Origin of the sequence: Streptomyces sp. NPDC051364 (assembly GCF_040682115.1) — a bacterium.
Lineage (GTDB): Bacteria > Actinomycetota > Actinomycetes > Streptomycetales > Streptomycetaceae > Streptomyces.
Map to the genome: position 1 here is coordinate 1 of NZ_JBFBAH010000031.1, position 56,198 is coordinate 56,198.

Consider the following 56,198-nt stretch of genomic DNA (forward strand, 5'->3'; position numbering starts at 1 on the left):
CCCACACGCCTCTGGCGCCCCCGTGACATCGCTTCTCACTTCGGCGACATCACCATGGAGACCATGTACCGGCAGCTCTCCAGATGGGCCGAGACCGGCCTCATCCACAAACTCGGCCCCGGCCTCTACGCCGCCACGGCATGGACCCCAACACCCCTTGCGTGACCTGCGAAAACGTTAACTACCCGGCCTTGGGTCAAGGCCCGATACGGAGATGGGTGACGTGCCGACCAGGTGCGGGTCGGCTGACGGTCGAGGAGCGGTAAGAACAGCTCGATGGTGCGGGTGGCTCTCGCCATGTCCCAAAGGACGGACATAGGCACGACTGGGTGGAAGAGCAGGGCAAGGCGGGCACCCCGGAGCGTGGACGGCAGCTGCGGCGTGCACGTCTCTATCGTGAACGGAGGATGGGGTGTTGCTGCCTCCCCAGGGACACGGTGACGGGCGTGAGGTGCTTGGTGCCAGCAGCTTGCCGCGTACACAATGTCACCGTGCGGGCCGGTGTTGTGTGGTGCGGCGTCGTTCCGTCGATCGTGGTCCCGAGTGCGTCCAGGAGGAGGGCGCCCCGTGCGGCCGCTCCGGCGGAACGGGAGCGTGAGCGGCCGCTGTTGATCCGCCGTGGATCAGGAACCCGGAACGTCGAACAAGGGCGGCTGTGAGGCAGGCGGGACGTAGGAGTTCACCTTAGGTCTCTTCTTCGTGCTGCGGTTGCGGGCGCGTGTCGCCCGTGCACGGGGCGTCTCCTCGCTGGTTTCGAACCCCAGCACGACGCTGTACCCCTCCCGGGCACGCTGCAGCCCGAAGTCCCGCAACTGCTCGATGCTGGTTCCCACAGTTCCGACCAAGCCGTGCTTCACCAAATCCGCGAACTCCGAGCCGACGAGGTAGCGGCCCACCCTCTCGTAGCTGAAGATGCGCCCACCCCTACTTCCGAGCGTGCAGTCGTCGTTGAGGAGAACGCGGGCGTACGAGACGGGAATGTACATGCCGTGGGCCAGCTCGGAGGTAGGAGCTGTTGACTCCCGCCAGTGTGCGAACTTCAGGAAGCACGAGTCCTGCGAGAGGCGCCACTCGTGGGAGCGTGCAGGCTTCGAGCTGAGCTTTGCAACCTGGTCCAAGCGGTCCATCTGGTCCAGGAGTTGCTTGTTCACCCGGTATTCCTTGTTCCGGGAGCCCAGTCGTTTGTACTGGACGAGGACGAAGCTGTGGCTGGGGTGGTGGTAGTAGATCATGTCCGTGCCCAGTCGGCTCTCGACCGGAGTGGCATTGACGTTGACGACCTCGAGGCGGCGTCCGCTGGAGTCTTCCAGCACGTGAATGTCACATCGCACGTCACTGAGGCGTCGCCAGTCGTCGAAAAGCGGAGCCTCGCTGCCTAGGCCGGCCCGTACGTCGTGGTCGATGAGGCTGTTCTCCACAGCTCTGGGATGAGCCCCGCGAGGTACGGCGCATCCCGTGAGGCGGGGCGTCCCCAGGCCGACAGCGCGGAGTGAGGGAAATCGGTAACCCGAGTGAGGGACTGAGCCGCGTCTCTCTGTTCCTGCCACGCACGGTCCGCCGCGTCCTCGACATCGAAGCGGACCGGGTTGAGATTGGCGAGCAGCCACTCGATGTACGGGGCCAACTCGGGGCGACTCCTCAGGATCGCTTCCTGGAGAGCCTGCCAGGTTGTCATGCCGCAGTGTCCCGCGCTTCCGGAGAGGGCCTGCTCCACGTGGGATCGATGCGTGGAGGAAAGGGAGGCCAAGATCCCGTCGGGACCATCCAGAGGCACGGGCCGCGGACATCTGCGCATGGGCTCAATGGTGATGCTGCTGTCGACCGGTCCCACGGTGTTGAAGCGCTGAACCGATCCGACCCAGGTGATGAAGCGGCCGTGTTCGGAGAACTCCCTGCGGCTGTTGCTCGTGGGATAAGTCCGGTTGTCGCACACCAGAATCGCTAACCGGGTACCGGTGTCTGACGTGTCGAGCCCTGTGGGCAGCCCTTTCGTAAAGCGTTCCGTGATGAGCCAGTCGGATTCGTTCTCGGCCATCTGGGCCGAGGTGAGGGTCACTATGTACGTCACGAGCGGACTCTATCGACGCCGCCTTGACAGCAAGCGCCCGCCCGGCCCGGCAGGCGCTGCGCGGGCGCGCGGGGCTGAGCCGGGTCCAGTTCGGGGCCGGGACGATTGAGCCAGTACCGTCTGCGGCGAGCGAAGGACTGGTGGAAGTGCGTCATCGCAGTACCGCAACTGGCCCGGATGCAGAGGGTGCGACCTGCCTTGCGATGACCGGTTGCTTGATCAGAGGTGCCCCCGGGGGGAAGCGAGTCGGCCTGAGCCCTCCCAATCTGCGTGACGTGCCGTCAGGAAAGTCAGCATCTGGTCAGCATCGGTCCCCCCACGTTCCGAAGTGGCTGTCCGATGCGACGCCTGGTCGGCGGCGTCACAACAGCCGTGGTGCCCACGGAAGTGCAGGCCAGGAGCCGTCTCGTCAGAGGCAGTCGATTTTCTTTATGATCTCCGATCTGACGCCTGCCGGTGTAGAGTGCAGGACGCCCTTGACCTGCAGAAAGCTGGCAGGGAGCCGTCTTCTAGGAGTTCAAAATGCTGCGCACCATGATCAAGTCCAAGATTCACCGGGCCACCGTCACCCAGGCCGACCTGCACTACGTCGGGTCCGTGACCGTCGACGCCGATCTGCTCGACGCGGCGGATCTGCTGCCCGGGGAGCTCGTCCACATCGTGGACATCACCAACGGGGCGCGGCTGGAGACGTACGTCATCGAGGGCGAGCGCGGTTCCGGGGTCATCGGGATCAACGGCGCCGCCGCACACCTCGTACACCCCGGGGACCTCGTCATCCTGATCAGCTACGCACAGGTCGAGGACGCCGAGGCGCGGGTGTTGAAGCCCCGCGTCGTGCACGTCGACGCGGACAATCGCATCATCGAGCTGGGCGCGGACCCGTCCGCCCCGGTGCCGGGAACGGACCAGGAGCGCAGCCCCCACGCGGTGGCTGTCTGAGGGGAGTCGGGGACCATGTCGCAGACCGGGGCCATCGAGTTCAAGGACGATCGCAAGGCCGGACGGCTGCTCGCCGTCGAGGACGGTGAGGTGGTCGGCCTCATCGCGTACTTCGTGCTCGACGCGGCGCCCCACGCCCTGGTGGCGGTGCACACCATCGTCGAGCCGGGGCACGAGGGGCGGGGCATCGCAGGGGACCTGGTGAAGGCCTTCTACGGGATCGCCGCCGCCGAGGGGGTGCCCGTGGTCCCGCTGTGCCCGTACGCGGCCAGCTGGGCCGGCCGCCACCCCGACCAGGCGCCCGAGGCGCCGGCCGGGGTCGTGGCGGCGGCGAAGGCGCAGCTCGACGGGAGCCCCGACCTGTGGTGACCGAACCGGCGAACGCGACGCACCCGACGCACCCGCCGAGCCTGACGCTGCTGCACACGTCGCCGGTCCACGTGCCGGTCTTCGAAGCCCTGCGGGACCGGGACCACCCCGGCGCGGTGCTGCGCCACCTCGTGGTGCCGGAGCTGCTGGACCGGGCCCGTACGGAGGGCCTGGACTCGGTGGTTCCGGACCTGCGGGAGCTGCTGGCCGGCTCCGGCGGCCCGGTCCTCGTCACCTGCTCGAGCATCGGCGGCGTCGCGGAGTCCCTGGCCCCCGAGCTGGGCGTGCCGGTCCTCCGTGTCGACCGTCCGATGGCGGCCGAGGCGGTCCGCACCGGCCCGCGCATCGTGGTCCTGGCCACCGTGGAGTCGACACTGGCCCCGACGGTCGCCCTGGTGGCGGAGGAGGCTGAGCGGGCCGGCCGCCCGGTGTCGGTCCGTACGCACCTGGTCGCCGGGGCCTGGGACCGCTTCGCGGCCGGGGACACCGCAGGCTCGCTCGGCCTCGTGGCCGAGGCGGCCGACGCCGTCACCGACGCGGACGTCATCGTCCTGGCCCAGGCCTCGATGGCCGACGCGGCGCCCCTGACGGCGACTCCCACGCCGACCCTCTCGAGCCCGGCCGCGGGTCTCGCGGCGGCGCTCCTCGCGCAGCCCGTGTGACCTGACGGCGGGGGTCGCCGCCCGGTGGCCCCGTACGCCCGGTGAACGAGGTCGCCGGGCGTGCGGGGCCGGATCAGGGGAAGGTAGGGCATATGGTGCGAAACGAAGAACAGACGCAGCCGCCCGTCCCCGGGCCGGATCCTGTGCCGCCCACGCCCGGGCCGCACCCCTTCCCGGACCCCGAGCCCATTCCGCGGCCGGTGCCGCCCGTACCTGCGCCGGTGCCCGAGCCCGACCCGGTACCGGCGCCGCCCGGGCCCGCGCCGATCCCGCAGCCCGGGCCGCTGAGCAGGGGCCGCTGAGCAGGGACCGGGCGCGGAGCCGGGCCGCACGGAACCAGGGAACCAGGCCGTACGGAACCAGGCCGTACGGAGCCAGGCCGTACGGAGCCAGGCCGTACGGAGCCAGGCCGTACGGAACTAGGCCGTACGGACCTCGGAGCGGTCGCCGCTCCAGAGGGTGTGGAACGAGCCCTCGCGATCGGTGCGCCGGTAGGTGTGCGCCCCGAAGAAGTCCCGCTGCCCCTGGGTGAGGGCCGCCGGGAGCCGCTCCGCGCGCAGCGCGTCGTAGTACGCCAGTGAGGCCGCGAACGCCGGGGCCGGGATGCCGTGGCGCACCGCCGCCACCAGGACCTCCCGCCAGTCGTCCTGCGCCGCGCCGATCTCCTGCGCGAAGCCCGCGTCCGCCAGCAGGCTCGGCAGGTCCGGCTGTGCGTCGTACGCCGTGCGGATCCGGTCCAGGAACGCCGCCCGGATGATGCAGCCGCCCCGCCACAGCGAGGCCACCGCGCCCGGGTCCACGCCCCAGCCGTACTCCTCGCTGCCCGCCAGGATCTGGTGGAAGCCCTGGGTGTACGAGACGATCTTCGAGGCGTACAGGGCCTGCTCCACCTTGGCGGCGAAGGCATCCGCCGCCTCCGCCGAGAGCGGCGCGGCCGCCGGGCCCGCGAGCCCCCGGGATGCCGTACGCAGCTCCGCGTGGCCCGAAACCGAACGGGCGAAGACCGCCTCCGCGATCCCCGACACCGGCACGCCCAGGTCCAGCGCGATCTGCACGGTCCAGCGGCCGGTGCCCTTCTGCTCGGCCGCATCGGCCACGATGTCGACGAACGGGTGCCCGGTCTCGGCGTCGGTGTGGGCGAGCACCTCCGCCGTGATCTCGATCAGGTACGAGTCCAGCCGGCCCCGGTTCCACGCCCGGAAGGTCTCCGCGATCTTCGCGGGGGAGTAGCCGGCGACCTCGCGCAGCAGGTGGTAGGCCTCGGCGATGAGCTGCATGTCGGCGTACTCGATGCCGTTGTGCACCATCTTGACGAAGTGTCCGGCGCCGTCGGGGCCGACGTGCGAGACGCACGGCGTGCCGTCGGAGGCCTTCGCCGCGATCTTCTCCAGCATCGGACCGAGGGAGGCATACGACTCGGCGGAGCCGCCCGGCATGATGCTCGGGCCGAGCAGCGCACCCTCCTCGCCGCCCGAGATGCCCGCACCCACGAAGTGGATGCCCTGCTCGCGCAGCTCCTTCTCGCGCCGCCGGGTGTCCTCGAAGTGCGCGTTGCCGCCGTCGATGACGACGTCGCCCGGCTCCAGCAGCGGGGCGAACTCGCGGATCACCGCATCGGTCGGCTCCCCGGCCTTCACCATGATGATCAGACGGCGCGGCCGCTCCAGCGCGTCCACGAACTCCTTGGCGGACTCGGCGGCGACGAAGCTCCCCTCGTGCCCGAACTCCTCCACCAGGGCGGTGGTCTTCGCGGCCGTGCGGTTGTGGACGGCGACGGTGTAGCCGTTGCGGGCGAAGTTCCGGGCGAGGTTGCTTCCCATCACCGCGAGCCCGGTGACGCCGATCTGGGCCGTGCTGCTCATGCGTGCGCTCCTGAGTGCTTCGATGTGCGGGTGGGAGCGACGCTACATGGGCAGAGATGCCGCAAGCCGTCCCGCCATGCGAATCAATGTCAACTTCCCCCGGTGTGGGCCCTGTTGCGCCCCTTGTCATGCTCTGATCGCGCCGTTAAGTTGTGCGGTTCCTGATGTCTTCAATGGGGGGCTCCCATGGGTGTACGGGGTCGGCACCGCCGGTACCAGCCGAGCAGCATCAACCGCGCCTCGCTCGCCGTCACCGCCGGTGGCGCCGGGCTCGCACTCCCTCTGATCGGTGCCGGAACCGCCCACGCCGCCTCGGTGGACACCTGGAACAAGGTCGCCGACTGCGAGTCCACCAACAACTGGCACGTCAACACCGGCAACGGCTACTACGGCGGACTCCAGTTCAGCCAGAGCACGTGGCGCGCCTTCGGCGGCACCGCGTACGCCGCCCGCGCCGACCAGGCCACCAAGGACCAGCAGATCGCGGTCGCCGAGAAGGTCCTCAAGGGGCAGGGCCCGCAGGCCTGGCCTGTCTGCGGGAAGCAGGCCGGGCTCTCGCGCAGCGGCCCGGCGCCCGCCGTCTCCCCGCAGGGCCAAGGCCAGGGCCAGGGCGTGAAGGTCCAGGTCCACGTCCAGGAGGCGAAGCCCGCCGCCCCGCAGACCACCACGCCCCGCCCGACCGGGACTTCGGTCCTGCCGAACCCGTACGTCGTCGCGCCCGGCGACTCCCTCTCGGCGATCGCCACGAGCCAGCACGTCGAGGGCGGCTGGCAGGCGCTGTACGAGACCAACCGGGCCACCGTGGGCGGCAACCCGAACCTGATCTTCCCCGGCCAGCGGCTCACCCTGCGCATCACCGCCGCACCGGCCCCGCCGACGGCGCCGCCCGCGCAGAACCCCGAGAAGCCGCCGCGGACGGCCGAGCCGGTCAAGCCCGTGGAGCCGAACGCGCAGAAGCCGGCGGAGAAGCCTGCCGAGAAGCCTGCCGAAAAACCGGCGGAGAAGCCGGCCGCCAAGCCCGCCGAGAAGCCCGCCCCCGCACCCGCCTCAGTGCAGCAGAAGCCCGCCTCGGGCGGCTTCGTCGCCCCCGTGGACGCCGCCATCGGCACCTCGTACCACATCGCGGGTTCCTCCTGGTCCAGCGGCTACCACACGGGCGTCGACTTCCCGGTGGCCACCGGGACCTCCGTCAAGGCCGTCGGCCCCGGCGAGGTCGTCTCCGCCGGCTGGGCCGGTGCGTACGGCTACCAGGTCGTCATCCGGCACGCCGACGGCCGGTACTCCCAGTACGCGCACCTGTCGGCGCTCGGGATCAAGGCCGGGCAGCAGGTCTCGGGCGGCCAGCGGATCGGCCGCTCCGGCTCCACCGGCAACACCAGCGGACCGCACCTCCACTTCGAGATGCGCACGTCCCCCGGCTACGGCTCCGACATCGACCCGCTGAAGTACCTCCGCGGCCGCGGCGTCAGCATCTGACCCCCGTACGTGCGGCGGCACGACCGTGAGCAGGATCAGGCCGGCCGCCGCCACCACGGCGCTCGCCAGTGCCGCCGCCGTGCCCGCCGCCCCGTACCGGAAGCCCTCGTCGAACACGGAGATGCCGACCGCCGCCGCGACCACCGGGTTCACCACGGTCACCGTGGCCAGCGGCGCGGTCAGCCCCGCGCCCCGGTAGGCCGCCTGGGAGAGCAGCAGCCCGCCGGAGGCCAGGACGGCGATCGCCGCAAGATCGGGCCACAGGGAGCCGAGCGTGCCCGGGGTGAAGTCCTCGGCCACCGACTTGGTGAACACGGAGGCCATGCCGAAGGCCGTACCGGCCGCGGCGGCCAGCAGCACGCTGCGCAGCACCGGCCGGTGCATCCGGTGTGCCGCCACGAAGAGCCCGGCCACCCCGGCCCCGGTGACGATCAGCAGCAGGCTCCGCTCCCCGCCCATCAGCGGCTGGTCCGTGTCGCCGTCCCCGCCCGTCAGCGCCAGCAGCCCGGCCAGCCCCACCGTGGCCAGCACCGCGCCGCGCCAGGCCGCCGCACCCGCCCGGCGGTGTACGAGGACCGCCGCCATCGGCAGCGCGAAGACGATGGTCAGCGCGCCGAGCGGCTGCACCAGGCTCAGCGGCCCGTACGCGAGGGCCACCACGTGCAGCAGGGCGCCCAGGCCGTTCAGCCAGACCGCGAACCACCAGCCGGCCCGGCGCAGCAGCACGTACGGGCGCTCGGGGGTGCTCGCCGCGACCTGTTCCTGGACGATCGCGCCGCCCGCGTACGCGACCGCGGACACCAGGCAGAGCAGGACCGACAGCGCTAGGGCACTCATGAATTCCACAATGCCCGACCTGAGCTGCCTATTCCTCCCCCTACAGGTGGTCACCAGTCATACCTCGGGCATACACCGAAAGGAGTACAGGCCCGCCGGCCCCTGCCCAAGGTAACGGCCCTGTAGCGGTGCGTGAGACGCGGGAGAACGGGTTTGGTTCCGGGCGCGTCGGATCCGTACAGTGGCGGTTTTGGGGACTTCCGCAGCAGACGTCTGCGGACGAGTGATCAAGGAACGGCAGCGGCCATGACGGTGACCGAAGACAACCACGTGACCGGGGACGACCACGGCTACGGGCCGGGCATCGACCCCGACCGGCTGGCCCTCTGCCTCAGCGTGCTCGACGAGCTGGACAAGCTCGACGTCGACCACCCCGACGCCATCACCGTACGCCGCGCCACCGCCGGCCTCTACCGCACGGTCAAGCAGCGCCGCCGCCAGGAGCGCCGCGCTGCCAAGACCGCCAACGACAAGGCCGTCACCGAGGCGACCGCGACCGGCTCCGCCGAGCGCATCGACGACGAGACCGAGGGCATCCTGCCGTCCTCGGTCACGGAGGCCGGCCGGATCGCCGGGATACTCCAGCGCCCGCGCTCCTGCTACATCTGCAAGACGCGGTACGTCGAGGTCGACTACTTCTACCACCAGCTCTGCCAGGAGTGCGCCGGCCGCAACCGTGCCAGGCGCGAGGCCCGCGCCGACCTCGCCGGCAAGCGCGCGCTGCTCACCGGCGGCCGGGCCAAGATCGGCATGTACATCGCGCTGCGGCTGCTGCGCGACGGAGCCCACACGACGATCACCACCCGCTTCCCCAAGGACGCCATCCGCCGCTTCAAGGCGATGGACGACTCGGCGGACTGGATGCACCGCCTGGAGGTCGTAGGACTCGACCTGCGCGACCCGGCCCAGGCCGTGGCGCTCGCCGACCAGGTGGCCGAAGCCGGTCCGCTCGACATCCTGATCAACAACGCGACGCAGACCGTGCGCCGCCTGCCCAGCGCGTACGCCGCGCTGGTCGAGGGGGAGAGCGCCGCGCTGCCGGCCGGTGAGCTCCCCGCTCACCACGTCATCGGCGCGTTCAACTCCGGTGCGGTCGACGGCCTGGCGGCGCTGCCCGTCGGCGTCAGCGGGCTCGATGCGCAGAAGGTCGCCGACCTCGCCCTGGTCGCGGGCAACGCCAGCATCGAACGGCACCTCGACGGCACCGCCATCGACGCGGGCGGCCTGCTGCCCGACGTCGTCGACACCAACACCTGGGTGCAGACCATCGACCAGATCTCCCCGGTGGAGCTGCTCGAGACCCAGCTGTGCAACTACACGTCGCCGTTCATCCTGATCAGCGCGCTCCGGCCGGCGATGGCCGAGGCCGCCCGCCGGGCGTCCAGCGGGCGTGCGTACGTGGTCAACGTCTCCGCGATGGAGGGCGTGTTCAGCCGCGGCTACAAGGGCGCCGGGCACCCGAACACCAACGCCGCCAAGGCCGCGATGAACATGGTGACGCGGACCAGCGGCCAGGAGATGTTCGAGAGCGACCGCATCCTCATGACCTCGGTCGACACCGGCTGGATCACCGACGAGCGCCCGCACTTCGATAAGCTCCGCCTGGCCGAGGAGGGCTTCCACGCCCCCCTCGACCTGGTCGACGGTGCGGCCCGGGTCTACGACCCCGTCGTCCGCGGCGAGGCCGGCGAGGACCTGTACGGCGTCTTCCTCAAGGACTACGCGCCGGCCAACTGGTAGCCGGCCCGGGCGGCCTCGCGCCGCCCCCGGGGCCCGCCGCCCCGCGCCACCGCCTGCCGTACGACCGTGCCCCGGCCCCTCCCGAGAGGGCCGGGGCACGGCCGTTTCACGGCGTGCGCTCGTACGCCCCCGCCGCGACCAGCTCCAGGACCGGACGCCAGTCCTCCATCACGCCCGCGTCGAGCCCGACGACCTTGCCCGCGTCATCCGCTTGGCGCAACGTCACGGCCGCCTCTGCATCCGGGTCCGCCGCGAAGGCGCGGACCTCCGCCTCGTCCATCAGCCCGCCCTGCGCGCGCAGCGTCAGCGCGCTCTGCGGGGACAGCGCCCGATCGGGCTCGACGGCCGCCAGATAGCGCTTGGCCGGCACGTGCAGCCGTACCAGCCGGGCCACCCGTTCCCCGAGCAGCGGACGGATCGCCTCCGCCGCATGGTCTGCATGGCCCGCGTCGTCCCCGGGGAAGAGCAGATGACCCAGGTCGTGGACGAGGCCGGCGACCTGGAGCTCCTTGTCGAACGGATGCGAGCGGCGCAGCAGTGCAGCAGTCTGGAGCCCATGATCGTGCAGATCGACCGGGTCTCCGCTGCGGTCGGGCGTGTCCCACGCCCCGCGGCACGCGAGCAGCAGCTCCATCAGCTCCTCGATGCTGTCGACCCTCGGCACCCCCGGCACTCCGGACCTCGCCACCGCCGCTCCTTCCGCCGCCCGTACTCCAGTCGTGCTGCTCCGGTCGAGCAGACCACCCGTCACGGGCACCCCGGCGTACGGCTTCCTGAACTCGCGGAGAAATCAAGCCGTCGAGTGGATTTTGCCAGTCTATTGAGCAGGGACGCGCTCATATGTGTACTCTGAGTGGCACAAGACGGCCGCATCCAGGCCACGCTCCACCAAGGCGCCACCGCGTCCGGAAACCCTTTATCCCTTGTGCCCGGCGCGCGGCTCGCCCTCCGGGTTACGCGACACAAAGGAGTGCGCGGTGACAGACACGACGACGAAGTCCGACGAGACGCTGGGAGAGCGCCCGGCAGCGCGGGTCCGCCCCCACACGGACGAACTCGGCAGCCTCGAAGTCTGGGCCCGGTCCGCCCCCATCCGGCTCGCGGGCTACGAGGACGACCTGGCGGAGTCCCACATCCTGCCCGGCATCGACTGACCCCCACGACGTCACGCAGCGCCCCCGAGCCGACCGGCGACGGGGGCGCGGTGCTGAGCCCGCGGCCCACCGCCCCGACCGTGCGGGACGCGTGGGAGGTTCCCGTTCCCCGTACGCCATGAGCGTCATCGCTGTGGGCGATCAAGACTTCCGGCCGGCCTCCGCTCCCGGCACGCTGGCCTGCATGAAGCTACTGATGCTGGGCGGTACCGAATTCGTCGGACGCGCGATCACCGAGGACGCCCTGGCCCGGGGCTGGGACGTCACCGTCTTCCACCGAGGGCACCACGCACCCCCGCCGGGCACCTCCGCCCTGCACGGCGACCGCACCGCGCCCGGCGGGCTGGACGCCCTCACCACGGGCGAGTGGGACCTCGTCGTCGACACCTGGGGCGGCGCCCCGACCGCCGTGCGCGACAGCGCCCGGCTGCTGAGCGGCCGGGCCGCGGGGTACGCGTACATCTCCAGCCGCTCGGTGTACAAGTACCCGGCCCCGGCGGGCCTGTCGGAGGACGGCCCGCTGGTCGACGGCTCGGCCGACGCCGACAGCACCGCCTACGCCGAGGACAAGCGGGGCGGTGAGATCGCCGCCGTCGACGCCTTCGGGGACCGGGCCCTGCTGGTGCGCGCCGGCCTGATCATCGGCCCCTACGAGAACGTCGGCCGGCTGCCCTGGTGGTTGAACCGGACCGCCCGCGGCGGCCCCACCCTGGCCCCCGGCCGGCCGGAACTCCCGCTCCAGTACATCGACGTACGCGACCTCGCCGCCTGGACGCTGGACGCCGCCGAGGCCGGGCTCGGCGCCCCGTACAACGCGGTCTCCCCGCCCGGTCACGCCACCATGGGCAGCCTCCTCGAAGCCTGCGCGGCCGTCACAGGCAACGCCGCCGAGCTCCGCTGGACCGACCAGGCCCGGATCGAGGAAGCCGGCGTACAGCCCTGGACCGAACTGCCGATCTGGCTCCCCGTGGGCGAGATACACGACTACATGTTCGGCGGTGACGTCACCAAGGCGCAGGCGGCGGGCCTGAAGTGCCGCCCGGTCGAGGAGACCGTGGCCGACACCTGGGCCTGGCTCCGCTCGCTCGGCGGCGCCGCACCGCAACGCTCCGACCGCCCGGCCCCCGGTATCGACCCCGAACGCGAGGCGGCGCTACTCGGGCTCTGACCAGGACGCTTCGGCGAGGCGGGTCGGCGGGAGGTACTCGCGGAGCAGCCTGCGGTGCCACCAGGCGCCCGTCTCGCGCAGCTCCCGCCAGGTGGTGAACCGGTAGCGGTACAGCCTGGCCCGCACGTACACCGGCGGGGCGTCCGGGAAGGGGTTGTGGCGGATCAGCCGCAATGTGTCCCGGTCGCCGGCCAGCAGCCGCTCCACGAACGGCCCGAACCAGTCCCGCGCATAGCCGGGGGACAGTGCCGCGAACCACATCAGCCAGTCCAGCCGCAGATGGTACGGGGCGAACTGGCGCGGCATCCGGCGCAGATCACCCGGTTTGCCCTTGAACCCGTACTCCCGCCACGCGCCGTCCTCCCGCGGCACCCGGTCCGCGGTGCCCTCGACCACCACCTCGTCCCGGATCCGGCCCACCGTGCCGAAGGCCCCGTACGTGTTGACCAGGTGGAGGGGGTCGAAGGAGCGGTTCATCACCTGGCGCCGCGAGATCATGTTGAGCACCGGATGCCGGCTCAGCACCAGCACCAGCACGGTCACCGCGCACACCAGGACCGCGAACCAGACGGGCGCCGGGCGGGACGCTGCGGCCGGCGGCGGCCCGGCGAGCCCCGTGAAGTCGACCGCCGGCAGGGCCGCCGTGATGGTGATCCAGTTCAGCCAGGCGAAGTTGCCCGACAGCACCAGCCACAGCTGCGTCGCCACGATGATTCCGGCGGCGTACGAGGCCACCGGCTGCGGAGTGAACAGCAGCACCGGGACCACCAGCTGCGTCACGTGGTTGGCCGCGCACTCCACCCGGTGCAGCGGTTTCGGCAGATGGTGGAAGAACCAGCTCAGCGGCCCCGGCATCGGCTGCGTCTCGTGGTGGTGGTAGAGGCAGGTCAGCTTGCGCCAGCACGAGTCCCCGCGCATCTTGATCAGCCCCGCGCCGAACTCCACCCGGAACACCACCCAGCGCAGCAGCCACAGCACCAGCACCGGCGGCCCGACCCGCGCATTGCCGAGGAAGACCGCGAGGAAGCCCACCTCCAGCAGCAGCGACTCCCAGCCGAAGGCGTACCAGGTCTGCCCCACGTTCACGATCGACAGGTACAGCAGCCACAGCAGCGCCCACATCCCCATGGCCGCGCCCAGCGGAACGAGGTCCCCCACCCCCGCGGCCAGGGCCGCGGCCACCGCGGCCCCCGCCCAGGCGCAGCAGGCGAAGAGCCGGTCCGAGTAGCGCAGTTGGAACAGGCTCGGGGCGTGTTTGAACGGCACGTACCGCACATAGCGCGGCACGGGCAGCATGCCGTGCGCCCCGATCAGTGCCCGGAACTGCAGGGCGGCCGCGACGAAGGCGAAGAGGTAGACGCCGGCGAGGGCCCGCTGGAAGACCAGCCGGCCCAGCCAGTAACCGGGCGCCGTGAACCAGTCCATCCCCTCCAGTATCGGGCGGATCAGGCCGCGGCGGCCAGCTTGCGCACGGTACGGCCGAGCCGGCGGGCGTAACGGAGCTGGAGGAAGGGGATCACCGGGCCGGCGAGCCGGGTGTACCAGGTGCCCGGGCGGCTGAAGGCGGTCACCTCGAACCACACCGTGCCGTCCGGGTCCCGGAGCACCATGAAGGACTCCTCCCCGCACTCCGGGTGGCCGGCGAGCGTCCCGTACGCGAAACCGACCCGGTGGGGTTCGTAGGCGGTCCAGATCACCTCGCACGGGGCGTCGATCCGCAGCCGCCCGAAGCCGATCCCGACCACCACCCGGCTTCCCGGGCGGACGGCGCCGTGGCCGGCCCGGACCAGCATGCCCGAGGCCCGGTGGGCGCCGAAGGTGGTGACGGCGGTCCCGGCGGTCTCGAAGACGGCCTGCCCGTGGCCGATCCGAGTGCGGTGGTGCAGGTGGTGGTATCCGGCGGGCAGCGGCCGCCGCCGCGTCGCACCCCGGTCGGGGTAGTTGACGGTGTCACGGCCGGCGCTGATGAGGCGGGTCATGGCGTGATCTCCATTCGGTCGACGGTCAGCCGGCGCCAGGCCAGCACCGAGCACAGGGCGAAACCGAGTGCGTTGCCGAGGCCGTGGGTGGCGGCCATCCAGGTCAGGGTGGGGTGCGTGATCCCGGTCGCCTCGCCGGCCGCCCACCACAGGGCGAGCAGCATCGTGGCCACCAGGACCGCGGCCGAGATCGCGAGCAGCGCCCCGGTGGTGCGGTCCCCGGCGGCGGGCCGGATCTCCCGCCAGGTCAGCAGTGCCACCGCCCACATCCCGCCGGTCAGCACCACCGCGCCCACCAGCTCCGCCCAGTCGTCCACGAAGTAGCCGAGGAGGACCAGCAGGGTCCCGGCAGGGACGCTGTACGCCGCCCAGCGCGACAGTGCCGTGCCGTGCGCGGGCGTGGCGGCCCGGCACACCAGACCGGCGACCAGAGCGGCCGTGAACCCGGCGAAGTGGAAGTGCGGAACGGTCAGCGCCAGGATGTCCAGGTCGAAGCCGAACAGCCGGTACCCGGCGCGTTCGGCGACGAGGGCGGTCCCGGCGACCGAGGGCGAGACCAGCGCGGTGAACACGGCGATCTCGGCCGGCGCGGGCGTCCGCGTTCCGGCGGCCGGCAGCCGCAGGGCCCGCAGCAGCCGGGCCGGGGCCCGGGCGGCGAGCGCCAGGGTGGCCGCTGCGTACAGTGCGGCGAGCGCCGTTGCGGCGGTGCCGCGCGGCAGCCAGAGGCACAGGGCCCCGGGGGCGGCGAGCAGGGGCCAGATCCGGGCGATCCCGCGCAGCCCGGCCGGGTCGATCAGGCGGAGGCCGGCGGGGACGACGTAGAGCATGCCCAGGGCGACGATCAGATGCACCAGTACCGTCACCGTGGACTCCCCTCCGGACGCGGCCGAACGCTTTGAACGCGTTCAACTCACGGTCGTGACCATACGAGGTTCCTTGAACATGTTCAAGACGCGGCCCCGGTTCCGTCCCGGCGCTCCGGTTGCGCCCCTCCCGCGGATGCGGCAGACAGGAGGGAGCAACCGGGGCGAAAAGGGAGAATCAACGTGCACGTACGGACACCCCGTCAGACGCCGCGTCGTCATACACCAGCCCGCGCAGCCCTCTTCACACTCCTCGGTGTGCTCGCCGCAGCCTGCGGCAGCTCCGAGGAGCCCAAGAGCGCGCCCGGACCCGAGAGCCACGAGGTCCTGCTCCAGCCCGTGGCCACGGCCGGGCCCGACCCCTTCACCACCTCCTCCGCCACCCGCGAGTCCGCCCCCGCGCAGCCCCCGCTGCCCAACCCGACCGGCCAGGGCATCCGGACCGTCAATGCGGCCACCCCCGGCCTGTACGGCGGCACCCAGCGGCTGGGCAGCTGCGACGTGGAGCAGCAGCTGCGCACCCTCACCGAGGACGACGCCAAGGCCAAGGCTTTCGCCCAGGCCGCCTCCATCGAGACCGCGAAGATCCCCGAGTTCCTGCGCGGCCTCACCCCGGTCGTGCTCCGCGCCGACACCCGGGTCACGAACCACGCCTTCCGCGACGGCCGCGCGGCCGGCTTCCAGTCCGTCCTGCAGGCCGGCACCGCCGTCCTCGTCGACGACCACGGCATGCCGCGCGTCCGGTGCGGCTGCGGAAATCCGCTGCTCGCGCCGCGCGCCTCCAAGGGCTCCCCGGAGCTCAAGGGGGACCGGTGGAGCGGCTACCAGCCCCAGCAGGTCATCGTCATCGAACCGACCCCGAACGCGATCAAGAGCCTGGTCATCGCGAACATCGCCGACAACACCTGGCTCGAGCGCAAGACCGGCGACGACGGCGCCCAGGACCGCACCCCGCAGGTGGTGCCCGCGTACGACCCGGCGGACGGCATCCCCGTAGGCCCTGTGACCGCGCCCAAGGCCGCGTCGGCCGAGCCGTGCGCCCCGCCCGAGACGGACAACGATGCGAACGCGGGCACGAACAACCCGGCCCGGACCGCGCCGCCCGCCCCGCCCGCCCCACCGAAGCCGCCGGGCGGTTCCACCGGGGTCCCCGCCCCCCAGGCCACGGACTGCGTGCCGCAGGGCGAGCAGGCCAGGCCGGACCGGCCGGAGGCGGGCACGCAACCGGCCCCGCAGCGGCAGCAGCCCGCGCAGCCGCCGGCGCGTCCGCGCTCCGATGCGCCCGGGAACCAGCCGGGCGACGTCCCCCCGGACGCCCTCTCGGACGTCCCCTCCGGCCTGCCCCCGCAGGTCCCGGCCGACCCGGGGATCCCGCCGGAGTCCGACGGCCCGATGCAGCCGCCGAACGCCCCGTACGACGCCGACGACCCGTTCGCCCCGCACGACCCCTTCGGCGCCCCGGATCTGCGGCAGCCGCTCGCGGCTGCCGCCCGCTCGTTGGAGAGCGCCTGACCGGCCCGTGTGTCATGGTGGATCGGTGCCGACCACCGTATCGCTGCCGGACGACTGGCCCGCACACCCGGACCGGTCGCTCAAGCTGAACCGCATGGGCAGTTTCGACTGGGACCTGGACACCGGTCTGCTGCACATGGACGCAGCGGCCCTCGACGTCTACGACATGACGCCCGAGGAGTACGACGGACGGCCCGAATCCCTCGCCCCGCGCGTCCCGCCCACCGAGGCGGTCCGGCTCGACGGCCTCGTCTCCAGCGCCCTCAAGAGCGCCGAGGACAACTACGGCGCCTACTTCCGGATCCGCTGCCAGGACGGCCGGCTGCGCTGGACGCACACCCAGGGCCGCGTCATGCGCGGCCCCGACGGCCGCCCGTTCCGGATCATCGGCATCGTCCGCGACGCCACCGACGAGCTCAGCCACTCGGCGGAACGCCTCGGCCTCGACGAGGCGCGACGCCGGCAGACCTCCGTGGTCGAGAGCACCACCGCCGCGCTCGCCCACGCCCGGACCGTGCAGGACGTCATCGACGTCATCGGCGACGCCCACGGCCTGGAGCGGCTCGGCTCCATGGGCATGGTGATGGGCCTGGTCGAGGCAGGGCGGATCCACCTCGTGGCCGAGGGGCCCGCCGACAGTTTCGTACCCGGCACCCGGTACACCCGGATCGACGAGCAGTACCCGATGAGCGAGGTCGTCCGCTCGCTGCAACCGCGCTTCCTCGACTCCGCGGAGGAGTTCGCCGAGGGCTATCCCGACCTCTGGTCGAGGATCTCCACCATGCAGATCTCGGCGGCCGCCTACCTGCCGCTGATCGCCCAGGCCCGCCCCATCGGCGCGATCGGACTGCTCTACCAGGACAAGGACGGCTTCACCCAGGACGAGCGGAACCTGTTGGTCGCACTGGGCAGCAGCATCGCGCAGAGCCTCCAGCGGGCGATGCTGCTGGAGCAGGAGCACGACCTGGCGGAAGGCCTCCAGCAGGCGATGCTGCCGCGCCGGATCCCCTCGGTGCCGGGTGCGGAGATCGCCGTACGGTACCGCTCCGCCCGGATGGGCCAGGACATCGGCGGCGACTGGTACGACGTCATCCCGCTGCCGGGAGGCCGGGTCGGGGCGGTCATCGGCGACGTCCAGGGCCACGACACGCACGCCGCGGCGGTCATGGGCCAACTGCGGATCGTGCTGCGCGCGTACGCCGCCGAAGGCCACTCGCCGGGCACCGTCGTGGCGCGGGCCTCGGTGTTCCTGCACGAACTCGACACCGACCGCTTCGCGACCTGCACGTACGTGGAGGCCGACCTCACCACGGGCGTGCTGCAGCTGGTCCGGGCCGGGCACATCGACCCGTTGCTGCGCACCCGGGACGGCGACTGCCGGCGGCTGCCGGTGGAGGGCGGGATGCCGCTGGGCCTGTCGGCGGAGTTCGGCCGCCTGGAGTACCCGGTGACCACCGTGGAACTGGACCCCGGGGAAACCATCCTGCTCTGCACGGACGGCCTCGTGGAGCATCCCGGCGCCGACCTGGACGACGGGATCCAGCTGCTCACCGCGCTGGTCCGGAGCGGACCGGCGGACCTGCCACGGCTGGCGGACCGGCTGTGCGGGGTGATCGACGAGCGGGGCGGCGACGACGACATGGCGCTGCTCCTGCTGCGCCGCCAGGCGGAGGAGGCCCCGCAGGGCGGCGGCCGCCTCCAGCAGCACGTGGCCCCGGGAGACCCGGAAGCCCTGGTCGCGGCCCGCCACATGGTCGGCGCGGCGGTCCGGTCGTGGGGCGCGCGGGAACGGTCCGACGAGATCGAGCTCGTCGCGGACGAGCTCATCGTGAACGCCCTGATGCACACGGACGGCCCGGCGATCGTGACCCTCCGGGTCCTGCCGGGCGCGCAGCGCAGACTCCGTGTCGAGGTCGAGGATCGCTCCAGCGCGCTCCCGCGCCGCCGCGAGGCGGGCGAATCGGGCGTCTCGGGCCGCGGCCTGATGCTGGTGGACCGCCTCGCGGACGTCTGGGGCGTGGAGTCCCGGGGCAGCGGCAAATGCGTCTGGTGCGAGTTCACGATGTCCTGACCTCCACCACTGCCCGGGCCCCAGCGGCGCAGGCCCGGTGCGCAGCTGCCGGTTCGGGTCGCCGGGGCGGGGCTCGCGCGGCAGGCTGGGTGCATGCCCGAGCTGCCCGAGGTCGAGGCCCTGAGGGAGTTCCTCGACGAGCACCTCGCCGGGCGGGTGGTGGAGCGCGTCCTCCCGCTCGCCGTCAGCGTGCTCAAGACGTACGATCCGCCGCTCACCGCCCTCGAAGGGCAGCCGGCCGGGTCCACCTCCCGGCACGGCAAGTTCCTCGCGATCCGGATCGGCGAACTCCATCTCGTCACCCACCTGGCCCAGGCCGGCTGGCTCCGCTGGCAGGACACGCTGCCCGAGCGGCCGCCGCGCCCCGGCAAGGGGCCGCTCGCGCTGCGCGTCGTCCTCGAGGGCGGCGGCGGCTTCGACCTCACCGAGGCGGGCACCCAGAAGCGCCTCGCGGTGTACGTCGTCCGCGACCCCCAGGAGGTGCCCGGCATCGCCCGCCTCGGCCCCGATCCGCTCGCCGAGGACTTCGACCGCGACGCGTTCGCCGCGCTGCTCGCCGGGGAACGGCGGCAGATCAAGGGTGTGCTGCGCGATCAGGGCGTCATCGCGGGGATCGGGAACGCGTACAGCGACGAGATCCTGCACGCGGCGAAGGTCTCACCCTTCAAACTGGCCGCCGCCTTCGACGAGGAGCAGGTCACCCACCTGTACGAGGCCGTCCGGCGGACCTTGCTCGAGGCCGTCGAGCGCGCGCATGGCGTGGCCGCCGGGAACCTCAAGGCCGAGAAGAAGAGCGGGCTGCGGGTGCACGGCCGGGACGGTGAGCCGTGCCCGGTGTGCGGGGACACCGTCCGCTCGGTGTCGTTCGCCGACTCCTCGCTCCAGTACTGCCCCACCTGCCAGACCGGTGGCAAGCCGCTCGCCGACCGCAGGCTGTCCCGTCTCCTCAAATGACCTCCCCCTGCGTAGACTCCGGCCCCATGGCCGAGCAGCAGCCGCAGCACCAGCAGCCGCCGTCGCCGCCCCGGCGGGAGATCGTCACGGGCGTGCCCCGGGGCGCCCGCCGCCGCCCGCCCGCGCACACCCCGGCCCGTTCGGAGATCTCCGAGCAGACCACCCTGGGCGCCACCTATGTACGGGCCCTGATGCGCAGCCAGCTCCGGGCCGGGCTCGGCGCGCTGGGCGCCCTCGCGCTGCTCGTCGGGACGCTGCCGGTGCTGTTCGCGCTGCCGCGCTCCGCGTCGGGGCCGCCGGTCTGGGTGGCGCTCGGCCTGGTGGTGTACCCGGTGATGTGGCTGATCGCCCGGTGGTACGTCACCCGGGCCGAGCGCAACGAGGCCGATTTCACCGGCCTGGTGATGGATCCCGCCGAGGCGCCGGGCCCGCACCGGCCCGTCTGAACCGGGAGGTTCCCGCTTCGGAGCAGGTGCCCCGCGTCAGAACAGGTGCATCGCCAAGTGGCCCAGCGGCAGCCCGAGCTGCCAGGCCGGGGTCCACACCCGAGCGTTCTCGTCCAGGCCCAGCGGGGTGTCGGCGTGGCCGTGCCGGCCCGGGTCGAGGTTGGTGGCGAAGAGTTCGGTGCGGTCCAGCCAGCGCCAGGCCGCCCGGGCCAGTTCGAGGTCCGGGTCCTCACCGGTGCCGCGTTCCCTCGCCTCCTCGCCCAGTGCGAGGAACCGGGTGTGCACCCAGTCCCGCCAGGGGTGCCCGTACGCCGTCAGCGACAGCCATTCGTCGAGCTGCGAGACCACCCGGATCCCGGAGAGCTCGCCGGCCGCGTCGGAGAGGTAGATCGTCAGCGCGAGCGTGTCCCGCCCGGCGCGGAACTCCAGGGTACTGACCGGGATCAGCCGGCCCGTGCGCAGCAGTTCGTCGGCGATGTACTCCGCATAGAGCCATGCCATGGGCACCGCGAGCCCGCCGTCACTGGTGCCGTTCGTACCCTCGGGCTGCACCGTTCCACCTTCTCCCGCGCGTCGAGCTTCCCGTCGTCAGTCATGAGCCTTCACCGAGCGGCGCGCGGAACGGGGGATGTTTACCCAACTTGAACGCTCTGAGGCCGATTTCGATGTGCTTTGTGTCCGATCCGCGTGCATTCGGTTCGTTCGCTGCGTGGTTCCCCCCGGTGCTCAGGCGCCGAGGTCGTACCCGTACCCCTGGAGGCCCTTCTTCAGGGCGCGCAGTGCGTAGTACGTACGGGATTTGACCGTTCCTGCCGGAATCCCGAGTTCCGCGGCCGCCTCGGCCACCGAGCGGTCCTGGAAGTAGACCTGCATCAGCACCTCTCGGTGCTCCGGCCCGAGCGAGCCCACGGCCCGCCGGACATCGATCGCCGTGACCGAGCCGGCCACCGCGTCCTCGGGCGCGGGCGCCTGCTCCAGCCCCTCCGGGTCCACCTCCTGTGGCCGTGACAGCCGCGCCCGCCGGGCGTCGATCGCCAGGCGCCGCGCCACGGTGAACAGCCAGGGCCGCATGGACTCGTGGTCGCTCTCCAGCACCTCCGGGTGCTGCCAGGCCCGGACCAGGGTCTCCTGCACGAGGTCCTCGGCGCGCTGGGAGTCGCCGGCCGTGAGGCCGAGCAGGAAACCGAACAGGGCCCGCCCGTGGTCGCGCTGGAGTTCGGCCAGCGCCTCGGGATCCGTGCGCAGGAGGGTGGGGGAGAGGGGCACGAGTGGCTCCTTCCTGGGTCCGTTCGGGTCCGACGGACTCACCCTCACCTGCACGGAGCGCCCCGGGAACCGTCCGGTCCCGGCGTTGCGCCCAAGCACCCCGGTCATCCGGTGGGCGGCCGCGCCCGGCGGTGAACGGTCGAACGGCGCGGCGAACGGCCGCCCGGGTGAGGCCGGGCGCCCCTGGAGCCGTTCCCCGACTGGTGACGTCCACCTCCATGGATTAGAGATGGTCGGATAGTCCTACTAATGAGAGCTGGCCCAGATGACCAAGCACACCCGGCAGGCCCTCGCGCTCCTGTCGGCTGTCCTCATGGCGGCGGCCGCCGCAGGCTGTTCCGCCGGGAAGGAGCCCGCGCCGGCCCGCCTCGGCAACTCCCCCACCCCGGCGCCGTCCAGCGGCTCCGGGTCCAACGCGGCCCAGGACGGTGCCGCGAAGGGCTTCACCCTGGTCGCGACCGGCGACGTGCTGCCGCACGACTCCGTCATCAAGCGGGCGGCGGCCGACGCGGACGGCGACGGCCACGACTTCAGGCCGATGTTCTCCCTGGTCAAGCCGGTGGTCTCGGCCGCCGACCTGGCCATCTGCCATATGGAGACCGTGTACGGGGAGGACGGCGGACCGTTCACCGGCTACCCGGCCTTCCAGTCCCCGCCCGAGGTGGCCGACGGACTCAAGGACGCCGGGTACGACGGCTGTTCCACCGCCTCTAACCACACCCTGGACGCCGGGGCGGAAGGACTGAAGCGCACCCTCGACAAGTTCGACAAGGCCGGTCTGAAGCACGCCGGTTCGGCCCGTACGGCGACCGAGGCGGCCACGCCCACCATGTACACGGCGGGTTCCGCGAAGGTCGCGCACCTGGCGTACACGTACGACACGAACGGCTACCCGCTGCCGGAGGGCCAGCCGTGGGCCGTCAACCTGATGGAGAAGGACAGGATCATCGCGGATGCGCGGGCCGCCCGGAAGGCGGGCGCGGACGTGGTCCTGGTCAGCGTGCACTGGGGCACGGAGTGGCAGACCGAGCCGGACGAGAAGCAGCTCGCGCTCGGCAAGGCGCTGACGGCCTCGCAGACCGGCGGGCGCCCCGACATCGACATGATCCTGGGCACGCACGCGCACATCCCGCAGGCCTACGAGAAGGTCAACGGGACGTGGATCATCTACGGCATGGGCGACCAGGTCGCCGGCGAGATGTTCAACTACTCGGGCGCGCGGGACATGCGCGGCAACTACGGCTCGATCGGCCGCTTCACCTTCGCCCCGCCGGCCGCCGCGGGCCGGCGCTGGCAGGTCACCAAGGCCGAGTTCGTCCCGCAGATGATGGACCTGTCCGCCGGCAAGGTCGTCAACCTGCCCGCCGCCCTGGCGCGGTCCTCGGACGGGGAGTACGAGGAGGCGCAGGACGCCATCAGCGAGGCCGTCCTCAGCCGCGGCGCGGCCAAGGACGGCCTGGCGATGGCCAAATAGCCGCCGCCCCTGGCCGCTCCCTGCCACCGCCGGCCCGTCACGGAACCACCGTGACGGGCCAGCGGCCCGCCGTGACCGGGCGGCCCGCCACCGAGCCGACGATGCGGTGCCCGGCCTGCTCGGAGGCGCCGACCACCACCGCGTCCGCCGTCAGCTCCTCCGCCGCGCTCACCAGGCCCGCTGGGAGGTGCCCCCACCGCGTTGTCTCCCTCCTCCGCCTTGCAATCCACGGCACCAGCCGACCCGGCCCATCCGACCCTGATCCGCCGGACACCCCCTGCCCCTCGCCGCGCGGAGCGGCGTCGGCCTCCCTACAGTGCGAACCATGAGTGCCACCGTGGAGGAGACCCGGGGCACCCGGAACCGCTTCCTGAACCGGGTGCCCGACGCATTCGCCGCGTTCTTCGGAGCGCTCGGACTGCTGTGCGCCGTACTGGCGCTCTCCCCGACGCTGCGGCACCTCCTGCGGCACATCGTGCGGTTCCTCGACGAGATCGTGGTGCCCGTCAGCGCCAACCTGGCCTATGCCGTCTTCCTCTTCCTGCTCGCCGCCGCCCTCGGCACCCGCAAGAAGGTCGCATGGTGGATCGTCGTCACCTATCTGGCCCTGCTCGTCCTGGTCGACCTCCTGATCATCGCCGACGAGTACTACTGGATCGGCGGCCCCTCGATGGCCATCGCCGTCGCCGCCCTCGGGGTCCTGGTCGCCGCCCGCAAGGAGTTCTACGCCGCCTCCCGGCCCGGCGCCTTCTGGCGGGCCCTGCTCGTCCTGGGCCTCGGCCTGCTCGTCGCCGTGCTCGTCGGCTGGGGCCTGGTCGCCCTGTTCCCCGGCACCCTGCCCAAGGGGCAGTGGCTGGACTGGGCCGCCCGGCAGGTCTTCGGCGGCCTCGTCTCGCCCCGCCAGTTCGACGGCCACCCGCCCCGCCCGCTGTACTTCTTCCTCGGCCTGTTCGGCGCCCTCGCCCTGCTGAACGCCGCCACGACCCTCTTCCGCTCCCAGCGGCTGACGGCCGCCCTGCACGGGGACGAGGAGCCCCGCATCCGGGCCCTGCTCGGCGCGTACGGCCGCGGCGACTCCCTCGGCTACTTCGCCACCCGCCGCGACAAGGCCGTCGTGTTCGCCCCCAACGGCCGGGCCGGCGTCACCTACCGCGTCGAGGCCGGCGTCTGCCTCGCCAGCGGCGACCCGGTCGGCGACCCCGCCGCCTGGAGCCCCGCCGTGGACGCCTGGCTCACCGTCGCCCGCCGGCACGGCTGGCAGCCCGCCGTCATGGGCGCCTCCGAGGAGGGCGCGACCGCGTACGCCCGCTCCGGGCTCAGCGCCCTCCAGCTCGGCGACGAGGCGATCCTGCACGTCGCCCGCTTCGACCTCGACGGCCGCGACATGCGCGTCACCCGTCAGGCCGTCAACCGCGTCAAGCGCACCGGGGCCGCCACCGTCATCCGCCGCCACTCCGCCCTCAGCGACGAGGAGATGCAGCGGATCATCGAACGCGCCGACACCTGGCGCGACACCGAGACCGAGCGCGGGTTCTCCATGGCCCTGGACCGGCTCGGCGACCCCGCCGACGGGGACTGCCTGCTCGTCGAGGCCTTCGACGCCCAGGGCGACCTGATCGCCCTGCTGTCCTTCGTCCCCTGGGGCAAGGACGGCATCTCCCTCGACCTGATGCGCCGCGACCGCACCGCCCCCAACGGCGTCATGGAGTTCATGGTCGCCGAGCTGTGCGCTGCCGCGCCCGGCCTCGGCGTGCGCCGGATCTCCCTCAACTTCGCCGTCTTCCGCTCCGCCTTCGAGGAGGGCGGCCGGATCGGCGCCGGCCCCGTCCTCAAGCTGTGGCGCAAACTGCTGCTGTTCTTCTCCCGCTGGTGGCAGCTGGAGGCCCTGTACCGCTCGAACGTCAAGTACGGGCCCGAGTGGTACCCGCGGTTCCTCTGCTACCAGGACGCCGGCTCGCTCGCCCGGGTCAGCCTCGCCTCCGGCATCGCCGAGGGCTTCGTCTCCGTACCCAGCCTGCGCAAACTGTGGGGCAACGCGCACGCCAGGGGGCTCACCGCGCCCGCCAGCACCGAGGGGCTGCCCCCGCTCGACTCCCTCGGCCTGGACCTCGTGGGGCAGGAGGCCGCAGGCGCGGCGCGCGCCGAGCGGCTGCCCGATCAGGTCCGGGTCCGTCACGACAAGATGGAGCGGATCCGGGCGGCCGGCACCGACCCGTACCCCGTCGGCATCCGGCAGCGCACCCACACCGTGGCCGAGCTGAGGGCCGCCCACCCCGGCCGCCCGCCCGGCACCCGGTCCGGGGAGCAGGCCACGCTCGCCGGCCGCGTGATGCTCGTGCGCGACCTCGGCGGCGTGGTCTTCGCCGTCCTGCGCGACTGGTCCGGGGACATGCAGCTGATGTTCACCCGCGAAGAGAGCGGCGCCGGCGTACTGGACTCCTTCACCTCCCAGGTCGACTTCGGAGACCACGTGGTGGCGAGCGGCGCGATCGGCGCCAGCCGCAGCGGCGAGCCGTCCCTCGTGGTCTCCTCCTGGCAGCTCACCGGGAAGTGCCTGCGCCCGCTCCCGGACAAGCGCAAGGGTCTCGCCGACCCCGAGGCCCGAGTCCGGCGCCGCTACCTCGACCTGGTCGCGAGCCCCGAGGCGCGGGACGTCGTACGGGCCCGCTCCGCGGCCGTCCAGGCACTGCGCCAGGGGCTGCTGGACCGCGGCTACCTCGAGGTCGAGACCCCGATGCTCCAGCAGATCCACGGCGGGGCCAACGCCCGGCCCTTCCGGACCCACATCAACGCCTACGACCTCGACCTGTACCTGCGCATCGCACCCGAGCTGTACCTGAAGCGGCTGTGCGTCGGAGGCCTGGAGAAGGTCTTCGAGATGGGCCGCACCTTCCGCAACGAGGGCGTCTCCTACAAGCACAACCCCGAGTTCACGATGCTGGAGGCCTACCAGGCCTTCGCCGACTACGACGTGATGCTCGACCTCACGCGCGAGCTGATCCAGGGCGCCGCGACCGCCGCCTTCGGCTCGCCGATCGCCCACAAGGCCGGCCCGGACGGACAGCTCGTCGTCCACGACATCTCCGGGATCTGGCCGGTCAAGACGATGTACGGGGCCATCGGCGAGGCGCTCGGCGAGGAGGTCGACGCCGACACCGCGGAACCCGTGCTGCGCCGGCTCTGCGACCGCGCCGGCGTACCGCACGCGCCCGAGGACACCCGCGGCGACGTGGTGCTGGAGATGTACGAGCGGCTGGTGGAGGAGAAGACGAAGCTGCCGACCTTCTACAAGGACTTCCCCACCGACGTCTCCCCGCTGACCCGGCAGCACCGCAAGGACCCGCGCCTCGCCGAGCGCTGGGACCTGGTGGCGTTCGGGACCGAACTGGGCACCGCGTACTCGGAACTGACCGACCCGGTGGAGCAGCGGCGCCGGCTCACCGCCCAGTCGCTGCTCGCGGCGGGCGGCGACCCGGAGGCGATGGAACTCGACAACGACTTCCTGGACGCCCTGGAGTACGCCATGCCGCCGACCGGCGGTCTGGGCATCGGCGTCGACCGGCTGGTCATGTTCCTCACGGGCCTGACGATCCGCGAGACGCTGCCGTTCCCCCTGGTGCGGCGCGGCTGATCGGGTGAGGGGAAGCCTGCGCGTTCGCGCCTCTCGACATCTGCGGGGATGTCGTTGATACGTAGTAATAATGAAAAATGACGAGCCGACAGTAGGGCGACGCATGCTCCTGCGTACCGCCGTCTTCCTCGGAGTCGCCGCCGCCTCCGGACTCCTCACCGGCGGCGAGACCGGAGCACCCGGACAGAACACGGCGGGCGGCGCACCCGGCGCGGGCCTCGGCGCCGGCCCCGCCGGCCCCGCCGGCGGCCCGGCGGTCGGACAGCCGGGACCCGGCGGAGCCGCCGGACCGGGCGGAGTCCGCGCCCTGCGGCCCCAGGCGCCCGGGCAGGCCGCGTACCGGCTGAGCCCCATGACCTCCGAGACCCCGCTGCGCCCGCCCGCCGCGAAGCCCGCCGTACGGACCCGGCCCATCCTGGAGCTGCCCCCCGACGCGAGCACGGCGAGCGCCATGGTGCTCACCTTCGACGACGGGCCCGACCCCCGCTACACCCCCGCCATCCTGGACACCCTCGCCCGGTACGGCGTCCGCGCCATGTTCTTCGTCTGCGGGGAGATGGCCACCGACAACCGGGACCTGCTGCGCCGGATGGCCGCCGAGGGCCACCTCATCGGCAACCACACCTGGACCCATCCGCTCATCCCCACGCTCACCCGGCCCGACCTCGCCTCCGAGATCGCCCGCACGAGCGAGGTCGTACAACAGGCGGTGGGGGAGGCGCCGCTGTGGTTCCGGGCGCCCTACGGGGCGTGGAACCGGGCCGCGTTCGAGATCGGGGCCGAGCTGGGCATGGAACCGCTCGCCTGGACCGTGGACACCCTGGACTGGAAGGAGCCGGGCACCACCACGATCGTCTCGCGCGTCCTCAAGGGCGCGGCGCCCGGCGTGATCGTGCTGAACCACGACGCGGGCGGCGACCGCTCGCAGAGCGTCTCGGCGGTGAGCACCTACCTGCCCCAACTCCTCGCCCGGGGCTACCGGATGACGCTGCCCGCGCTGCCGCCCCGCTGAGGAGTCCTCTCCCTCGGCGGGGCGGGCGGTGCCCCGGGCCGTCCGGCGGGGCGGTGAGCCGATCGTTCAGCGCGTCTCCACCATCCGGGCGAAGACGACCACGTTGCCGTCGTAGCCCCGGGCCTTGGAGTAGCCGCCGCCGCAGGTGATCACCCGGAGCTCCGCGTGCCCGGTGTCCCCGTACACCCGGGCTCCGGGGAAGGTCTCCTTCGAGAACACCTCCACCCCGTACACCTCGAACACCGCCGTGCGTCCGTCGTACCGCTCCACCTCGATGTGGTTGCCCTTGCGCAGCGAACCCAGGCCGTAGAAGACCGCCGGGCCGTGTGCGTTGTCGACGTGGCCCACGATCACCGCCGAGCCGCGCTGCCCCGGCGAGATGCCATTGAGGTACCAGCCGGCCAGATTCGGGTCCTGTGGCGGCGGGGCTTCGATCCAGCCCTGCGGGTCCAGCCCCACCGTCATCACCGGCGCGTCGACCCTGATGTTGGGGATCTTGATGCGCTGGACCGACGAGTGATCCAGCGGCGCCACCTCCACCGGTGGCGCGGGCTGGTGCTGCATGGGCTGCTCGCCCTGCCCCGGCGGATTCGCCGGGAGTTGCTCGGCAGGCACCCCGACCGCTGCGGCGGCGGTCGGCTGCGGAGGCCCGTCGGCGACCTCCGCCCCGTTGCGCATCATGGCGAGGCCGCTGAGCATGACCAGTGCGAGCACGCCCCAGGGGGATCGTCTTCTCGGTGGCTGCTCGCCCTCGTCCTCGGTCATGGCTCTCCCTTCCCGACGCGGGGGTCCCGACCCGCGTTCTTGTCCCACCCCTGTACGCCGTTCTCCACGCACGCTAAGGCTGCGTACGCAAGACGGCGATCGGTGAAGGGCGAACGGGTGGCGGGGCCGGAAGGGGTGCGCCCATCCAGGTATTCATCACATAAATGCCTGACGGGTCGTGACCTGCGGATCCGTCAGCCGGGCCGCGCGAGCCTCGGCGTGTCGCTCAACCTTGCGGCCCAAAGCCGGAAATGCGCTGGTTGCGAGCCGCCCCGAGGGTTCGTCGTGGGAGGCGTTCTCGTCGATCTTCCCGGGCGACCGCTCCGGGGCGCTTCCCGCTGGAGGTTCCACCATGCGTGTTCTCCGCGCCTTCACCGTGGCCGCGGCGGCCTTCGTCGCCGTCGGGCTCAGTACCCCGTTCGCCGCCGCGAACCCGTCGGACCCGTTGGGCGGACCTCCGTCGGGTCAGGGCGGCAACGGGGGCAACAGCGGCAACGGGCCGAGCAATGTCACCGTCAACCCTTACTCCGTGCACCAGGGCTCGACGATGCAGGTCAGCGCGGCCGGCTGCCGCCACGGCGGCACCGTCTGGTCGGCCGGCAACTTTCCCCAGACGAACCTCTCGGCCGGCTCCATCGGGTTCGCCACCGTCCGGATCTTCAACCACGCCTCGCCCGGCAACCACACGCTGTCGGTCAAGTGCCACGACAACAGCCTGGTCGCCACACACCGGTTCACGATCCTCCGCGGCAATGGCGCACAGGGCGGTATCGGCGGCTCGTTCGGCCCGTCCACCGCCGAGACCGCCATCGGGGCGAGCCTCGTCGGCGCTTCGGCGCTCGGCGCGGGCGTCCACGTGATGCGCCGGCGCCGTCCCGTCCGCGGGCGGGCCTGACGGCGCCGCCTCCCCGGTCGCGGCCCGGGAACCGCCGGTCGCCCCGAATCCTCGGCCAGGACTCGGGGCGACCGGCGGTCGCGAGTCCGCCGGGGATGCTCAGTGGCCGCGTGCGGAACGGCGGCGGCGGAGCACGTACGCCGTACCGCCGGCGGCCGCGAGGAAGAGCCCGGCGCCCGCGCCGAGCTCCCGGGGATCCATCCCGGCCACACTGCCGCCCAGGCCGCCGCGGACACCGAGGGAGGCGCCGCCGGTGGCGGTGGAGGTGACGCTCGTATTGGCCCTCGCGGTGGCCGTCGACGTGGAACTGGTGGTGGGACGGGTGGTGCCGCCGGTGATGGTGAGGTCGGCCGAACCGGTCTCCCCATTGCAGGTGAAGGAGACGGAGTACACGGCTCCGCGCCGGGCGTCGCGGTCGACGGTCACCCGCGCGGTCTGGCCGCGCGCGATGCTCACGGTGTCGAAGACCCCGGAGGAGGCGGTGGCGTAGGCGGCGTTGCAGCCGGTGACGGAGAGCACCGTCCGGCCGCCGGGGGCAACCGTCGACGGGGTGATGGCGAAGCCGAACGAGGTGATGGGCTGGGCCTCGGCCGCGGTCGCGGAGGGCGCGCCGAGGACGCCGAGCGCGAGTACGGCGCCCGTGGCGCCGGCGCTCAGCAGGGCTGTGGCGTTGGTACGTATCGCACCCATGGTTGTTCTCCGGATCCCCGAGGAGCAGCCGCGGAACGGTTTCCGCACGTGGGGGGTCGTGCGCCTCGATGCCCGCCACGCTAGGCGCGGCCGCGGTGACCCGCGATCAGGAACGGGCGAATGGGGCACGGGCATGGGCCGAACCGGGGAAGGGAGGCCCATCCCCGGTTTTGCGGGGCGGCTGCGGGGGCACGGCGGGGCCCCGGCGCCGCCGGCACCCCTGGCACCGCCGGCAACCCTGGCACCGTCGGCGTCCCCGGTACCGCTGGCACCCCGGCACCCTCGGCGCCTCAGTCGCCGAGCCCCAGATGCGGGAACTGTGCGAGGAACGGCTCGGCGGTCGCCGCGATGCCCCGCCCGAACGGTGCGTCGAAGTCCCAGATCAGGAACAGCAGGAAGGCGATCAGCGCGCTGAACAGGCCCGCCAGCAGCAGCTCCCGGAACGAGCGGCGGATCTGCAGGGTGAAGACCAGGCCCACCGTCACCAGCGCGCCGGCGATCAGCCCGAACCACACCACCCCCGGCATCGTCGCCCCCGCGCTCTGTCCGCGGGCGCTGCGCGCGTCGTCCACCAGCGCGACCTGGTCCACCAGCGGCTGGTACGCCTGCCCCTCGTGGTCGGTCTGCGGCTCGTAGTCCGTGACGTCCCGGCGGATGCGGTCCAGCAGCTCCCCGCTGCGGTCGGTGAGATTGCCGCTGTCGGCCATCTCCTTCCACTCCGTGTCCACCACGTACGTCACGTACGCGTCGACGTCGGACCTGATCTTCTTCCGCACCTCGGCCGGGTAGACCTCGGAGCGGACGCTGATCTCGTGCAGGGCCTGGGCCTCCTGGCGAACGTACTCCTGGGCGGCCCCGCGGCCCTCCCAGACGCCGGCGATCGCCAGGCCCAGCACGATCGCGTAGATCACCCCGATCATCATCGTCATGTACTCGATGACGTCCGGCGTTTCGTCGGGATCGTCGTCGTCGCCGATCCGCCGGTGGTTGAAGAAGGCGATGGACAGCACCACGGCGCAGGCCGCGGCCATCGCGAGGGACAGGACGAGCCATTCCGACAAGATGACTCCCAAATCGGTCACGAGGGGGTGTGCGGGGTGTGCGGGCCGGGTCCTGGCGGCCTAGCGCGGGCGCAGTGCGACGATCGCGAGCACCGCGGGAGCCGCGGTCATCAAGGTGAAGGTCACCGGTGAGATGTGGTGCTCGGGCCGTTTGGCGGCCGCCGTGCGGTAGGCCGGCCTGGCCACCGGCTTCTTCGGGGGCGGGGCCGGGGGCGTCACCGCGGGGGCCGGCGCCTTCACCTCGAGCGGCGGCGGTACCGGCTTCGGCGGGGCCGGCGCGGGCGGCTTCGGCTTCGCCTGCGGAGCGGGCGGGGGCGGCGGAATGGGCTTCGGGGCGGGCGGGGGCGGCGGCGGGGGCGGCGGAGTCGGCTTCGGGGGCGGCTTCGGCGCCGGGGGTGGCGGCGGGGTCGGCTTCGGGGTGGGAGTCGGCTTCGGCGGGCAGGGCGGGGGAGGCGGGGGCGGGCAGTGGTGTCCCGGGTGCCCCCCGTGGCCGCCGGGTCCGTGGGGGCCTCCGTGGCCGTTGCCGTGTCCGCTGCGGTGGCCGCCGCCCTGCCCGCCGGGAGGCCCGTCGCCGTGATGTCCGCCACCCCGGCCGCTCGCGGCCGCACCGCTTCCGGCGGCCGCGACCAGCCGGACGGCGGCCGCGCCGTCCCCGGCGTCGATCGTCGCGTAGGCGCAGCTATCAGCCACGGCCGGCGTGGCGGACAACGCCGCCCACAGCACGACCGGGACCACCAGTAGGCGTCTGGTACAGGCTCTGTTCACCCGGGGAGCATGGGCTCACGTGCGCTCGCGCACGCGAGGCTCGGCCGTGGTTCGCCTGAACGGGTGGAGCGAAGACCGTAGAGGTTTGAGCCACGGAATGAAGCAGTCCGGTCATGCACCTGCGTATTCCCATAAGCGACTTGTCGGTTTCGGTCATTCGCTGCGGGAGGGGCCTTGGAGGCCTTTGGTGTGTGATGAAGAACGGATCACCAATTTCCGCTTTTGCTCGCTCCGTTGGGCAATGATCAGTACATTCGGCTCGGACAGGCGTCCGATCCCGGACGATCGCGCAGGACTACGGCTTGGAGACCCCGATGGAGCGCCCCGCCTGGGCCCCGCCAGGTATCGACATATCGGTGCCGAGCGTGTCCCGCATCTACGACTACTACCTGGGCGGCTCCCACAACTTCGAGGTCGACCGCCAGGCCGCCCGCCGCGCCATGGAGTTCCTGCCGGGCCTGCCCAAGATCATGCAGGCCAACCGCGCCTTCATGCGCCGCGCCGTCCGCTACGCCGTGGCCCAGGGCGTCACCCAGTTCCTCGACATCGGCTCCGGCATCCCGACGTTCGGCAACGTCCACGAGATCGCCCAGGCCGCCAGCCCCGAGGCCCGCGTGGTCTACGTGGACCACGACCCGGTGGCCGTCGCACACAGCCGCGCCGTCCTGGCCGGCGACGACCGCACCGGCATCGTCGCCGCCGACCTGCGCAAGCCGCGGGACGTCCTCGCCGCCCCCGAGGTCTCGCAGCTGCTGGACCTCGACCGCCCCGTCGCCCTGCTGCTCGTCGCCGTCCTGCACTTCCTGGAGGACGCGGACGACCCGTACGCCGCCGTCGCCGAACTGCGCGAGGCGCTGGCCCCCGGCAGCCTCCTGGTGCTCACGCACGCCTCCTACGAGGGCATCCCGATCTCCCAGGAGGTCGCGGGCGGGATGGTCGGCGTCTACCGGGACATCCGCAACCCGCTCGTGATGCGCAGCGGCGAGCAGATCACCCGCTTCTTCGACGGGTTCGAGCTGGTCGATCCCGGTGTCGTGTCGATGCCGCTGTGGCAGCCCGAGGGCACCGAGGACCCGGAGGACAGCGAGGCGCCCGAGGACCCGTACGCGTTCTCGGGCTTCGGCGGAGTGGGACGCAAGGCGTGAGATCCCCGGCCGCGGTGCCTTCCGGCACACCGACCCCGAAGAACGCAGAACCCGCGCAGGCAGCAGAGCCCGCGCAGGGAGCAGAGCCTCCGTCCGCACGCACAGGCCCGCCGGCTCCGGCGGGCCTGTCGGCGGGTCCCGCCGCGCTGCGGAGCGGGCTGGAGGACCGGATCGGGCGCTTCGCGACCATCTGGGGACGGGCGATCTTCCCCGTCACCGCGACCTCGCTGACCCGCGTCGAGTTCGAACAGCACCTCATCCCGCTCGCCCGGACCCTCGCCGAGGCCCTGCACGCCCGGCCCTTCGACGCGGGCGTCGCCCAGCGGGTCGGGGCCGAACTCGTCGCCGTGCACTGCACCGACCCGGACGCGCTGGCCGGCACGCTCGGCGTGGTCGAGTCGTACCTCGTGCTCTACTGCGGACCCGACGGCGTGGGCGTGGAGGGCACCGAGGAGTACCGGTCGCGCTGCGCCCGGCTCCAGCACGGGATCGCGGCGGGATTCGCCCGCGCCCTGCGCGAGCGGACCCTCAAGGAGCAGGAAGCCATCGCCCGCTCCGCGCTGACCGCCCGCATCGACGCCCAGCAGGCCCTGCACGCGAGCGAGGAGCGCTTCAAGGCGGTCTTCGAGGGCGCGGCCATCGGCATCGGCATCGCCGACCTCCAGGGCAACGTCCTCGAGGTCAACGACGCGCTGCTGCAGATGTTCGGAGGGATGGGCGGGCACGTCCGTGGCCGCAACGTCAGCGAGTGGGGCCACCCCGACGACGCACCGCACGTCTGGCGGATGTACGGGGAACTCGTGCGCGGCGAGCGCGAGAGCTACCGCGTCGAGAAGCCGTACTACCGCCACGACGGGACGGTGCTGTGGACCAACCTGACGGTGTCGCTGCTGCGTGACGCCGAGGGGGTGCCGCAGTACCAGCTGGCGCTGATGGAGGACACCACCGAGCGCCGGCTGCTGAACCTGCGGCTCCGCTACGAGGCCACGCATGACGCCCTGACCGGGCTGCCGAACCGGACGCTGTTCTTCGAACGCCTGGAGAAGGCCCTGAGCGGGGCCGGCGGCAGCCGCTTCGGCCTGTGCTACCTGGACCTCGACGGGTTCAAGGCGGTCAACGACAGCCTCGGGCACTCGGCGGGCGACCGGCTCCTGGTGGAGGTCGCCGACCGGCTGCAGAGCTGCGCGACGGGCCCCGGCGAGGTCGTCGCGCGACTCGGCGGCGACGAGTTCGTGGCGCTGACCACCGGCTCGGACACCGAGGAGAAGGTGACCGAACTCGCCGTCCGGATCCTGTCCGCCCTGTCCGTGCCCATCCGGATCGAGGGCCGCGAGCTGTCGGTCCGCGGCAGCATCGGCATCGTGGAGGGCCTGGCCCGGGAGCGCACCGCGGCGGAGGTGCTGCGCAGCGCCGACATCACCATGTACCGGGCCAAGGCGGCCGGCGGCAACCGCTTCGAGTTCGCCGACGCCGAGGCCGATGCCCGTGCCATCACGCGGCACGGCCTGACCAACGCCCTCCCGGCGGCACTGGAACGCGGCGAGTTCTTCATCGAGTACCAGCCGCTGGTCCACATGCACGACGGCAGCATCCACGGCGCCGAGGCGCTGGTGCGCTGGTCGCACCCGCAGTACGGGGTGCTCGGGCCGGACCGCTTCATCCCGCTCGCCGAACGGACCGGGCTGATCGTGCCGCTCGGCCGTTGGGTCCTGGAGGAGGCCGTCCGCCAGGCCCGCAACTGGCAGCGCCAGCATGGCGGCTCCGCCCTGCGGATCAACGTCAACCTCTCGCCGACCCAGCTGCACCACCCCGGCCTGGTCGCCGACACCGTCGCGGTGCTGGAGAACTCGGGCCTCGCCCCGGGCGCCCTGTGCCTGGAGGTCACCGAATCGGCCCTGATCGGCGCCGACGACGAACTCCTCGAACCCCTGCGCCGGCTCGCCGCCCTCGGCGTGGACATCGCGCTCGACGATTTCGGCACGGGCTACTCGAACCTGGCGAACCTGCGCCGCCTCCCGGTCAGCGTCCTGAAGCTGGACCGCTCCTTCACCAAAGGGATGCAGCAGCAGCCCGCCAACCCGGTCGACGTCAAGATCGTGGAAGGCATCGTCGCGCTGGCCCACAGCCTCGAACTCGCCGTCACGGTCGAGGGCGTGGAGACCGGCGCTCAGGCCGCCCAGCTGCGCGACCTCGGCTGCGACACCGCCCAGGGCTGGTACTACGCCCGCCCCGGCTCCCCGGACCGCATCCACACTCTCTCGCTGTCGGACGCCGTGCCCACGCCTTCCTGAAGCCCGCCCGACATCGGCCCGGAGGCCCGGTCAGTCCAGGCCGGCCTCCGTCCCCACGCCGGGGGTCCGGACGGCAGCCATGACCCGCTCGTACCGCCGTGCCGTGTCGGCGAGGACCTCGGCGGCCACCGGCAGCCGCTCCGCCTCGTACGCGTCGAGCACCTCCTCGCCGGCCTGCCCGGCCAGGGCTGCGGCCAGCGTCCGGCCGAGGGCGGCCGCGTCCTGGATGCCGGTGTTCATGCCCAGCCCGCCGGCTATGGGGTGGACGTGCGCGGCGTCCCCGGCGAGGAACACCCGGCCCTCCCGTATCCGGGTGGCCATGCGGACGTTGACCCGCCATGCGGAGAGCCAGGTGGCATCCGAAAGCCGGATCCCCGGCATCCGGGCATGCCGGTCGAAGAGCCGCTGGAAACTCTCCGGCGTGGGCGGCAGCAGTCCGCCGTGCTCGTCCTGCTCGGGTGAGGCCTGCAGCTGGAAGGTGTCCGTCCCCGGCATCGGGCAGAGCAGTATCCCGCCGCCTTCCGAGGTGAACCACTGGTGCCAGAACTCCCGGCTGAGCCCGGGGGCCCGGACGTCCCCGATGACCATCGCGGGCTCGTCCTCGCCACTGCCCTCGAAGGGAATGCCGAGGAGCTTGCGGGTGGTGCTGTGCCCGCCGTCGCATCCGGCGAGGTAGCGGGCCCCGATCACGGTGCCGTCCGCCAGCTCCGCGCGGACCCCGGCCGCGTCCTGCGTGATCCCGGCGAGCCGGGACCCGTACTCGACCTGCACGCCCAGGCCGGCGAGCCGGTCGCGCAGCGCCTCCTCGATCTGCCACTGCCCTATCAGCAGGCCGCTGCCGGGCATGGGGGTGTCGTTGATGTGCGCTCCGTCGAAGTACTTGCGCAGGACCACCTCACTGCTGCCGATGGCCGTCAGGGGCTCGGCCACGCCCACCCCTTCGAGAACCTCGAGGCTGCTCGGCCAGAGTCCCTTGCCGCGGGACTCGCGGTGCGGTGCGCTGCGTCCCTCTGCGACGCGGACGGCGGCTCCGCTCAGGGCGAGCTCGCACGCCAGGGTCAGTCCCGTGGGGCCGGAGCCCACGATCAGTACGTCGGTCATCGGATGTCCTCTCCTCGTCGATGTGCTCGTCGATGTCTCAAGGAAAGCGGCTCCCGACAGAAAATGCAACCCGGTTAAGAAAATTACTCGGTCACTAATTTGTGCTAAGCTGTGCGCATGGAGAACACGACGGGTCTGCGCGAGAACAAGAAGCTCCGTACACGTCGCCAGCTGGCGGCCACGGCGCTGGAACTCTTCCTGGAGCGGGGCTTCGACGCCGTGTCGGTGGCGGATGTCGCCGCCGCGGCCGAGGTCTCCAAGCCCACCCTCTTCCGGTACTTCCCGAGCAAGGAGGACCTGGTGCTCGACCGGTTCGCCGACCATCAGGACGAGGCGGCCCGCATCGTGCGCGACCGCCCTGCCGGCCAGACGCCGGTGGGCGCGGTGCGTGCGCACTTCCTCGCTGCCCTCGCCGAACGGGACCCGATCACCGGGCTGTGCGACCACCCCGGGGTGCTCGCCTTCCAGCGGCTGCTCTACTCCACCGCCAGCCTGGAGAGCCGGATGGCCCACTACACCGACCTCGAGGTGGAGCTGCTCGCCACCGTGCTCGAGGCGGAGTCGGCCCCGCCGCTCACCGCCCGGCTGGCGGCGATGCACCTGGTGGCGGTCCGCCACGAGCTGGGCCGGGAGAACTATCGCCGCATGGATGCCGGTCAGAGCGCCGACGAGGCGCACCCGGCCGCCGTGGCCGACGCGGACCAGGCCTTCGCGATGCTGGCCGATGGGCTCGACAGGGCTCTCCCCATAGCCCCGGCACAACCCTGACGCAGGGCCTGACGCGGCCCCCGACGGGCGCGGCGGACTCAGCCCAGCAGGATGCGCTTCAGCTCGCGGGCCGCGCGTGGGGGAGCAACGTCCGTACGGTGGGCCAAGGCGATCGTGCGGCGCAGCGGGGAGCCCGCCAGAGGCGTGGCGCGCAGCCCCGGGCCGGCGTGGTCGACGACCATCGCCGGAACGACCGCGACGCCGAGCCCCGCGCGAACGAAGCCCAGGATCGCGTCCATCTCCCCGCCCTCCACCGTGAACACCGGCTCGAAGCCCTCCGCCCGGCAGGCGGCCACCGTCAGGTCCCGCAGGTCGTAGCCGTGGCGGAACATCACCATCGGCTCGTCGCGCAGCGCGGACACCGTGAGCGGGCCGCCGCCCGCCGGAGGCGGCAGCTCCGCCGAGGAGACCACCACCAGGTCCTCCGTCAGCAGCTCCACGGTGGTCAGTGCCGGGGCGGAAGGCGGCAGCGGCAGCGCGATCAGCGCCAAGTCCAGGGCCCCGCGGGCGAGTTCCCGTACGAGGTCCAGCGAACCACTCTCCTCGATCAGCAGCTCGATCCCCGGATGGGCGGTGTGGAAGGCCCGCAGCACATGCGGCAGAAGGCCTGTGCACACGCTCGGTGTGGCCCCCAGCCGGACCCGCCCGCGCCGCAGCTGCGCCAGTTCCTGCACCTCGAGCCGAGCGGTGTCCGCATCCGCCAGGATCCGCCGGGCCAGCGGCAGCAGCGTCTCGCCCGCGTCGGTGAGCGCGATGTTCCCCCGCGCCCGGCTGAACAGCTCCGCCCCCAGCTCCCGTTCGAGCGCCTTGATCTGCTGCGAGAGCGACGGCTGGGCGACATGCACCCGCTCCGCGGCCCGGGTGAAGTGCCGGGTCTCGGCGACGGCCACGAAGTACAGGAGCTGCTGGAACTGCATTGCCCCAGCATACGCGGTACATAGAGAGCCCCTATCGAGATCAGCGTCATCATGTCTTGGACCTCTCGGGACTTTGGTCCCTACCGTCTGTGACATGGCTCTGGCAACGCGGACGGGCCGACGACCGTCCACCACGCGAACGCTCTGGGACTCCACCGTCGGCAAGAAGTCCGTGATGGCGGTCTCCGGGCTGATCATGCTCGGATATCTGGTCGTCCACATGATCGGCAACCTCAAGATCTTCTTCGGCCCGGGGGATTTCAACGGGTACGCGCACTGGCTCCGCCACATGGGCGAGCCCTTCCTGCACAGCCACTGGGGCCTGTGGGCGGCCCGCGTCGTCCTGCTCGCCGCCGTCGTCGCGCACGCCGTGTCCGCGTACCAGCTCAGCCGCCGGGACATCAAGGCCCGCCCGGTCAAGTACGCCCACAAGCGCCGCCGCGCGAGCTACGCCACCCGCACCATGCGCTGGGGCGGCGTCATCCTCGCCCTGTTCATCGTCTGGCACCTGCTCGACCTCACCACGCTCACCGTCAACGAGCGCGCGTGGGCCGGCCACCCCTACGAGAACGTCCTCGCCACGTTCTCCACCTGGTACGGGAACACGATCTACATCGTGGCGATGGCCGCCCTCGCGGCGCACGTCCGGCACGGCTTCTGGAGCGCCGCCCAGACCCTCGGCGCGGGCAACGCCCGGCGCGACCGCGCCCTGAAGATCCTCGCCAACGCCCTGGCCCTCGTCCTCTTCGCGGGCTTCGTCTCCGTCCCCGTCGCCGTCATGACCGGAGTGGTGAGCTGACCATGCCCGAGTACCCGAACACCGGCTACACCGACTACGCCACCGGCGAGCCGATCGCCGACACCAAGGCCCCCCGAGGCCCCATCGCCGAACGCTGGGACCGCCGCCGCTTCGAGGCCAAGCTCGTCAACCCGGCCAACCGCCGCAAGCACACCGTGATCGTCGTCGGCACCGGCCTGGCCGGCGGGGCGGCCGGCGCCACCCTCGCAGAACAGGGTTACCACGTCGTCCAGTTCTGCTTCTCCGACTCCCCGCGCCGGGCCCACTCCATCGCCGCCCAGGGCGGCATCAACGCCGCAAAGAACTACCGCAACGACGGCGACTCGGTGCACCGCCTCTTCTACGACACCGTCAAGGGCGGCGACTTCCGCGCCCGCGAGTCCAACGTCCACCGTCTCGCCCAGATCTCCGTCGAGATCATCGACCAGTGCGTGGCCCAGGGCGTCCCCTTCGCCCGCGAGTACGGCGGCCTCCTCGACACCCGTTCCTTCGGCGGCGTCCAGGTCTCCCGCACCTTCTACGCCCGCGGCCAGACAGGCCAGCAGCTCCTCCTCGGCGCCTACCAGGCACTGTCCCGGCAGATCGCCGCCGGAAACGTCGAGATGCACGCCCGCACCGAGATGCTCGACCTGATCACCGTCGACGGAGTGGCCCGCGGCATCGTCGCCCGCGACCTGGTCACCGGCAGCATCGACACGTACTACGCGGACGCGGTCGTCCTGGCCAGCGGCGGCTACGGCAACGTCTTCTACCTCTCCACCAACGCCATGAACTCCAACGCGACCGCGGTCTGGCGGGCGCACCGGCGCGGCGCGTACTTCGCCAATCCCTGCTTCACCCAGATCCACCCCACCTGCATCCCGCGCACCGGCGACCACCAGTCCAAGCTCACCCTGATGAGCGAGTCCCTGCGCAACGACGGCCGCATATGGGTCCCCAAGGCCCAGGGCGACACCCGCCCCGCCGCCGAGATCCCCGAGGCGGAGCGCGACTACTACCTGGAGCGGATCTACCCCTCCTTCGGCAACCTCGTGCCCCGCGACATCGCCTCCCGGGCCGCCAAGAACGTCTGCGACGAGGGCCGCGGGGTCGGCCCCGGTGGGCAGGGCGTCTACCTCGACTTCGCCGACGCCATCCGCCGCATGGGCCGGGACAAGGTCGCCGAGCAGTACGGCAACCTCTTCGAGATGTACGAGCGGATCACCGCGGAGGACCCGTACGAGGTCCCCATGCGGATCTACCCCGCCGTGCACTACACGATGGGCGGCCTGTGGGTCGACTACGACCTCCAGACCACGGTCCCCGGCCTGTTCGCGATCGGCGAGGCCAACTTCTCCGACCACGGGGCCAACCGCCTCGGCGCCTCCGCCCTGATGCAGGGCCTCGGCGACGGCTACTTCGTGCTCCCCTCCACCATCAACGACTACCTGGCCCGCCACCCGCACCGTGAAGCCGTCGACGACAGCCACCCCGAGGCCGCGGCCGCGATCCGCGAGACCCGCGACTGCCTCGCCAAGCTGCTCGCCGTCGACGGGGACCGCACCCCCGACTCCTTCCACCGCGAGATCGGCGAGCTCATGTGGGAGTACTGCGGCATGTCCCGCACCGAGGAGGGCCTGCGCAAGGCACTGGACCGGATCCCGCACATCCGCGAGGAGTTCTGGAAGCGGATCAAGGTCCCCGGCAGCGGCGAAGAGTTCAACCAGTCCCTCGAGAAGGCGAACCGCATCGTCGACTACCTGGAGCTCGCCGAGCTGATGTGCCTCGACGCCCTCCACCGCGCCGAATCCTGCGGCGGACACTTCCGCGAGGAGTCCCAGACCCCGGACGGCGAGGCCGCCCGCCGTGACGAGGAGTTCGGCTACGCCGCCGCCTGGCAGTACCAGGGCACCGGCGCGGCCCCCGTCCTGCACAAGGAAGACCTCGTCTTCGAGTACGTACACCCCACCCAGCGGAGCTACGCATGAGGCTCAACCTGCGCGTCTGGCGCCAGCAGAACCCCGACACCCCCGGCGCCATGGTCACGTACGAGGTCGACGGGATCTCCCGCGACATGTCGTTCCTGGAGATGCTCGACACCCTCAACGAGGACCTCATCCTGCGCGGCGAGGACCCGGTCGCCTTCGACCACGACTGCCGCGAGGGCATCTGCGGTGCGTGCAGCCTCGTGATCAACGGCGACGCCCACGGCCCCGAGCGCACCACCACCTGCCAGCTCCACATGCGCTCCTTCGCCGACGGCGACACCATCGACGTCGAGCCCTGGCGGGCCTCCGCCTTCCCGGTGGTCAAGGACCTCGTCGTGGACCGCAGCGCCTTCGACCGGATCATCCAGGCCGGCGGCTACGTCACCGCCCCGACCGGATCGGCCCCCGAGGCACACGCCACCGCCGTGCCCAAGGCCGACGCCGACTTCGCCTTCGAGCACGCCGAGTGCATCGGCTGCGGGGCCTGCGTGGCGGCCTGCCCCAACGGCTCCGCGATGCTCTTCACCTCCGCCAAGGTCAACCACCTGAACGTGCTGCCGCAGGGCTCGCCGGAGCGGGAGACCCGCGTACTGGACATGGTGGCCCAGATGGACGGCGAGGGCTTCGGCGGCTGCACCCTCACCGGGGAGTGCGCCACGGCCTGCCCCAAGGGCATCCCGCTGCCGTCCATCGCCGCCATGAACCGCGAGTGGCTGCGGGCGGTCCGCAAGCACGGAGCCTGAGGGTCCGCAAACACGGAGCGTGAGGCCTTTAGGACCGGAGCCGCCGAATCTGAGAAGTGCCTGTGAGATGCGGACAAAGGGACTCCAGACACTTGCGTGAAAAATGAACGACGGGAAAGGTGGAGGTGAACGAGGCATCCGCCCCTGCCTGCCGGACGGCACCGCACCCCCTCACACCGGGTGCCGCCCGCATCCTCGGGTGCCGCACACCGGCGCCGTCTCGCGAGGTCGTATATGCAGGGCCTTTCCCGTCTTCCCCTCCCCGTCGGCCTGCGCCGGATCGTACGGACGCTGCGCCGGCCCGGCGGCGTACCGAAACAGCCGGACGTCACCCAGCGGGAGCGCACCGGGAGCGGGAGCCAGGCGCCGCCCCCGGGCGGCCGGACCCGTGAGGACGAGCTGCTGGAGAAGGTGCCGGGTCTGGTCCGGCACCGCGGCCGGCTCGCCCGGGTCCGCGACGACCTGCTGCCCGCCGGCGCCCGGGACGCCGGCCTGAACGCGGTCGCCGAGGCACTCGAAGCGGCCGCCGTCCCGTACGGACTGGTCCCCGACGGCGGGCTCCGGCACCGGGTGGCCATCGCCCCGGACGACCGCGCCGCCGCCCTGAAGGCATGCGCCGGCGCCTTCGCCGGGCTCCCCGTGTACGCCCTGCTCCTCGGCGACGGCGACGGCGGTGAAGCGGGGGAGGTCCTCGCCGAAGCACTGCCGGAAGCCGTCGCGGCCCGGGAGTCCGGGCCCGCCGACCCGCCGCACCCGAAGATCAAGGGCGTCCGCCTCTTCCAGCCGGTCGTCACCTCCGGCCGGACCCTGGCCTACGGCCCCGACACCGGCTGCGACCTGGAGTTCTGGGAAGCCGCCGATTCCGGCAGCGGCGCGATCGCCGGCCTGCGCGAGACCCCGTACGGCTGGTGGGTGCCCACCCTCGAAGCCACCTCCACCCTCCGTGTCGGCGAACGCGACCACCCCGTCGTCGACGCCTTCGCAGGCCGCTTCCCCGACGACATCGACTTCCCCGTCGACGCCGTGATCACCTGGGTCGACGCGGCCGACCCCGCCTGGCGCCGCCGCCGGGACCACGCCGCCGCAGCCGAGGCCGGCACCGGTGTCCACACCCTCGTCGACCACGCCGAGAACCGCTACCGCGACCGCGGGGAGCTCCGCTACTGCCTGCGCTCCATCGCCGCCCACGCGCCCTGGATCCGCCGCGTCTTCGTCGTCACCGACGACCAGACCCCGTCCTGGCTCGCCACCGACCACCCCCAGGTGACCGTCGTCGACCACCGCGAGCTGTTCGCCGACCCCGCCGGCCTCCCGGTGTTCAACTCCCACGCCATCGAGAGCCAGCTCCACCGCATCCCCGGCCTCGCCGAGCACTTCCTCTACTTCAACGACGACATCTTCCTCGGCCGCCCGCAGCGCCCGCAGAACTACTTCCTCTCCTCCGGACTGCCCAAGGTCTTCCACGACCGGCGGGCCGTGGCCCCCGACGCCCCGAGCGATGACGACGACGTCTTCACCGCCTCCCAGAAGGCCACCCGGCACGCCGTGGAACAGGCCGTCGGCCGCACCTACCCGCACATCCTGGCCCACACCCCGTACCCGCTCAGCCGCTCCCTCTTCGCCCACGTCGAGGAACGGCTGCCCGGACGGCTCACCACCACCAGCCGCTCCGTCTTCCGCAGCGCCGACGACCTCGCGCCCGTCACCCTCGCCTCCCACCTCGCCCTCGCCGACGCCCGCGCGGTCGAGGGCGAACTGCTCCACGCGTACGTCAGCACCGGCCGGACCGACGAGATCGACCGGCTGCCCGGCCTCGCCGCCGACCGCTGGGCCGACGCGCTCTGCCTCGCCGACGACGACGCCGGACCCGGCCTGTCGCCCCGGGAGCAGCAGCGCGCGGTCACCGCGTTCCTGGAGGCGTACTTCCCGGTGCCCTCCCCGTACGAGAAGCCTCGGCCGACGGCTGCCCCGACCCGCTGACCCGACCGGCTGCCCCGACCCGCTGACCCGACCGGCTGACCGGCTGACCGGCTGACCGGGTCCGCTGACCCGATCGGCGGATCCGATCGGCCGACCGGGCGCTCGTGGCGGCCGTACGACGCGCCGCGCTCCGCCGGCGTCCGGCACGTGGGGGACAGTGGGCCCCATGCCACAAGCCCCCGCCGGGTCCGGACCGCGCCGCCGCACCCTCCTGGCGGCCGCCGCCCTCGCCCCGCTCGCGATGGCCGGCTGCTCCGGGGAGGACCCGTCCGGCACCTCGGGCCACGGCCCGAAACCCGCGCCGAAGGACGCCCTGGTCATGGTGATCCGGCATGCGGAGAAGCCGTACGCCGGGGACCTGGGCGAGGACGAGGACGGCAACGAGGACCCCGGATCCCTCGCCGGCCGCGGCCGGCGCCGCGCCGAGGAACTGCACCGCCTCTTCCCGCCCGCAGGCGGTTCCACGCTGCCCCGTCCCGCGGTCGTCTTCGCGGCCGGAGGCAAGGCCGGAGCCCCCGCCCGCTGCCGCCAGACGGTCGAGCCGCTTACCTCGGCCCTGCGTACCCCGCTGCGCGGTGAGTTCGCCGTCGGCGCCGAACCGGCGCTGGCCCGCGCCGCGCTGGCCGCGCGTATGCCCGTACTCGTCTGCTGGGAGCACACCGGCATCCCCCGCCTGATCCACTCCCTCGGTGCCCACCAGGTCCTCGGCATCCCCGCAGCCTGGCCCGACCGCTACGACCTGGTCTGGCTGTTCACCCGCCAGCAGGGACGGTGGAGCTTCCGCGAACTCCCGCAGCACCTGCTGCCGGGGGACGCGTAGCCCGTCGGGCGCCAACCGACGTCGTCCGAAGGCTTCTCGTCCGACCGGCAGAAGGGTGCAGGGACATGCACGGTGACGAGTCGGCAGGGCCGGTCGGGCGGCGGGACATGCGCGGCATGCTGATGTGGTGGGGGCCGCGGGCGCTGTTCGTCGTGGGCGCCGTGGTGCTCGTCGTGGAGTCGAGCCGCGGAGTGCCTCTCCCGGAGCTGTACGGGGCCCTCGGCTTCTTCGGCGTCTGCAGTGCCGTCTTCGTCGGACGACAGCTGGGCCTCGGGCACGAGCGGGACCCCGGCGGGCGCACCCCGCGCTGGCTGCTCCGGGCGGCCGGCCTGCTGACCACCGCCGGAGTGGTGGTGCTCGTCCTCCACCTGGTGGGAGTGGAAGGAGACGCCCTGCCGCTCGTCGGGTCGGTGCTCCTGCTGCTCGGTCTGGGCTGGTTCGTCGAAGCATGGCGGGGAATCGATCCGGGCCGGCCGAGGGGGGCTCTGCTGCTGTGGGGTGCGGCCCTGATGGCGCTGACTGCGCTGGTGGCGGTCATCGCCGCCCTCGTGCTGCCCAGGGCCAAGGGCGGTCTCTACGTCGGCCTGCTCATCACCCTCGGCGCGGCCCTTTTCGTGCTCCTCCCGCTCGGCCTCAACCTCCTGTCCGAATGGGGCGTACGGCTCCTGCGGACGCGGCGCTCCGCCGCGGGACCCGGGGCCGGTGTGGGAGTCGTCGGGATCCTCGGCCTCGCCGTCACCGCCGGAGTCGTCCTGTCCTGCCTGTGGCTCGTGCAGCGGGACTGGGTGCTGAACGCGGTGCTCGTCGCGGCGGCACTGCTCCTGCTGGCGGCCATCGTCTCCAACACGCACACCGACGTCGCCCTTGTCCTCGCGGGCCTCTGCCTCCTCGCGGCGGCGCCCCCGGAGCACCGACACCCCCAGGCACTCGACCCCGCCGGAGGGCAGCGCGTCCTCGTGGCCCTGGGCGACTCCTACATGTCGGGCGAGGGCGCGAGCAGCTACTTCGAGGGAACCGACGACGGCGGCCGCAATGAGTGCCGACGCTCGCCCTCCGCCTATGCGGTCGGACTCGCCACCGCCGGCCCGCGGTTCGACCGCGTGCTGTTCCTCGCCTGTTCCGGCGCGCGCACCTACAACGTCAACCCCCGCTCCGGATCCGGCCCCTCCCGTGCGCAGCCGGGCGAACCGGCCACCCAGCTCGACCAGCTGAACAGCCTGGCGTCCTCGTTCCACCCGGCCCTCGTCATCGTCGCGCTGGGGGGCAACGACGCCGGATTCGCCATCCTCGGAGAGGCGTGCCTCGCCCCGGGCGACTGCGAGACCCGCAGGCCTCTGTTCATGAACAACCTGCCGAAGGTCCGCCAGGACCTCATCGCGACCTACCGTTCGCTTCGGCAGGCCGTGCCCGCCGACGTGCCCATCGTGGCCGTGCCCTATCCGCAGCCGATCGCCGCAGCCGGCAGCTGCACCGGGGTGGCCCTCACGAAGGCCGAGCGCGATTTCATCCGCACGTTCGTGGAACAGATCGACACCACGATGCGCCAGGCGGCCGACACGGCGGGCATCACTTACATGGCCGAGATGAAGGACAGCTTCGCCACGCACCGGCTCCAGCTGTGCGAGCGCAGAAAGGGCGCAGCCGGAGTCAACTTCGTGGACATCGAGACGGTCAACGGGCTCGCCTCACAGCGCTTCAGCCCCGCCAAGTGGCTCCACAACAGCCTGCACCCGAACGAACGCGGCCACGCAGCCATGCGCGACACCTTCGCCACCTGGCTCGACTCCCACCCCGAACTCCTGCCGTCCCCCGCGCCCACCGGCCAGGCACAGGCGACGGTCGCCGCCGCGGCCGAACCCGAGCCGCTGTGCGGCATGACCGACGACGCGGTGAACGCGCACTGCAAGGTGCAGCTCCGGGCCTGGGAGCTGGAGCAGGTCCGCAGCGGCTGGCCGTGGCTGCTGCTCGTGCTGTTCGGACTGGCCGTGGTGTGGGCCGCGAGCATCGCCGTCTTCAGCCTGCTCCCCGGAGCCGGGCGGTCCTACCAGGATCCCGGCTCCAGCGCACGGGCGAGGTAGGGGGCGGTGCGGCTCGCCGCCGCCCGGGCCACCCGCGCGGGCGGACCCGCCGCGACGATCCGGCCGCCCTCGGCGCCGCCGCCCGGGCCCAGGTCGATCACCCAGTCCGCGCCCGCCACCACCTCCATGTCGTGCTCCACGACCACCACCGAGTGCCCGGCGTCCACCAGCCCGTGCAACTGCCGCAGCAGCACCCGTACATCGGCCGGATGCAGCCCCGTCGTCGGCTCGTCCCGTACGTACAGGGTGTGGTCGCGGCGCTGCCGCTGGAGCTCCGTGGCCAGCTTGATCCGCTGCGCCTCGCCGCCCGACAGCTCCGTGGCCGGCTGCCCCAGCCGCAGATAGCCCAGCCCGATGTCCTCCAGCGCCCGCAGGCTGCGCGCCGCCGCCGGGACCTGCGCGAAGAACGCGGCCGCGGACTCCACCGTCAGCGCCAGCACCTCCGCGATGTTCAGCCCCTCGTACCGTACCTCCAGGGTCTCGGTGTTGTACCGGGCCCCGGCGCACTCCGGGCACGGCGCGTACGTACTCGGCAGGAACAGCAGCTCCACCGAGACGAAGCCCTCGCCCTGGCAGGTCTCGCACCGGCCGCCCGGCACGTTGAAGGAGAACCGGCCCGCCTTCCAGCCGCGCGCCCGTGCCTGCGGAGCCGCCGTGAACAGCTTGCGCACCACGTCGAACAACCCCGTGTACGTGGCCAGGTTGGACCGCGGTGTGCGGCCGATCGGCTTCTGGTCCACCTCCACCAGGCGCCGCACCGGGAACCCCGGATCCGCGAGCCGCTCGCCGACCTCCCGGGCGAGCACCTGGCCCACCAGCGTGGACTTGCCCGAGCCCGACACCCCCGTCACGGCGGTGAACACCCCGAGCGGGAATTCCGCGTCCACGCCCCGCAGGTTGTGCCGGTCGACACCGGTGAGCCGGACCGAACCGCTCGCCTCCCGTACTTCCCGCCCCGGCCCTGCCTCGCGCGCGTCGAACAGGTGGCGCGCCGTCGCCGATCCGGCCACACCGGCCAGCTCCTGCGGCGGTCCGCTGTACAGCACCCGCCCGCCGTGCTCCCCGGCCAGCGGACCCACGTCCACCAGCCAGTCCGCATGCCGCACCACATCCAGGTGGTGCTCCACCACGAACACCGTGTTCCCCGCCGCCTTGAGCCGGTCCAGTACGCCGAGCAGCGCCTCCGTGTCGGCCGGGTGCAGCCCCGCCGACGGCTCGTCCAGTACGTACACGACCCCGAACAGCCCCGACCGCAATTGGGTCGCCAGCCTCAGCCGCTGCAGCTCGCCCGCCGACAGGGTCGGTGCGGTGCGGTCCAGGCTCAGGTAGCCGAGCCCGAGCTCCACGACGGGCCCGATGCGGGACCGCAGGTCCTCGGCGAGCACCCGGGCCGCCGCCCCGTCCGGGGCCGCGGCGGCCAGTACGCCGTCCAGGGCGGTCAGCGGCAGTGCCGCCAGCTCGGCGATCGTACGGCCTGCGAACGTCACGGCCAGGGCCTCGGGACGCAGCCGTCGCCCCTCGCACACCGGGCACGGGGAGTCGGCGAGGAACCGCTCGGCGCGGGCGCGCAGCGTGGCGCTCCTGCTGTCCGAGAAGGTCCGCATCACATAGCGGTGGGCGCTCATGTACGTGCCCTGATACGGCCGCTGGATCCGGTCCGCGTCCCGCACCGGGTGCACGGTGACCACCGGCTGGTCCTCGGTGAACAGGATCCACTGGCGGTCCTTCGCCGCCAACTCCCGCCAGGGTGCGTCCACGTCGTACCCGAGCACCTCCAGGATGTCCCGGAGGTTCTTGCCCTGCCAGGCGCCCGGCCAGGCGGCGATGGCACCCTGACGGATCGACAGCTCCGGATCCGGTACGAGGAGTTCCTCGCTGGTGCGGTGGATGCTGCCGAGGCCGTGGCACGACGGGCAGGCCCCGGCGGCGGTGTTGGGGGAGAAGGCGTCGGAGTCGAGCTGTTCGGCACCCGGCGGATAGGTTCCGGCGCGGGAGTACAGCATGCGCAGGGAGTTGGACAGCAGGGTCACCGTCCCGACCGAGGACCGCGAGCCGGGGGAGGAGCGCCGCTGCTCCAGCGAGACGGCGGGCGGCAGCCCGGTGACGGAGTCCACCTTCGGGGCGCCGATCTGGTGGATCAGGCGGCGGGCGTACGGGGCCACCGACTCGAAGTACCGGCGCTGGGCCTCGGCGTAGAGCGTGCCGAAGGCCAGCGAGCTCTTGCCGGAGCCGGAGACTCCGGTGAACACGGTCAGGGCGTCGCGCGGGATGTCCACGTCGACGCCGCGCAGGTTGTGCTCCCGGGCACCCCGCACCCGTACGAAGGAGTCGCGGTGGGCCTGGGGTGCGGTGGCGGTGGAGTGGTGCATTCGCCCCAGTTTACGGGCCACCTGTACGGGCCACCTGTACGGGCCACCTGTACGGGCCGCGTCTACGGCCCGCCCCGGATCAGAGCCCGGCCACCCGGGCCAGCCGCTCGAAGGAGTCCAGCAGCGCCACGCGGTCGTACGTGGACGTGGTGACCAGCAGCTCGTCCGCGCCCGTCAGCTCGGCCACCTCGGCAAGCTCGGCCGCGACCTGCTCCTCGGTGCCGTGGATGTGCCCGGCGAGCCCGCCCTCGTACAGCTCCCGCTCTTTCGAGGTCATTGCCAGGGCCTCGACCTCCTCCGCCGGGCGCAGGGGCGGGAAGCTGCCCCGGGTGCGGGAGTACGCGAGGGACCACGCTTCCGGGATCAGGATGCGCCGGGCCGCCTCCGGAGTCGGCGCCACCGCCACCGTCCCGGAGACCACCACGTACGGCTCCGAGCCGCCGGCCGAGGGGCGGAACTCCTCGCGGTAGCGCCCGATGATCTCCGTGACCCGGTCCCGGGCCCGCAGGTCGCCCACCACCAGCGGCAGCCCGGCCCGGGCCGCGATACCGGCTCCCTCGCCGGTGGCCAGCACGTACGCCGGTATCCGCAGCCCCTCCGCCGGGTGGGCGTGCACCTCGGGATGCGCATGCTGGGTGCCGTCGAGCCAGCCCAGCAGCTCCGCCAGCTGCTCCTCGAACCGGTCGGCGTCCCCGGTGTCCCGGCCCAGCGCCCGGCGGATCCCGCCGGTGAAGCCGACGGAGCGGCCGAGCCCCATGTCGATCCGGCCCGGGAACAGCGATTCCAGGACCCCGAACTGCTCGGCGACCACCAGCGGTTGGTGGTTGGGCAGCATCACCCCGCCGGTGCCGACCCGGATCCGCCGGGTGGCCCCTGCGACGGCCGCGGCCAGTACGGCGGGGGCGGAGCCTGCGACTCCGGGGACGCTGTGGTGCTCGGACACCCAGAAGCGGTGGTAGCCGAGCCGCTCCGCCGCACGGGCGAGCTCCACGGTGTCGCGCAGGGCCTGCGGGGGCGGGTGCCCCTCGCGCGTGCGGGACCGGTCGAGGATGGAGAGTTTCCGGATCACACAAGGCTGTAACGCACGCGCGCCGAAAGGATTCCCTGCCTACTCTGACCCGCATGAGTGACAGTAACCACCGTCGGCCGCTGGCCGTCTTCGACATCGACAACACCCTGGCCGACACCGACCACCGCCAGCACTTCCTGGAGCGCCGCCCCCGGGACTGGGACGGCTTCTTCGGCGCGGCCCCGGCGGATCCGCCGCTCGCGCGCGGGGTGGCGCTGGCGGTGGAACAGGCGGCCGACTGCGAGGTCGTGTACCTGACCGGACGCCCGGAGCGGTGCCGCGCGGACACGGAGGAGTGGCTGACCCGGCACGGGCTGCCGGAGGGGCGGGTGTGGATGCGCGGGAACCAGGACCGCAGGCCGGCCCGGACCACCAAGCTGGAGGTGCTGCGGCGGATCGCCCGGGGCCGGGAGGTGCGGATGCTCGTGGACGACGACGAGCTCGTCTGCCAGGCCGCGCGCGCCGAAGGCTTCAAGGTGGTCCTGACGGACTGGGCGGCGGACGCGCCGGAGCTCAAGACCGCCCAGGAGGGCGAAGGCCGCACCTGAGGGCGTCGGCTCTCGCCGCCTATCGGACCAGCGCGAAGGTACTGGCTGCGACGGCCCCGCCCACTGCAGCGCCTGCAAGAACCTGGGCAAGGGTATGGTCCTTGAGTTCTACCCGGGACCAGCCGACGACGGCGACCAGGGGGTACGCAAGGAGCGCCCAGGGCCCGTAGGTCATCGAGAGCATGGCGACGCTTCCGGAGGAGACGGCTGCATGCACGCTGATCTTCCATGCAGGGGTCACGGCGAGGAGGGCCGCAAGGGTGACCAGCATGGCCGCGACGAGCGCAATCATGGTCCGGGGGGCGCCGAAGGCCCACAGCAACGCGATGCCGGTGGCGACCGAGCCGACGATGAAGGTCATCACGATGATGCGCTGACGCCGCTGGCCGACGTGCCGGTCGGCCCAGCGGCCGCGGCGGATGCCGTACTTGATGAAGGCCAGGGGGATGACCGCGGCGAACAGGCAGCCGAGGAGGCCCCATCCGATCCCGGCCAGGCGGCCGGTGTACCAGCCTATGAGGACGGTGTCGGCGATGATCCAGGTCTTGGGATCGAGCCCGTCGGTGATCAGGCGCGCGGCCCGGGAGTCGTCGGGCCGGGTGATCGGGGTGATCGTGGTCGTCACGCCGTTGCCTCCTTGCTGGTCGTGCTGAGGAAGTCTTCGGCCACGGGGGAGTGGTAGACCCGGGCGAGCTGGACGAGCCTCGACACCTCGGTGGCGAAGTCGAGGTCGTCGATTCCGACGGTGCCCGGCTCCTGGGTGCTTCCGGCGGGCAGGGCGCCGCGGGCCTTGCCTTCGCGTGCTGCCCGCATCCAGAGGGCTTCGGCCGCCGGGCTCGACGCCGGGTCGAACCCGGCCTGCCGGGCAGCGCTCTGCGCACGCTCGCGTACGTCGTCGTCGGCGTAGGCGTCGAGGGCCAGGGCGGCGTCGCGTATCTCGATCACGCGCCGGTACAGCCGCAGGCGCGGGCTGCGAAGGAGTCCGGTCTTGAGGACGATGTCGGGAGTGACTGCGGTCAGGTCCTGCCAGAGCGGCTGGAGCCGGCGGTGGTGCCGGCCGTCCTGGACGGTGCGCCAGGCCACGCCGAACGCGGGGATGCTGCTTCCGACGAGGATGAAGCCGATGGCGACGTACTTCAGGGCATCGGTGGCGTTGTCGACCGCGATGTCGCTGGTGCTGTCCGTGAGGCCGACGAGGCGGCTCGTCATGTACCCGGACCGCACCAGGGTGTAGAGGACGCCGACGGCGGTTCCGATGCCCATGAGGCGTACGCCGGTCCGGAGCCATCGGGCACTGGCGTGCCGCGCGCTGCCCCAGAAGAGCCAGGTGGCGGTGGCCATCGCGATGCCGAGGTAGGTGACGAAGACGAGGTAGTAGACCGTGGCCCAGCCGTTGCCCGCGCTCTCCTCGAAGAAGTCGGTCATCTCGTGGTGCCGCGGCACGAAGAAGGCGAAGAGCACAGCCATGGCCGCCATCGCGGTCAACGCGACGTAGTGGCGGGCTCGCAGCCGACGGCCGGCGCCGGTTTCCGGCCGGGCGATGGCGACGACGAAGTCGACGACTGCGCCGGCCGCGATCACGCCCAGCCAGTGCTTGACGAGGGTGGACAGGTTGTTGACTCCTGCCCGGTCGTCCAAGGCGTGCATCAGCCCGGGGAGGCGGAGCGTCATGGAGAGGGCCAGGGCGGCGAACGCCATCCACAGCGCTCGTTGCTTGACGGTTCGAACGGCTGAGGGGACCCGCCATATCGTCACCGCCCAGAGCATGACCAAGACGGCGATTTCGAGGTGTTTCACTTCACGACCACGTGTTTCGAACGGGGTGCCCGAGGGCGTCATGGAGGCGTACAAGACGGTCCTCGGCCTCGCTGGAGGTCGACTGCGTCGTGTAGCGGCCGGCCCGCTCGTGGATGAGCGTGGCCAGGGTCTCGGCCTGCCGCTCCTGCGGGCTCGCGAACTTGCTCCGCCCCATGAGGTGCGCCAGGCGGTCGATGTCGAGGCCGAGTTCCTCGTCGATCGATTCGGTCATGCGGGCCACGCTCCTGATCCGGGCCGCCTCGGCGCGGATGATCGAGGCCACGGGAAGGTCAGGGGAGTCGAGACCGGAGACGGTCGTCTGCGTACGCGTCAGCAGGCGGTGGAAGTGCTCGGAGGCACGGGCGATCTCGTCCTCGGACGGCTGTTCCGGCAGGTCGAGCTCGGGGGCGACATGACCGAGCAGCATGTGGGAGATCTCGTGGAGGACGATCTGCACCTTGAGGATCTCAGCCGCGACGGCGTCGTAGAAGACGAGGTCGGCGACCTCCAGGCCGAGCCAGATCCCGCAGGGCAGGGCCGGGTCGGGAGGCCCGTCGAGAGGCAGCAGGATCAGCGGCCGGCCACGCTGCTCGGCTATGCCTGCGCAGAACACCTCGAGGTCGAATGGCTGGGGGATGACGAGTCGGTCTGCAACGGCGGTGCACTCCGCATCGGCGCGCTTCCACCAGCGCATAGTTGCTCTCCCCGCCCGTCAGCTCTCCCCGGCGCGGAGCTCAACTGCTCCGTGCCGCTCGCCTGCTTCGCACTCCTGATCGGCTTGAGGGTAGCCGGAAGCGTGCGGTGGCGGAAAAAGGGCGTATCGACAGACCGAAACACGCTTGTTTACGCGGGTCGCGTGGCTGAATCGCGTCTCATGATTCCCTGGGGCGGCGACGGCGGGGCTTCACGTCCGGAAGCCCTTCAGCTTTTCGGAGCTGCTTGATCAGGCCGGTGACGGACCTCATGGACCCGGCGGACAGTCCGCTGAGGCGGAAGGCCGCAGCCTTGACCTGCTCATCCTCCAGGACCTGGGCGAACTCGTCGGCCGCGGCGGCCTTGCCCATCTCCTCGCGAAGCCGCGAGATCCGCTCCTCGATGCGCTGCTCGATCGCGTCGGCGTTCTCGCCGTCGGCGAGGTATCCGACGGTGACGCCGAAGAAGTTGGCGATCGCTCGGATCGAGTCGATACCGGGGTTCGGATTGTTGTTCAAGCGGATGGTCTGGACCGTGCCGTGCGAGACGGAGGGGCCGGGCAACTGCTTCGTGCCGTCGGCGATCTCTTGGTACGTGTACGGACCGCGGCCCGCCGGGTGGATCGTCTCGATCAAGAAACCGAGGCGGTCGCCCAGGGTGTCCCGCCGGCCGGTGGGGGTCTCCTCACCCATCACCGTCACTGCTCCCGTCTACTGCTGGACTTCGTAGTTCACTGCTGAATCACATCCTCATTATCTACCGGCCTAGATGGATCTCGCCACACAGTGCAACGAAGTCCGTCTACCCGGCTAGCGGAGTCCTGTGAAAGTGAGCCACGCCACGTCGCTGCATGCGCACCCCGCCAGTCGCTTGACAGGGCACATGTGGGACGACGTATGTTCATCCAGCCATCTAGTCCGCTAGATGAATCGGTACTCAATTGCTCGACGTTTCACGTCTAGCTCACTGAGCGCCGGAGCTGCGCCCCCTTGCCGGGGGCGCGATTCGCCGGGAGCTGGACCGCCTCGGCCGTGGGCTGGGGGACGGGGGTCCGCAGCCCACGGGGGGCGGTCAGCTCGCCGGTGTGCCCGGTTGGGCGAACTCGGCCGCTCCGGGCACGCGCGGGTCGGCGCTGCCGCTGCCCACCGCGTAGATCAGGTAGTCGTAGCCGACCGCGCCGCCGCTCGCGAGCGTGAGGCTGCGCCCGCCCGCGTCGATCCGCGTCACGGTGTCGACCATGAGACCGATGCCCTGGGCCAGCACGTCCCGGTAGTCGACGACCGCGTCGTGGGACCCGCCCACCACCTGGTGCAGGTGCACGAGGGCACGCGCCGGGCCCGGCCCACCCCGCCCCGCCCCGCCCCGCCCCGCCCTTCTTTGCCTCTCCCCGGTCGCGGATCCGGGCGGCGACGACCGATGAGTTTCTCCGTGATCCGCAGTCATAGATCATGGTTGGTGCGCCACTGCCGCCGCGAGTGCGGTCGCAGCGTGCACCGACGCGACCTGCTGAGAACCAGACACGAGACACCGAGGAACCTGAGATGCGTACCCTGATCAGCGCCGCCTTCATCTCGCTCGACGGCGTCGTGGAGGCCCCGGGCGGCGAGCCCGGATACCGGAACTCCGGGTGGACCTTCAAGGACATCGAGTTCCTCCCCGAGGCCTTCGAGATCAAGGGCCGCGAGCAGACGGAAGCCACCGCGATGCTGCTCGGCCGGACGAGCTACGAGGCCTTCAGCCCGGTGTGGCCCGACATGGCGGACTTCGCCGACTACAAGGTGATGCCGAAGTACGTCGTCTCCACCACGCTCACCGAGGACGACCTCGTGACGAACTGGGGCGAGACCACGATCCTGCGCTCGCTCGACGAGGTCGCCGCGCTGAAGGAGACCGAGGGCGGCCCGATCATCGTCCACGGCAGCGCCACCCTGAACCAGAGCCTTTCGGACGCCGGCCTGATCGACCGCTACCACCTGCTCGTCTTCCCGCTCCTGCTCGGCGCGGGCAAGCGCCTGTTCAGTGCGACGGACAAGGACGCCCAGAAGCTGAAGCTGGTCGAGCACGAGGCCTACGCCAACGGCCTGCAGAAGAACGTGTTCGACGTCGTCCGCTGACGGGGCGCCCGAGGGTGGTGCCGGTCGAGAACCCCGGACCCGTTACTGGCCCACCCTTCCGTCGATGCACTCGCGCAACAGGTCGGCGTGCCCGGAGTGACGGGCGTACTCGTCGATCCGGTGCACCATCAGCTCCCGAATTGCGATCCCGTCCTTGCCCACACGCGCGCTCAGGTCCGGGTGCTCGGCCAGCGCGGCGTCCGTCGCGGCCTGCTCGCGCTCCAGATCGGCGTACGCGGCGTCGACAACGGCCTGGTCGGCGACCGCGCCGTGGAAGTCCGCGTCCTTCGCGCCGTACAGCTTCGGCAGCTGGTCGCCGTCGGTGGTCCAGTTGCGCCAGTCCCGTTCCACCTCGGCGAGGTGCCGGAGCAGGCCGAGCAGCGACATCGTCGAGGGCGGAATCGACCGGCGGGCCAGCTGCTCCGCCTCCAGACCCTCGCACTTCATCCGCAGGGTTATGCGGTAGTTCGTCAGGAAGTCCAACAGCGTCGCAAGCTCGCCCTCCGGACTGTCCTCGTTGTTGCGGAGGTCGTCGTCCGGGTCGGCCCACATGTCGGGGTAGACGGTTGCCTGGGTCCATCGCGCGGGTTGTTCGCTCATGCCGTGCATGATCGTCTGCGACGGCCCGAGTCCGCTACTGACTTCCTGCTCCCAGACAGGCATCAACCGCAGAGCCGGCCATGCCGAAACTGCCGGTCCTGTGCTGGCCGGCTGTCAGTGGTTTTGGGACATGTGGGCGAGGACTTGGGCGGCACTGTCGGGCGCGAAGGCGCTGTCGATTCCCTCGGCGGCGCCTTCGGCTGCTTCCCTGGAGCGGGGCAGCAGAAGGTTCTCGTAGGCGCGGACGGCGTCGTCGACGGCGGTGTTGTCGATGAGGGCGCGGGCGAGGTCGGCACCGTCGAGCATGGCGAGGTTGGCGCCCATCCCGGAGAACGGCGACATGAGATGGGCGGCGTCGCCGAGGAGGGTGAGGCCGGGGGTGTGCCGCCAGGCATGCGGGACGGGCAGGGCGTACAGAGGCCTGTTGACGTACCCGGTGTCGGTGTCGGTGATGAAGCCGAGCAGCTCGCGGCTCCAGCCGGTGAACTCCTCGAGCAGCGCTTCACGGACGGCGCCGTCGGCGGCCAGGTCGACGGCGGCCTTCCGGTACCAGTTCTCGTCGGTGCGCATGCCGATGTAGACACGGATGTGCTGGTGGCTGTTGCGCTGGGCGACGAAGCCCCGGTTGTCGTCGAGAGCCATCATGGTGCCGTCGCCGGTGAGGGAGGCGAGTGCGGGGTGGCGGGTGTCGGCGTGGTCGAGGCCGGTTTCGACGAAGGTGACGCCGGTGTAGACCG

Annotated in this window: 49 protein-coding genes and 3 pseudogenes (1 of these 52 running past the window's edge); 26 read left to right on the plus strand and 26 right to left on the minus strand. The window is 72.0% G+C overall.

Annotated elements, in window-relative coordinates:
- Nucleotides 1-623 precede the first annotated feature (623 nt).
- A complete protein-coding gene (locus AB0M76_RS35615) occupies nucleotides 624-1,418 on the minus strand; it encodes a hypothetical protein (protein WP_365956896.1) in 795 nt (264 codons plus the stop codon).
- Nucleotides 1,376-2,068 carry a hypothetical protein gene (locus AB0M76_RS35620; protein ID WP_365956897.1) on the minus strand — a complete coding sequence of 231 codons (693 nt, stop codon included), beginning with the start codon at nucleotides 2,066-2,068 and terminating at the stop codon, nucleotides 1,376-1,378. The genes AB0M76_RS35615 and AB0M76_RS35620 overlap by 43 nt, the downstream gene beginning before the upstream one ends.
- Nucleotides 2,069-2,590: 522 nt before the next feature.
- Between AB0M76_RS35620 and panD the strand changes: the two genes are divergently transcribed.
- From panD to AB0M76_RS35635, 3 genes are read left to right on the plus strand one after another with little or no spacing between them, the layout of a single operon-like run.
- Nucleotides 2,591-3,010, plus strand: a complete 420-nt coding sequence (panD, locus tag AB0M76_RS35625; RefSeq protein WP_328619672.1) for an aspartate 1-decarboxylase — start codon at nucleotides 2,591-2,593, stop codon at nucleotides 3,008-3,010.
- A 15-nt stretch (nucleotides 3,011-3,025) separates the two neighbouring features.
- Entirely contained in the window at nucleotides 3,026-3,379 is a 354-nt protein-coding gene (locus AB0M76_RS35630) for a GNAT family N-acetyltransferase (protein ID WP_365956898.1), read from the plus strand.
- Entirely contained in the window at nucleotides 3,373-4,041 is a 669-nt protein-coding gene (locus AB0M76_RS35635; protein ID WP_365956899.1) for an arylsulfatase, read from the plus strand. The genes AB0M76_RS35630 and AB0M76_RS35635 overlap by 7 nt, the downstream gene beginning before the upstream one ends.
- Nucleotides 4,042-4,460: 419 nt before the next feature.
- On the opposite strand, the gene gndA is transcribed toward AB0M76_RS35635, so the two are convergent.
- Nucleotides 4,461-5,903 (minus strand): NADP-dependent phosphogluconate dehydrogenase, encoded by a 1,443-nt coding sequence (gndA, locus tag AB0M76_RS35640; protein ID WP_365956900.1) that lies wholly within the window; start codon nucleotides 5,901-5,903, stop codon nucleotides 4,461-4,463.
- A 186-nt stretch (nucleotides 5,904-6,089) separates the two neighbouring features.
- On the opposite strand from gndA, the gene AB0M76_RS35645 reads away from it, so the two are divergent.
- Nucleotides 6,090-7,379, plus strand: a complete 1,290-nt coding sequence (locus AB0M76_RS35645) for a transglycosylase family protein (protein WP_365956901.1) — start codon at nucleotides 6,090-6,092, stop codon at nucleotides 7,377-7,379.
- 24 nt (nucleotides 7,380-7,403) lie between these two features.
- On the opposite strand, the pseudogene AB0M76_RS35650 reads toward AB0M76_RS35645, so the two are convergent.
- Nucleotides 7,404-8,216, minus strand: a pseudogene (locus AB0M76_RS35650) (DMT family transporter); the annotation flags it as partial.
- Between the two features lie 246 nt (nucleotides 8,217-8,462).
- Between AB0M76_RS35650 and AB0M76_RS35655 the strand changes: the two are divergent.
- Nucleotides 8,463-9,956 carry an SDR family NAD(P)-dependent oxidoreductase gene (locus AB0M76_RS35655; RefSeq protein ID WP_365956902.1) on the plus strand — a complete coding sequence of 498 codons (1,494 nt, stop codon included), beginning with the start codon at nucleotides 8,463-8,465 and terminating at the stop codon, nucleotides 9,954-9,956.
- A 106-nt stretch (nucleotides 9,957-10,062) separates the two neighbouring features.
- Here AB0M76_RS35655 and AB0M76_RS35660 read toward each other — a convergent pair whose 3' ends face one another.
- Complete coding sequence (locus AB0M76_RS35660; RefSeq protein ID WP_365956952.1) at nucleotides 10,063-10,590, minus strand: HD domain-containing protein; 528 nt, start codon at nucleotides 10,588-10,590, stop codon at nucleotides 10,063-10,065.
- Between the two features lie 343 nt (nucleotides 10,591-10,933).
- Here AB0M76_RS35660 and AB0M76_RS35665 point away from each other — a divergent pair, with 343 nt between their 5' ends.
- Together AB0M76_RS35665 and AB0M76_RS35670 are read left to right on the plus strand one after the other, a co-directional pair.
- Entirely contained in the window at nucleotides 10,934-11,110 is a 177-nt protein-coding gene (locus AB0M76_RS35665) for a hypothetical protein (protein WP_365956957.1), read from the plus strand.
- Nucleotides 11,111-11,294: 184 nt separating this feature from the next.
- Nucleotides 11,295-12,278, plus strand: coding sequence for an NAD-dependent epimerase/dehydratase family protein (locus AB0M76_RS35670; protein WP_365956903.1), 984 nt, complete (start codon nucleotides 11,295-11,297; stop codon nucleotides 12,276-12,278).
- On the opposite strand, the gene AB0M76_RS35675 is transcribed toward AB0M76_RS35670, so the two are convergent.
- Genes AB0M76_RS35675 through AB0M76_RS35685 form a run of 3 tightly spaced genes read right to left on the minus strand, consistent with a single transcriptional unit; the run spans nucleotide 12,264 to nucleotide 15,120 of the window.
- Nucleotides 12,264-13,703, minus strand: coding sequence for a lipase maturation factor family protein (locus tag AB0M76_RS35675; RefSeq protein ID WP_365956904.1), 1,440 nt, complete (start codon nucleotides 13,701-13,703; stop codon nucleotides 12,264-12,266). The two genes, AB0M76_RS35670 and AB0M76_RS35675, sit on opposite strands and share 15 nt — an antisense overlap.
- Nucleotides 13,704-13,723: 20 nt before the next feature.
- Complete coding sequence (locus tag AB0M76_RS35680) at nucleotides 13,724-14,257, minus strand: DUF1990 domain-containing protein (RefSeq protein ID WP_365956905.1); 534 nt, start codon at nucleotides 14,255-14,257, stop codon at nucleotides 13,724-13,726.
- A complete protein-coding gene (locus AB0M76_RS35685; protein WP_365956906.1) occupies nucleotides 14,254-15,120 on the minus strand; it encodes a YndJ family protein in 867 nt (288 codons plus the stop codon). The genes AB0M76_RS35680 and AB0M76_RS35685 overlap by 4 nt, the downstream gene beginning before the upstream one ends.
- A 258-nt stretch (nucleotides 15,121-15,378) precedes the next feature.
- Here AB0M76_RS35685 and AB0M76_RS35690 point away from each other — a divergent pair, with 258 nt between their 5' ends.
- The 4 genes from AB0M76_RS35690 to AB0M76_RS35705 all read left to right on the plus strand — a co-directional run bounded on the left by AB0M76_RS35690 (nucleotide 15,379) and on the right by AB0M76_RS35705 (nucleotide 20,103).
- The gene (locus tag AB0M76_RS35690; RefSeq protein ID WP_365956907.1) at nucleotides 15,379-16,632 is read left to right on the plus strand and encodes a DUF6777 domain-containing protein; all 1,254 of its coding nucleotides are present in this window, start codon (nucleotides 15,379-15,381) and stop codon (nucleotides 16,630-16,632) included.
- A 7-nt stretch (nucleotides 16,633-16,639) separates the two neighbouring features.
- Nucleotides 16,640-18,703, plus strand: a complete 2,064-nt coding sequence (locus AB0M76_RS35695; protein ID WP_365956908.1) for a SpoIIE family protein phosphatase — start codon at nucleotides 16,640-16,642, stop codon at nucleotides 18,701-18,703.
- A gap of 93 nt (nucleotides 18,704-18,796) precedes the next feature.
- Entirely contained in the window at nucleotides 18,797-19,657 is an 861-nt protein-coding gene (locus AB0M76_RS35700; RefSeq protein ID WP_365956909.1) for a DNA-formamidopyrimidine glycosylase family protein, read from the plus strand.
- Nucleotides 19,658-19,683: 26 nt separating this feature from the next.
- A complete protein-coding gene (locus tag AB0M76_RS35705) occupies nucleotides 19,684-20,103 on the plus strand; it encodes a hypothetical protein (RefSeq protein ID WP_365956910.1) in 420 nt (139 codons plus the stop codon).
- A gap of 36 nt (nucleotides 20,104-20,139) precedes the next feature.
- Here AB0M76_RS35705 and AB0M76_RS35710 read toward each other — a convergent pair whose 3' ends face one another.
- Together AB0M76_RS35710 and AB0M76_RS35715 are read right to left on the minus strand one after the other, a co-directional pair.
- Complete coding sequence (locus AB0M76_RS35710; protein ID WP_266672520.1) at nucleotides 20,140-20,604, minus strand: hypothetical protein; 465 nt, start codon at nucleotides 20,602-20,604, stop codon at nucleotides 20,140-20,142.
- A 225-nt stretch (nucleotides 20,605-20,829) separates the two neighbouring features.
- Nucleotides 20,830-21,369 carry a sigma-70 family RNA polymerase sigma factor gene (locus AB0M76_RS35715; protein ID WP_266661536.1) on the minus strand — a complete coding sequence of 180 codons (540 nt, stop codon included), beginning with the start codon at nucleotides 21,367-21,369 and terminating at the stop codon, nucleotides 20,830-20,832.
- A 265-nt stretch (nucleotides 21,370-21,634) separates the two neighbouring features.
- Here AB0M76_RS35715 and AB0M76_RS35720 point away from each other — a divergent pair, with 265 nt between their 5' ends.
- Entirely contained in the window at nucleotides 21,635-22,843 is a 1,209-nt protein-coding gene (locus tag AB0M76_RS35720; RefSeq protein WP_365956911.1) for a CapA family protein, read from the plus strand.
- A gap of 37 nt (nucleotides 22,844-22,880) precedes the next feature.
- Here the strand turns inward: AB0M76_RS35720 and AB0M76_RS35725 are convergent.
- Nucleotides 22,881-23,021: pseudogene (locus AB0M76_RS35725) on the minus strand (universal stress protein); the annotation flags it as partial.
- A 147-nt stretch (nucleotides 23,022-23,168) separates the two neighbouring features.
- Between AB0M76_RS35725 and lysX the strand changes: the two are divergent.
- Nucleotides 23,169-26,474 (plus strand): bifunctional lysylphosphatidylglycerol synthetase/lysine--tRNA ligase LysX, encoded by a 3,306-nt coding sequence (gene lysX, locus AB0M76_RS35730; protein WP_365956912.1) that lies wholly within the window; start codon nucleotides 23,169-23,171, stop codon nucleotides 26,472-26,474.
- A gap of 103 nt (nucleotides 26,475-26,577) precedes the next feature.
- Entirely contained in the window at nucleotides 26,578-27,486 is a 909-nt protein-coding gene (locus tag AB0M76_RS35735; RefSeq protein WP_365956913.1) for a polysaccharide deacetylase family protein, read from the plus strand.
- A 66-nt stretch (nucleotides 27,487-27,552) separates the two neighbouring features.
- Here AB0M76_RS35735 and AB0M76_RS35740 read toward each other — a convergent pair whose 3' ends face one another.
- Nucleotides 27,553-28,251 carry a class F sortase gene (locus AB0M76_RS35740; RefSeq protein WP_365956914.1) on the minus strand — a complete coding sequence of 233 codons (699 nt, stop codon included), beginning with the start codon at nucleotides 28,249-28,251 and terminating at the stop codon, nucleotides 27,553-27,555.
- 352 nt (nucleotides 28,252-28,603) lie between these two features.
- Between AB0M76_RS35740 and AB0M76_RS35745 the strand changes: the two genes are divergently transcribed.
- The gene (locus tag AB0M76_RS35745) at nucleotides 28,604-29,146 is read left to right on the plus strand and encodes a hypothetical protein (RefSeq protein ID WP_365956915.1); all 543 of its coding nucleotides are present in this window, start codon (nucleotides 28,604-28,606) and stop codon (nucleotides 29,144-29,146) included.
- A 99-nt stretch (nucleotides 29,147-29,245) separates the two neighbouring features.
- Here the strand turns inward: AB0M76_RS35745 and AB0M76_RS35750 are convergent, their stop codons facing one another.
- The 3 genes from AB0M76_RS35750 to AB0M76_RS35760 form a co-directional block, all read right to left on the minus strand.
- Nucleotides 29,246-29,836 carry a hypothetical protein gene (locus AB0M76_RS35750; RefSeq protein WP_365956916.1) on the minus strand — a complete coding sequence of 197 codons (591 nt, stop codon included), beginning with the start codon at nucleotides 29,834-29,836 and terminating at the stop codon, nucleotides 29,246-29,248.
- A 290-nt stretch (nucleotides 29,837-30,126) separates the two neighbouring features.
- Nucleotides 30,127-30,897, minus strand: coding sequence for a hypothetical protein (locus AB0M76_RS35755; RefSeq protein WP_365956917.1), 771 nt, complete (start codon nucleotides 30,895-30,897; stop codon nucleotides 30,127-30,129).
- Nucleotides 30,898-30,957: 60 nt separating this feature from the next.
- Nucleotides 30,958-31,662 carry a hypothetical protein gene (locus AB0M76_RS35760; protein WP_365956918.1) on the minus strand — a complete coding sequence of 235 codons (705 nt, stop codon included), beginning with the start codon at nucleotides 31,660-31,662 and terminating at the stop codon, nucleotides 30,958-30,960.
- A gap of 314 nt (nucleotides 31,663-31,976) precedes the next feature.
- Between AB0M76_RS35760 and AB0M76_RS35765 the strand changes: the two genes are divergently transcribed.
- Together AB0M76_RS35765 and AB0M76_RS35770 are read left to right on the plus strand one after the other, a co-directional pair.
- On the plus strand, nucleotides 31,977-32,807 hold the full coding sequence (locus AB0M76_RS35765; protein ID WP_365956953.1) for an SAM-dependent methyltransferase: 831 nt from the start codon (nucleotides 31,977-31,979) through the stop codon (nucleotides 32,805-32,807).
- Nucleotides 32,808-32,932: 125 nt separating this feature from the next.
- Nucleotides 32,933-35,098, plus strand: a complete 2,166-nt coding sequence (locus tag AB0M76_RS35770; protein ID WP_365956954.1) for an EAL domain-containing protein — start codon at nucleotides 32,933-32,935, stop codon at nucleotides 35,096-35,098.
- A 30-nt stretch (nucleotides 35,099-35,128) separates the two neighbouring features.
- Here AB0M76_RS35770 and AB0M76_RS35775 read toward each other — a convergent pair whose 3' ends face one another.
- Nucleotides 35,129-36,199, minus strand: a complete 1,071-nt coding sequence (locus tag AB0M76_RS35775) for an FAD-dependent monooxygenase (protein WP_365956919.1) — start codon at nucleotides 36,197-36,199, stop codon at nucleotides 35,129-35,131.
- Nucleotides 36,200-36,316: 117 nt separating this feature from the next.
- On the opposite strand from AB0M76_RS35775, the gene AB0M76_RS35780 reads away from it, so the two are divergent.
- The gene (locus tag AB0M76_RS35780) at nucleotides 36,317-36,967 is read left to right on the plus strand and encodes a TetR family transcriptional regulator (RefSeq protein WP_365956920.1); all 651 of its coding nucleotides are present in this window, start codon (nucleotides 36,317-36,319) and stop codon (nucleotides 36,965-36,967) included.
- Between the two features lie 38 nt (nucleotides 36,968-37,005).
- Here AB0M76_RS35780 and AB0M76_RS35785 read toward each other — a convergent pair whose 3' ends face one another.
- Nucleotides 37,006-37,884, minus strand: coding sequence for a LysR substrate-binding domain-containing protein (locus AB0M76_RS35785; RefSeq protein ID WP_365956921.1), 879 nt, complete (start codon nucleotides 37,882-37,884; stop codon nucleotides 37,006-37,008).
- A 94-nt stretch (nucleotides 37,885-37,978) separates the two neighbouring features.
- Between AB0M76_RS35785 and AB0M76_RS35790 the strand changes: the two genes are divergently transcribed.
- From AB0M76_RS35790 to AB0M76_RS35815, 6 genes are all read left to right on the plus strand, one after another.
- Entirely contained in the window at nucleotides 37,979-38,683 is a 705-nt protein-coding gene (locus tag AB0M76_RS35790) for a succinate dehydrogenase (protein ID WP_365956922.1), read from the plus strand.
- 2 nt (nucleotides 38,684-38,685) lie between these two features.
- Nucleotides 38,686-40,650, plus strand: a complete 1,965-nt coding sequence (locus AB0M76_RS35795) for a fumarate reductase/succinate dehydrogenase flavoprotein subunit (protein WP_365956923.1) — start codon at nucleotides 38,686-38,688, stop codon at nucleotides 40,648-40,650.
- Nucleotides 40,647-41,393 carry a succinate dehydrogenase/fumarate reductase iron-sulfur subunit gene (locus tag AB0M76_RS35800; protein WP_266635353.1) on the plus strand — a complete coding sequence of 249 codons (747 nt, stop codon included), beginning with the start codon at nucleotides 40,647-40,649 and terminating at the stop codon, nucleotides 41,391-41,393. Before AB0M76_RS35795 ends, AB0M76_RS35800 begins: the two co-directional genes overlap by 4 nt.
- Nucleotides 41,394-41,627: 234 nt before the next feature.
- On the plus strand, nucleotides 41,628-43,373 hold the full coding sequence (locus AB0M76_RS35805; protein WP_365956924.1) for a stealth conserved region 3 domain-containing protein: 1,746 nt from the start codon (nucleotides 41,628-41,630) through the stop codon (nucleotides 43,371-43,373).
- Nucleotides 43,374-43,539: 166 nt separating this feature from the next.
- Nucleotides 43,540-44,193, plus strand: coding sequence for a hypothetical protein (locus tag AB0M76_RS35810; protein WP_365956925.1), 654 nt, complete (start codon nucleotides 43,540-43,542; stop codon nucleotides 44,191-44,193).
- A 65-nt stretch (nucleotides 44,194-44,258) separates the two neighbouring features.
- Nucleotides 44,259-46,271: an SGNH/GDSL hydrolase family protein gene (locus AB0M76_RS35815; RefSeq protein WP_365956926.1), complete on the plus strand. Its 2,013-nt coding sequence runs from the start codon at nucleotides 44,259-44,261 to the stop codon at nucleotides 46,269-46,271.
- Here AB0M76_RS35815 and AB0M76_RS35820 read toward each other — a convergent pair.
- Together AB0M76_RS35820 and AB0M76_RS35825 are read right to left on the minus strand one after the other, a co-directional pair.
- Nucleotides 46,235-48,640, minus strand: coding sequence for an excinuclease ABC subunit UvrA (locus AB0M76_RS35820; RefSeq protein ID WP_365956927.1), 2,406 nt, complete (start codon nucleotides 48,638-48,640; stop codon nucleotides 46,235-46,237). The genes AB0M76_RS35815 and AB0M76_RS35820 overlap by 37 nt on opposite strands.
- 79 nt (nucleotides 48,641-48,719) lie before the next feature.
- Nucleotides 48,720-49,709: an LLM class flavin-dependent oxidoreductase gene (locus tag AB0M76_RS35825; RefSeq protein WP_365956928.1), complete on the minus strand. Its 990-nt coding sequence runs from the start codon at nucleotides 49,707-49,709 to the stop codon at nucleotides 48,720-48,722.
- Nucleotides 49,710-49,762: 53 nt separating this feature from the next.
- Here AB0M76_RS35825 and AB0M76_RS35830 point away from each other — a divergent pair, with 53 nt between their 5' ends.
- Entirely contained in the window at nucleotides 49,763-50,257 is a 495-nt protein-coding gene (locus AB0M76_RS35830; protein ID WP_365956929.1) for a hypothetical protein, read from the plus strand.
- Between the two features lie 19 nt (nucleotides 50,258-50,276).
- On the opposite strand, the gene AB0M76_RS35835 is transcribed toward AB0M76_RS35830, so the two are convergent.
- The 5 genes and pseudogenes from AB0M76_RS35835 to AB0M76_RS35855 form a co-directional block, all read right to left on the minus strand.
- On the minus strand, nucleotides 50,277-50,882 hold the full coding sequence (locus AB0M76_RS35835; RefSeq protein ID WP_365956930.1) for a hypothetical protein: 606 nt from the start codon (nucleotides 50,880-50,882) through the stop codon (nucleotides 50,277-50,279).
- Nucleotides 50,879-52,096 carry an MAB_1171c family putative transporter gene (locus tag AB0M76_RS35840; protein ID WP_365956931.1) on the minus strand — a complete coding sequence of 406 codons (1,218 nt, stop codon included), beginning with the start codon at nucleotides 52,094-52,096 and terminating at the stop codon, nucleotides 50,879-50,881. Before AB0M76_RS35840 ends, AB0M76_RS35835 begins: the two co-directional genes overlap by 4 nt.
- Nucleotides 52,056-52,748: a hypothetical protein gene (locus AB0M76_RS35845; RefSeq protein ID WP_365956932.1), complete on the minus strand. Its 693-nt coding sequence runs from the start codon at nucleotides 52,746-52,748 to the stop codon at nucleotides 52,056-52,058. Before AB0M76_RS35845 ends, AB0M76_RS35840 begins: the two co-directional genes overlap by 41 nt.
- A gap of 178 nt (nucleotides 52,749-52,926) precedes the next feature.
- Entirely contained in the window at nucleotides 52,927-53,439 is a 513-nt protein-coding gene (locus AB0M76_RS35850; RefSeq protein ID WP_365956955.1) for an XRE family transcriptional regulator, read from the minus strand.
- Between the two features lie 397 nt (nucleotides 53,440-53,836).
- Nucleotides 53,837-54,067: pseudogene (locus AB0M76_RS35855) on the minus strand (FAD-dependent oxidoreductase); the annotation flags it as partial.
- 221 nt (nucleotides 54,068-54,288) lie between these two features.
- Between AB0M76_RS35855 and AB0M76_RS35860 the strand changes: the two are divergent.
- Nucleotides 54,289-54,861 (plus strand): dihydrofolate reductase family protein, encoded by a 573-nt coding sequence (locus tag AB0M76_RS35860; protein ID WP_365956933.1) that lies wholly within the window; start codon nucleotides 54,289-54,291, stop codon nucleotides 54,859-54,861.
- Between the two features lie 42 nt (nucleotides 54,862-54,903).
- On the opposite strand, the gene AB0M76_RS35865 is transcribed toward AB0M76_RS35860, so the two are convergent.
- Nucleotides 54,904-55,461: a DinB family protein gene (locus AB0M76_RS35865; RefSeq protein ID WP_365956934.1), complete on the minus strand. Its 558-nt coding sequence runs from the start codon at nucleotides 55,459-55,461 to the stop codon at nucleotides 54,904-54,906.
- A gap of 114 nt (nucleotides 55,462-55,575) precedes the next feature.
- Nucleotides 55,576-56,198, minus strand: the 3' portion of a protein-coding gene (locus AB0M76_RS35870) for an NAD(P)/FAD-dependent oxidoreductase (protein ID WP_365956935.1). 544 nt of this gene lie beyond the right edge of the window; 623 of the gene's 1,167 nt are visible here — the last part of the coding sequence; its start codon lies beyond the right edge, outside the window; the stop codon is at nucleotides 55,576-55,578.

Bases quoted from the DNA above. Each gene is read 5' to 3' on its own strand.
- AB0M76_RS35810 (WP_365956925.1), top strand. From the start codon at position 43,540: ATGCCACAAGCCCCCGCCGGGTCCGGACCGCGCCGCCGCACCCTCCTG.
- gndA (WP_365956900.1), bottom strand. From the start codon at position 5,903: ATGAGCAGCACGGCCCAGATCGGCGTCACCGGGCTCGCGGTGATGGGA.
- AB0M76_RS35645 (WP_365956901.1), top strand. From the start codon at position 6,090: ATGGGTGTACGGGGTCGGCACCGCCGGTACCAGCCGAGCAGCATCAAC.
- AB0M76_RS35775 (WP_365956919.1), bottom strand. From the start codon at position 36,199: ATGACCGACGTACTGATCGTGGGCTCCGGCCCCACGGGACTGACCCTG.
- AB0M76_RS35830 (WP_365956929.1), top strand. From the start codon at position 49,763: ATGAGTGACAGTAACCACCGTCGGCCGCTGGCCGTCTTCGACATCGAC.
- AB0M76_RS35660 (WP_365956952.1), bottom strand. From the start codon at position 10,590: ATGGAGCTGCTGCTCGCGTGCCGCGGGGCGTGGGACACGCCCGACCGC.
- AB0M76_RS35630 (WP_365956898.1), top strand. From the start codon at position 3,026: ATGTCGCAGACCGGGGCCATCGAGTTCAAGGACGATCGCAAGGCCGGA.
- AB0M76_RS35680 (WP_365956905.1), bottom strand. From the start codon at position 14,257: ATGACCCGCCTCATCAGCGCCGGCCGTGACACCGTCAACTACCCCGAC.
- AB0M76_RS35845 (WP_365956932.1), bottom strand. From the start codon at position 52,748: ATGCGCTGGTGGAAGCGCGCCGATGCGGAGTGCACCGCCGTTGCAGAC.
- AB0M76_RS35735 (WP_365956913.1), top strand. From the start codon at position 26,578: ATGCTCCTGCGTACCGCCGTCTTCCTCGGAGTCGCCGCCGCCTCCGGA.
- AB0M76_RS35700 (WP_365956909.1), top strand. From the start codon at position 18,797: ATGCCCGAGCTGCCCGAGGTCGAGGCCCTGAGGGAGTTCCTCGACGAG.
- AB0M76_RS35785 (WP_365956921.1), bottom strand. From the start codon at position 37,884: ATGCAGTTCCAGCAGCTCCTGTACTTCGTGGCCGTCGCCGAGACCCGG.
- AB0M76_RS35815 (WP_365956926.1), top strand. From the start codon at position 44,259: ATGCACGGTGACGAGTCGGCAGGGCCGGTCGGGCGGCGGGACATGCGC.
- AB0M76_RS35820 (WP_365956927.1), bottom strand. From the start codon at position 48,640: ATGCACCACTCCACCGCCACCGCACCCCAGGCCCACCGCGACTCCTTC.
- AB0M76_RS35710 (WP_266672520.1), bottom strand. From the start codon at position 20,604: ATGGCATGGCTCTATGCGGAGTACATCGCCGACGAACTGCTGCGCACG.
- lysX (WP_365956912.1), top strand. From the start codon at position 23,169: ATGAGTGCCACCGTGGAGGAGACCCGGGGCACCCGGAACCGCTTCCTG.
- AB0M76_RS35800 (WP_266635353.1), top strand. From the start codon at position 40,647: ATGAGGCTCAACCTGCGCGTCTGGCGCCAGCAGAACCCCGACACCCCC.
- panD (WP_328619672.1), top strand. From the start codon at position 2,591: ATGCTGCGCACCATGATCAAGTCCAAGATTCACCGGGCCACCGTCACC.
- AB0M76_RS35780 (WP_365956920.1), top strand. From the start codon at position 36,317: ATGGAGAACACGACGGGTCTGCGCGAGAACAAGAAGCTCCGTACACGT.
- AB0M76_RS35865 (WP_365956934.1), bottom strand. From the start codon at position 55,461: ATGAGCGAACAACCCGCGCGATGGACCCAGGCAACCGTCTACCCCGAC.
- AB0M76_RS35840 (WP_365956931.1), bottom strand. From the start codon at position 52,096: ATGACGCCCTCGGGCACCCCGTTCGAAACACGTGGTCGTGAAGTGAAA.
- AB0M76_RS35790 (WP_365956922.1), top strand. From the start codon at position 37,979: ATGGCTCTGGCAACGCGGACGGGCCGACGACCGTCCACCACGCGAACG.
- AB0M76_RS35850 (WP_365956955.1), bottom strand. From the start codon at position 53,439: ATGGGTGAGGAGACCCCCACCGGCCGGCGGGACACCCTGGGCGACCGC.
- AB0M76_RS35805 (WP_365956924.1), top strand. From the start codon at position 41,628: ATGCAGGGCCTTTCCCGTCTTCCCCTCCCCGTCGGCCTGCGCCGGATC.
- AB0M76_RS35860 (WP_365956933.1), top strand. From the start codon at position 54,289: ATGCGTACCCTGATCAGCGCCGCCTTCATCTCGCTCGACGGCGTCGTG.
- AB0M76_RS35745 (WP_365956915.1), top strand. From the start codon at position 28,604: ATGCGTGTTCTCCGCGCCTTCACCGTGGCCGCGGCGGCCTTCGTCGCC.
- AB0M76_RS35655 (WP_365956902.1), top strand. From the start codon at position 8,463: ATGACGGTGACCGAAGACAACCACGTGACCGGGGACGACCACGGCTAC.
- AB0M76_RS35795 (WP_365956923.1), top strand. From the start codon at position 38,686: ATGCCCGAGTACCCGAACACCGGCTACACCGACTACGCCACCGGCGAG.
- AB0M76_RS35670 (WP_365956903.1), top strand. From the start codon at position 11,295: ATGAAGCTACTGATGCTGGGCGGTACCGAATTCGTCGGACGCGCGATC.
- AB0M76_RS35765 (WP_365956953.1), top strand. From the start codon at position 31,977: ATGGAGCGCCCCGCCTGGGCCCCGCCAGGTATCGACATATCGGTGCCG.
- AB0M76_RS35675 (WP_365956904.1), bottom strand. From the start codon at position 13,703: ATGGACTGGTTCACGGCGCCCGGTTACTGGCTGGGCCGGCTGGTCTTC.
- AB0M76_RS35720 (WP_365956911.1), top strand. From the start codon at position 21,635: ATGACCAAGCACACCCGGCAGGCCCTCGCGCTCCTGTCGGCTGTCCTC.
- AB0M76_RS35750 (WP_365956916.1), bottom strand. From the start codon at position 29,836: ATGGGTGCGATACGTACCAACGCCACAGCCCTGCTGAGCGCCGGCGCC.
- AB0M76_RS35705 (WP_365956910.1), top strand. From the start codon at position 19,684: ATGGCCGAGCAGCAGCCGCAGCACCAGCAGCCGCCGTCGCCGCCCCGG.
- AB0M76_RS35740 (WP_365956914.1), bottom strand. From the start codon at position 28,251: ATGACCGAGGACGAGGGCGAGCAGCCACCGAGAAGACGATCCCCCTGG.